Source organism: Candidatus Thiodiazotropha sp. AKIB8, assembly GCF_058244675.1.
Map to the genome: position 1 here is coordinate 57672 of NZ_JBSYOO010000031.1, position 57671 is coordinate 115342.

Here is a 57671-nt window from a genome sequence, read left to right on the forward strand (position 1 = left end):
TGTAAACCAATCGGCATATCGCCGATTTCATCGAGAAACAGCGTCCCACCATTGGCTGACTCTATCTTTCCTATAGTCCGCTTGGACGCCCCGGTAAAAGCACCCTTTTCATAGCCGTATAGTTCACTTTCAAGAAGATTCTCTGGAATTGAGGCGCAGTTAATTGCAGCAAATTTTTCACCACTCCTATCGCTCAAGCCGTGTATTGCTCTGGCCAGAACCTCTTTACCGGTTCCACTTTCCCCCAGTAGTAGCGCGGTGATATTTGTGGGGCTGACCTTTTCGATAACCCGGCAGAGTTCAATCATTTCAGGACTATTCGCCACAACGCCGTCCAAGGGGGAGTAACGTTGCATCTTGTTCAGTCCCCTATTCTCCTCTTCCAGGCCATGCACATGATAAGCACGTTCAATGATCACCCGCAGTACATCGGGATCTATCGGCTTTTGATAGAAGTCATAGGCACCTAGATCAATGGCTTTAAGTGCATTTTCCCGATCATCATTCCCTGTCACCACAATAATCTTCGTCTGTGGCATGAGACTGAGTATTTCCTGCAAGGTGGCAAACCCCTCACTGACATTCGTCGGATCGGGGGGCAAGCCAAGATCCAGAGTAACGACGGGGGCTGTTGTTTTTCTCAACAGATTTATTGCGCTGGCACGATCACCTGCAATGTGTACGTCATAACCATCGAAACTCCATTTCAACTGACTTTGAAGTCCTGGGTCGTCCTCGACAATAATAAGTGGTTTTAATTGATTGTTGGCTTTACTCACGCAATTACGCCTCTACAGTTGCATCAGGCTGTCTGCCTGCTGCAGACAATGATTGATTCAGCGGAATGGAAATTGTGAAGCTTGTTCCCTTGCCGATATGACTCTCCACACTCAGACTTCCTTTTAGTGAATTAACATACTCTCTGGTTTCATAAACTCCGATACCCATCCCAGCATTTCCCTTGGTCGTTTGAAAGGGACGAAACAACCGCTCCTTAATGAATTTATCTTCCATACCTGAACCGTTATCCTGAATGGTAATGATTGCACGCTCATCCATTTTCTCGACCGTGACATTAACCTCACCATCTCTATCGGTTGCTTCCTGAGCATTTTTAATCATGTGTACCAATATGGCTGTGAATCGATCTTTATCAGCAATAATTTCAAGATAGTTGTGTTTGATACTCAACTTCGGTTTAGGCTCATAGGCATACAACTCATTGACTGCTTGAGCTGCAGACTCCTCTATGTAGAACTGTTTGGTTTTAGTCGATTCAAATCTACCTTGCCTCAATTGGGCAAGTAGTCGTCCCATTTTATTGACAGCATTTCCGATGGTCTTTACCGCATCATCCATAAATGCAGGATTATTTCTATGTCGCTCAGCATTTTTAACGACTAATTCCAACTGCGCAATCAGGTTTTTCAGATCGTGTACCACGAAAGCAGAGAGCCGATTGAAAGCCTCAAACTGATTGGCACGATTCAGCGCTTCTGAGGTTTGCAGCAACGCCAGATATCCACCAGCCTGTTTGGCAGCCGCCTTAATCAGATCACGATCTTCCCAGTTTATTGACAGATGAGCTTGTGATCTGACAAGCAGTACGAATCCTATCAGGGCATCGTGGTGTTTGATAGGTACAATCAACCAGGCACCTTCGATGGCTGTTACCTTCTGATCGATGGAGAGATTATCGTAACGTTCCGGAAATCTAGACAACTCATCGATGTCGATAATCCAATCACTGATTCGAAAATAGCGGATCAGTTTGCTGTTTGACTCGATATCAAAGCTCAGATCAGGCACTTGCCAGTGGCTGCTACACTGGTAGCGGCCGTCGTCACTCAATATCCATAAATAGCCACCTCGTGCTTGCACAGAGTCTGAGATAGCCTGAACGACGCGGGTACGTATTTCACCACCACCAGGCCCTTCAGAGAGGGTCTGAACCACCCTCAACCACTCATCCCGCCAATCGTACTTGTAGCTAAAAAAGTGTTTATTAACAAAAACTTTCAGCTTTCCCCTTAGGGTTCCTGAAAACAGTACAACTGCCAAAAAAGAGATCCCGGCAAAAACAAAGGCGATCTGTGTTGCCTTACCCCAGGTTCCCCCGTAATAGCGTATGTAGTACCCCACAGCTGCCATAAGGATCAGATATCCACCAGCCGCAAGTAGGGTTGTGGCATGAAACACTACCTGCCTGGAGACAAAAACACGTACAGACCAACTTGGATTTCGTGTTGCAGCAACTGCCACAAAAGGGGCAACCAAAGCACTGGTAAAGCCCCGGGCCTGCCACAGAGTAGCATCCACTTGCTTGAACATTAAAGCATCGGCATAGAGGAATAAGTCGTAAACGAAGAGTGTTCCCATCCCTATATATAGGTACTTCACCGCCCAACGCATCTCAGGACGGGTACTACGATAGAGTTGTTCAATCAGAATCAGGCCGGCAACAGCAAACCCCAAATGGCCGACCAATTGAAAGCTGGCTGTCCCGCCCCAGTTGCGAACACCAGGAAACAGTTGCGCAACCAATTCAACACCAAGCAGCAAGGCAGAAATTGAGAAAATGGCAACCGGAGCATAGCGTAAAAGACCGGTCTCACCCCCAGCAGCGGTTTTGAGTGTTTTCAAAAGTCGGAACAGAAAGGCAAACCAGGCGATATTCTTCGCTATTTCAAATAGTTGATAGGTATTGACTGTGAGAGTGGACTCCTGAACCTGGAAGGCGATAGCCGTCAGTGCCCAGCAGGCCGAGGTGGTAGAGGCAATAAGTAGATAGGTGCCTTCTATGCGGCCACGCCAGCTTGTCAGCAGTAACACGCTGAAAAGCAGGAATAGCGATGCCGAAAAAGTGTAGCCGATTATTCCTATAGTCAAGCAGTCATCCTCAATGGTTCGGATATTCCTCAATCTGCACTGAACTTTTACATGCCGGCAAAGACTTACAACTGTGGGATATTAAACCCGACATCCTAAAAGGTTGTATACAGACTCTATCGGTACCGGGTAAATGGTGTAGTTCTCATGCAGTTTGAAGATTTAGAGTAATGAGAAACAATAAGGTCTATTGCCTGGGAATGGTACATCCATTGATCCCTGCAAATATACCTTTAGTGATAATCTCCTCTCTACTCACCCTGCGCGTGGTTCTCATTTGTATCAGTTCCCTGTTGTCTTTTTTTATTTTAATAATCGACAGCACAATCGAAAAACTGCAGATGTTTCTACATCAACGGATGCTCTGGAAGGTATCGCTTACACTACCTGATGCGGCAGATTTGACGATCGGATATGATTGATATCTCTTCGCCAACCCCATGCCAGCCTATGGCCACAGCCGCTATAGTATACAAAGTTAGTGAAGCGATTCACTCTATCAGGGTGATTTTTAACAGGAATCTGGATTCTGACCCATATTCCCCTGATAATAGCCCACCTTTACTATCGATCAACACGGAAAATTGACAGGGTTCAACCATATGACCATCAATGCAGTCTCCCCAATACCCCGCCAGGCAACAGCCTTGGGCAATTCTTCAATAAAAGGAAAATATTCTAGAAAATTCAATGGTTTCACACTCATAGAAGTGATGGTTGTGGTGGTCATTTTGAGCATCCTCGCCGCAATTGTTGTACCTAAAATTATGGATAGACCAGAACAGGCACGAAAAACAAAAGCTAAAAGTGATATCCGCGCACTGGAAGCTTCACTGAATCTCTACCGTCTGGATAACATGATCTACCCAACAACTGATCAGGGACTTGAAGCCCTGGTCACCAAGCCGACCGATTCCCCGGAACCCAGAAACTGGAAAGAAGGTGGATATCTCGACAGACTGCCTATGGATCCTTGGGGCAACCCATATCTGTTCCTGAGCCCCGGTACTCATGGTGTTATCGACATCTACTCAGCCGGCCTGGATCTGCAATCCACTGACGATGACATTGGTAACTGGAATCTGGAGTGAACCCTCCCTGCTCATCATCAAACAGCCCTCGTTCGAGGGCTTGGATAGCGCACACTCCCAAGGGATTGGGAATGGGCTTTACCCTGATCGAGGTAATGGTCGTGGTGGTCATAATCGGGATTTTGATCAACTATGTCGCCATCTCATTTGGTCGAAACGGGCCGGCAGACATGCTTAAAGATGAAGCCCAGCGTCTTACCAGTCTGATTGAGCTGGCCAGTGAAGAGGCCTTACTCAGATCGGTTATGATCGGTGTGGACATTACTGAGGAGAGCTATGGCTTTCTCAGCCTCAATGAGGGAGAGTGGGAGACGGTTTCTGATACGCTGTTTCGTGAGCGTCAGCTGCCTGAAGAGCTGGAAATCAGCATTGCCACCGCACTCCCCGAAGGTGATGACGAAGAGAAAAGGACACCGGAGATCATCCTCCTTAATAGCGGAGAGATGACCTCCTTCGATATAAAAATCAGCTCTGAGCTTGTTGAAAGTTACTATCGTTTAACAGGCAATGAGCTTGGAGAGCTCTCTCTGGAACATGTCTCACCCTAATAAGACACGATTAAAGCATCGCCCAGGTATCAGGCCATCGGCAGGATACCGCCACAAAGGCTTTACCCTGCTGGAGATTCTAATCGCACTGGCCATTCTCGCCATTGCCCTCTCCTCTATTATTGCTGTTGCATCAAATCAATCGTTGAATGTTGCCTATTTACGAGACAAGACCCTCGCCCATTGGGTCGCAATGAACCAGATCACAGAACTACAGATAGCTAACCAGTGGCCTGCTACCGGAACCAAGAAAGGGGATGAGGAGATGGGGCTGAAGAAATGGTATTGGCAGCGGGAGATCACTAAAACCCCGGATGACCGGGTCAGACAAATTGAGATACGCGTGTTTCGTAACAAAGACGATGAAAACAGCGTAACCCGTCTTGTCAGCTTTCTCTCACAACCGATCTGATGACAACTTCTTTAAATATTTGCGCCAACCATCCGCAACCTCACAACCGATTTGAGCGGGGATTCACTCTGCTCGAACTGTTGATTGCAATTACCATCTTCGCCATCCTGGCCACCTTCGCCTATTCTGGTCTTAATGTGGTGCTCGAAACAGAACATCAGACCAGCCAGTACAGTCAACGCATGTCTCAACTGCAACTTGCATTCAGTCTGATTCAGCGGGATATCGAACAAGCGATCGACAGGCCCATTCGTGATCAACATGGTGACGAACTGGCTGCACTCATAACTGGCGGATTTGCCGGTACTCTTCTCGAATTGACCCGTGGTGGCTATGCAAATCCCATGAAACTGCCACGCAGCAACATGCAACGGGTAGGTTATCTAATCGAGGAAGAGACCCTCTATCGACTAACCTGGAAAATACTCGACAGGGCCCAGGATAGTGAACCTCACCGATACGAATTGATCGACAACATAGAGGAGCTTGAGCTGGTCTATTACGACCATGAGATGAAAAAGCAGAATCAATGGCCCCCTGACAGTTTTGACCTCGATTCAGGAGATAAACCTGGCTTACCCACTGCTATTGAAATGAACATGGAACTCAAGGATTGGGGTAAAATAAGACGTCTGTTTGCTCTGGCTCGTCCCATACCTGACGAAAATCCTGATCAAGGAAAGAAGCAATAATGGTGGCGCATCACAGGCTGAAAACCCAACAGAGGGGAATCGCACTAATCACCGCCATTGTGATTGTTGCCATGGCATCAATTGCTGCTGTGGCGATGACTCATAGTCTCCAACTCAACATCCGTAGAACTGGCAATATTCAAGCTGCCGACCAGGCCTACTACTACACATTGGGCAGCGAAGCCTGGTCCCGGGGCATGTTGATACGGGATCTGAATGATGATGAGGGAAAGAAGTACGATGGCCTGGAGGAGAACTGGGCCCAGGAACTGCCGCCAACCCCAGTAGAGGGTGGTGAGGTTCAAGCTCTCACAACCGACCTTCAGGGCCGCTTCAACCTGAATAACCTCTACTTGGAAGCAGAGGCTGAAGAGGAAACGAAGAACCAGGTTAGTGTACAGTTGGCCATATTCAAACGCATGCTGTTGGCGCTTGAATTACCTGAGTCAATTGCTCAGGCAACAAAGGACTGGTTGGATGGTGATAATAAAACCTCCTACCCTGATGGTGCAGAAGATATTGAATATTTAAGTCAGGACCCACCCTATCGGACCGCTAACGGATTCATGGCCAGCATAACCGAACTCAGACTCATAAAGGAGATGGATCAGGAGAGCTATGAAAAGCTGGCGCCCCATGTTATTGCTCTGCCTGTGAAGAGCGCGATTAATGTCAACACAGCCGATCAGATTGTGTTACAAAGTCTGATCAGTGACCTCTCTGAAGCCGATGCAGAACAACTTATAAGTGAGCGAGAAGAGAACCCGTTCAAAGAGCCGGCATCCTTTATTGCAAGAGTTAGAGAACTTTTGGATGAAAATAAAGTAAAATCTGAAGATATAGAGCCATTGATCTCTGTAGACAGTCACTTTTTTCAGTTGGAGACGGTTGTACGAATGGAAAATAACAGCCAAAGATTGGTCAGTCGCCTGTATAAAGGCAGTAAGGATGTTGTGGTCTTATCCCGCACTATTGGGGTCTATTGATGGCTGAACAATTCATTCTGCAGTGTCATGATTCATCTTGTAAGCAGGTCACCTGGTCGACCAAAGGTGCTGGTGTCAATGAAGCAGGCGAAGGCAGCCTTGCGCAAGCATCTCAATTGGCTAAGGGCCGACGTACCCTGGTCTTGATCCCTGCTGTCGATATACTGATCACTTCAGTCAACATACCCACACGTAACCGCCAGCGTCTATTACAGGCAATCCCCTTCTCACTGGAGAATGAGCTCACCGAGGACATCGATCAGCTCCACTTCGCTGCTGGCACCATGGACAGTGATGGCATTACACCTGTAGCCGTCATCTCAAGACAAAAACTGGATGATTGGCTGGAAAAGCTCGATTCCGCAGGTATCGAACCCCTCGGCTTCTATCCCGACCTGCTTGGCCTGCCTCTGGATAGTGATGCCTGGAGCCTCTATCAAAGCGATCAGAGCCTGCAGATTCGCACCCAGTCCAATCTGGGATATAGCGCAGACGCTATTAATGGTGGCGAACTTCTCAAGCTGGCATTACAGCAGGCTGGTGAGTCAGCACCCGGGAAATTGACCCACTACAAGCTCAAAGAGAGCGTCCTCAGTTTAGACCTGGGTAGTATTGCGCCAGAGTGTGAAATCATCGTCAGAGAGGTAGACGATCTTACCCATTTGACCAATCTACTCGGCAACAACTTAAAAGAAAAAGAGCAGATCAATCTACTGCAGGGAGAGTATCAGCGGGTCGATAAAATGACGCTCCAATGGAAGCGTTGGCTTCCGGCTGCAGCACTTGGAATGATTTTAGTCGCCCTTTCGATCGGCACGACCCTGCAGGAATATTTTCATTACAAGCAACAGAGCACAGAGTTACATGCTCAAATCAGGCAGACTTTCCAACAAGCCTTTCCGAATGTAAAACGTATCGTTGACCCTCGGGTACAGATGGAACAACAGCTAAAAAGAATGCAGCAGGGACAGTCGGGGAGTTTCGCGCAGTTTGCCAGTCTCTTTGTACCGGCAGCGAGTGTCATCAAAAACAGCCCCAATACAACACTCGAAAATATCAGCTTTCGAGATGGTCAACTCAATTTACAATTGACCATCAAGGAGCTACAGGCTCTGGAGAACTTGAAAAAAACGATCGAGAGCAAACGGCTCAATGTTGAGATCCGCTCTGCCAATGCCGCGGACAACAATGTCACCTCCCACCTCAGAATCACTGGAGGATCGTGATGAAGCAGTGGTGGAACAGTAAAACTCCCCAGGAACACCTTGCCATGATCATTGGCGGGTCAGCAGTGTTGATTCTGTTGCTCTATCTGATCATATGGCGACCTTTCGAGCAGAACCTCGAACAGAAAGCACTTCAGGTAGCTAGCCAGCAATCCACCCTGCAGTGGATGAAGGGGAACCTCGATCTCGTCAAGAGTCTGCGTTCCAGTCAGGGTAACAGAGGCTCTCGCACGAATGAGGCCCTGCTTACTTTGGTTGACAGAACAGCAAAAAAGGCTGAATTACGACAACTGATAAAACGCATCAAACCTCAAGGAGATAACTCAGTACAGCTTTGGGTTGAACAAGCCTCTTTCGATATATTAGTTCGTTGGCTGGGCCAAATGACTCAGGAATATGCCCTGGATATCGAATCACTCAACATCGATCGACAGGATGGCCCCGGTCTAGTGAATGCGCGACTTGTTCTACAGCGGGGAGGTGATGGAAAATGAGATGGAGAAGTTACCTGTTGATTGGTGTAGTGGCTTATCTCCTGTTTGTGCTGATTGAACTGCCAGCTCAGCATGTTTTAGGTTGGGCGACAGCGGGCACCAAGCAACCACCTTTCACCTATGGAACGATCAAAGGCAGCCTCTGGCGTGGCAAGATGGAAGCAGTCACTGTTCATGGGATACCAGTGGATAAACTCAAATGGCGTTTCACCCCCACTGAGTTGATTTTCGGTCATATCGGCTTCGAGATCATTGTCAATCATGCAGGCCAGGAGCTACAGGGCAATATCGCGATAGGATCAGGGGATCAGATTCAGATTGAGGATATCAGTGGTGAAATTCCCGCATCTATGATTCCACCAATGATCGATTTGTCCCAGATTGGCGTAGGAGGCAATGTCTCTCTTGATGTTCAACAATTAACCCTGACAAAGAATCAAATCACAGCTGTAGAGGGAGAGATACAGTGGCTCGACTCTTCTTTAAAAGGCCCTTTTGCACTCAAGGTTGGTGATCTGAAGGCAGATCTATCAACCGGCCAAAAAGGTGAAGTCAAGGCAAGAATCAAAGACTTGGGAGGAGCAACATCTGTAGATGGGGAACTTAGTCTCACAACAGATGGAAACTTCCAGGTAAAAGGACAGATCAAACCAGGAACGGATTCTGATCCCCGCCTGGGAAGCGCCCTCAAGGCAATCAGTAAACAACAGTCAGATGGTAGCTATAGGATAACTTATAGCACCCGTCTTTAGCATACTGTTTTACCTGGTATGCCAATGCGCTATCATCTGCTATTATGGAATGCATTACATATTCGACATAAACCCATGATGGATAAAGAATTTCACCAATATCCCCCTAACCTGTCACAAACCAGTGACCTCAATCGGAACTGGCATAGTGCACAGTCTGCTACGGGACCGCTTCAATCATGAGTACATCGGCAAAAATTTACATGGATAGACCTCAAATGAGCCTAGGTATAATTGCTCGAGTGTTGCTATTGCTCTGCACCACATTCCTGCTGAACATGACAATCACTTCCTCCAGTCATGCAGAACAAATCACCCTCAACCTGAATAACGCCGACATTGAAGCCCTGATAAAAACGGTTTCAGAACATACAGGTAAGAACTTTGTTATTGATCCAAGAGTAAAGGGTAAGGTAACGGTGGTTTCCGCCCACCCCATGGATAGCAAAGAGTTCTACGAAGTATTTCTCTCCATACTGGAAGTACATGGTTTCTCTACCATCCCAAGTGGCGATGTCATCAAGATAGTCCCGGATGTCAAAGCCAAACAGGGCGGAATTCCAACCCTTAGTGCCAACGGAGCATTCCCAGGTGATCAGATTGTTACCCGTATTATCCAGGTTAAGAATGTAACCTCTGCTCAATTGGTGCCGATTCTTCGCCCTCTGATACCTCAAGAAGGGCACCTCGCTGCCTACCCTGATACCAATGTGCTGATTATTTCTGATCGACGCCGTAACGTTGATCGACTGATGAGTATTATTGAGCAGATAGATCAGGTCAGTAATAGCTCCATTGAAGTCGTTAGCCTACAACATGCCTCAGCAGCAGAGGTCGTTCGAATTCTGGAAAGCCTCAAACCGAGAGCTGCCAAAGGTGCGAGCAAGTCAGCGACACAACTGGTAGCTGATGAGCGAACCAATAGTGTTCTGATTAGTGGCGATCCCACGGAGCGACTGCGCTCCAGGGTAATCATCGAACACCTGGACACCCCATTTGATAATGAAGGTAATTCCCAGGTCGTCTACCTGAAATATGCCAACGCGGTTGACCTGGTAAGCGTACTTACCGGGGTCAGTGAAAACATCGATGATACAGCCAAAGGTGCTGGTAAAGCTGCCAAAGGCAAACCCTCTCTACCTATTAACATCCAGGCAGATGAGGCATCGAATGCATTGATTATCACTGCACCACCGGGTGTTTTTCAGTCCCTCCAGGCCATTATTCGCAAATTAGATATTCGCCGTGCTCAGGTACTGGTGGAGGCGGTTATTGCTGAGGTCTCTTACGACAAGGCAAAAAGCCTTGGTGTACAGTGGGTAGTCGATGGCACTCCGGATGGTACAGGCCCAGTGGGTGTGATCAACCTGGGCGCTCCCACGATCACCGATGTCTACAACTCATATGCCGCTGGTGCCGGGGTGGCGCTTGGGCCTGGCACCTCTATTGGACTGGGTCGTTTTGATAGTGACCGGGTCAACTTTGCAGCCCTTATTCAGGCATTGGAGAGTGATACCACAAGTAACATACTCTCAACACCGAGTCTGACCACACTGGATAATCAGGAAGCCGAGATCGTCATTGGTCAGAATGTCCCCTTCATCACCGGTTCATACAGCTCTACCGGCGGAACAAGCAACTCTGTTAACCCTTTTCAGACGGTACAGCGTGAAGATGTTGGACTCACCTTGAAGGTCAAGCCACAGATCAATGAGGGCAACTCCATACAACTTGAGATCGAGCAGGAAATCTCCAGCATCAATGCTTCTGCCAGCACGGGCACCAGTGATATTGTGACCAACAAGCGAACCATTAAGACCGTGGTGATGGTAGAGGATGGCGCAACAATCGTCCTTGGCGGGTTAATCCAGGAAGACCTTCAGCAAACCGAAGAGAAGGTTCCCCTGTTGGGTGACATTCCCATTTTAGGCGCCCTATTCCGCGCCAATAAAACCACAAAAGTCAAACGTAACCTGATGGTTTTTCTGCGCCCGGTAGTACTCAGGGATGCGGCGGTCAGCACTCAGATTGCCAGCGATAAGTACAACTATTTCCGCGCCCAACAGTTAGAAATGAAACAAAAAGGGGTCAACCTGATGGATGATGAGGAGACCCCTGTCATGCCACCTCGATTTGGTACATTTGCTCCGCCATTCGATGATGATGACGTTGAAGAGCCGGAACTCTAGAAGGGACGGCGAACTCATGTCAGACAATACCACGAATCCACTGCAGGAAGCCCAAGATCCGCTCTCCGAACTACTCGCGGAAGAGACAACCACCCACGGACCGGATCAACTGCCCTACGCCTATGCCCGTCGGCATGGGGTCGCTGTAGTCAAGGATGAGCAAACTGATACTTATGAACTCCTCTTCAAGCCAGGGGTTCCGATTATGGTGCTCAACGAAATCAGACGTCTCTATGGGCAGACACTGGTATACAAACAGATCGACGAGGAGAGTCTTGAAAAGCAACTCTCCCTGATCTATGAATCCGGCTCCAACCAGTCAAGCCAGATCATGGAGACAATGGGTGATGACATGGATCTCGACCATGCAGCCCAGGCCCTGAATCAACCGGAAGACCTGCTGGGCAGTGATGATGATGCACCGATTATCAGGCTGATCAACGCGCTATTCACCGAGGCCATTAAAGAGCAGGCATCAGATATCCATATCGAGCCCTATGAAAACCGACTGGTTGTGCGCTTTCGTGTAGACGGGGTATTGCGGGAAGTGCTTACCCCACCCCGAAATGTCTCCTCTTTCCTGGTCTCACGCATCAAGGTTATGGCTCAACTGGATATCGCTGAAAAGCGTATTCCCCAGGATGGTCGTATCTCTTTGAAGGTTGGGAACCGCCCTGTCGATGTGCGTGTCTCCACTCTCCCTTCAAGCTATGGCGAGAGAGTCGTATTACGTCTCCTCGATAAACAGGCTGGACGACTCGATCTTGAACATTTGGGGATGTCGAAAAAACTACTCGAGCAGGTGGATCCTGGCGTGATCCGGCGACCCCACGGCATTTTTCTGGTCACCGGACCTACTGGCTCAGGTAAAACTACTACACTCTACGCTGCTTTGAGCCGTCTCAATACCCAGAGTCGAAATATCGTCACAGTGGAAGACCCGATCGAATATTATCTCGATGGCATTGGTCAGACTCAGGTCAACAATAAGGTCGATTTAACGTTTGCCAGAGGATTACGGGCCATCCTGCGACAGGACCCCGACGTGGTGATGGTAGGTGAGATCCGTGATCTGGAAACTGCTCAGATCGCTGTACAGGCCAGTTTGACAGGCCATATGGTCATGTCGAGCCTGCATACCAATACGGCTATTGGCAGTATCTCCAGACTCAGGGATATGGGTGTCGAGCCATTCCTGCTCTCTTCGAGTCTGATTGGTGTCTTGGCACAACGACTGGTGCGAACACTATGTCCCCACTGCAAGACCCCATATACTGCGGCCCCTGAAGAGCTGGAACTATTGGAAAAACCCACCTCTGAAGAAGTAACACTCTACTCAGCGAATGGTTGTGAGAAGTGCCACAATCACGGCTATGCGGGCAGAACCGGTATCTACGAGTTGATTACAATCGATGAAACCTTGCGCAATATGATTCATAAGGGCAGTGGTGAAATCGAAATGTTGCAACATGCCAGGAAATTCACCGACAGTATTCGCCAGGACGGCATGATGCGTGTATTTAATGGTGACACCACCATTGATGAAATCATACGCGTGACCCAAGAAGGATAATAGGCCTTGGACGCTTTTGAATACGTAGCACTCGATCCAAGTGGAAAAGAGCAGCGCGGCGTACTTGAGGGTGACAGCCCGAGACAGGTTCGCCAGCAGTTGCGCGAATCAGGTCTGACGCCACTCTCTATCGATTCGGCAAGTGGCACAGCTACAACAAACAAAGGCAAGCTCTTCCAGCGCCATATCAATGCGATGGAACTCGCACTGATTACACGCCAAATGGCTACCCTGCTACGCTCCGGACTGCCCCTGGAACATGTGCTGAAAACCACAGCCCAACAAACTGAAAAACGGCATGTAGAACGTACACTCCTTTCTGTCCGGGCTAAAGTGCTGGAAGGCAGGACGCTGGCTGATGGATTGAAGGAGTTCCCGAAGACCTTCCCAGATGTCTATATACAAACTGTCTCCTCGGGAGAAGAGTCAGGTCATTTAGAACTGGTGCTGGAACGTCTTGCCGACTATACAGAACAGCGTCAGCAGATGCGCCAGAAAACTATCTTTGCCCTCTTCTATCCCGCCCTCTTAACCATTGTCTCTCTACTCATCGTCGGTGGGTTGTTGACCTATATCGTGCCCCAGGTCACGAGGGTGTTTGAATCGATGTCGGCAGAACTACCCTGGATAACCAAAGCCTTGATGGCTACCAGCGACACCTTCCGATCCTATGGCGTTCCTATTATTTTAGTGCTGGCGATTTTAGGTTTGCTGTTCAGCTATCTACTCAAGAAACCGGGACCAAAACTCTGGTGGCATGGCGTTATGCTACGTATCCCTTTGGTAGGTCGATTGGTTCGCACCGCAAATGCAGCACGTTTCTCCAGAACCCTGAGCATCATGGCTGCCAGCAGTGTTCCTATTCTGGAATCGATGCGGATCGCCTCCCAGGTACTGACCAATCTTCCCATGCGTAACGCAGTTGAAGAGGCGACTTTGCGGGTTCGCGAAGGGGCCAGTCTCTATCAAGCGTTGGATAAAACCGGTTATTTCCCGCCGATGACCCTCAGTCTGCTTGCCAGTGGTGAATCCAGTGGTAATCTAGAGGGCATGCTCGAGCGTTCAGCAGATATCCAGGAGCGCGAGATAGAGACCTTGGTCTCAACAATACAAGGTCTCTTCGAACCTATACTCATTCTGGTCATGGGTGGCATCGTGCTGGTTATTGTACTGGCGATACTACTGCCTATTTTCGATCTCAACCAATTGGTATCCTGATCCTATGCAACTTCGCTTCACTCTCCGACATTCGCTCATATTATGCGCACTACTCAGTTTGTCCATTCTGACAGGCTGTGCATCTACACCTGACCCTGAGGTGGATGAGATAGCACTCACCCTTACTGAAGCCCACAAGGCATACAATATCAAAGAGTATAAGAAGGTTTTTCGGTTACTCTTCCCGATTGCCGCAGCCGGCAATGCCAAGGCCCAATATGCCTTGGGATATCTTTTCTATCATGGTTTGGGTGTGGAGAAGAACGAACGACAGGCTATGCACTGGGTACAGCTATCGGCAGCACAGGGCAATAGAAAGGCACTGCAAGCTATAACCCCGGCCAATTAGCGACAACATCACCACTGATACTTACCAGAACTTACTTAGGGTCTGATTAGTAGTTAGAGCTTACTGCTTTCAGCCCCGAGTCATGTTGTTGTAGTCTGCCGATACAACCGAGAAATCAGATCACTTTCGAAAAACTACCTTGCGATGCCTTGCTGGCCAGGTAGATATCGAACTGCATACAGATGTTGCGTATCAACAGACGACCTCTTGGTAACACATCTATGGCATCCTCTTTCAGCAGAAGCAATCCATCTGCTTCCATCTCTTTCAAGCCAATCAATTCATTCGCAAAGTATCTTTTAAAATCCACATTCCACTGCTTCTCCACATCAGCAATAGAGAGCGTGTAGTGGCATATCAGACGGGTAATCACATCACGTCGCAATAGATCGTCCTGTGTGAGGGTCACACCTCGAAACACAGCAAGACGCCCTGCATCTATGCGTTGATAATATTCATCCAGACTGCGCATATTTTGAGCATAACTTGGCCCCACCATGCCAATCGAAGTTGCTCCCAGACCGATCAAATCGCAATCAGCATGTGTCGAGTAACCTTGAAAGTTTCGATAAAGGGTGCCATCCACCTGAGCCTTCACCAGCTCATCGTCAGGCTTGGCAAAATGATCCATTCCCACATAGACATAACCAACATCAGAGAGCTTCTCAATGGTCATCTGCAGAATATCCAGCTTCTCTTGAGGCGGAGGTAGTTCATCCTCATTGATCCGCCGCTGGGGCTTGAAGCGCTCAGGCAGATGAGCATAGTTGAATACAGAGAGACGGTCGGGATCCACTTCAAGTATCTGATCCAGGGTTGATGAGAAGCTCTCCAGGGTCTGATGTGGCAGTCCATAGATAAGATCGATACTTGTTGAACGAAAACCCTCGTCCCTTGCAGCCTGAAGTACCCTCAGTGTCACCTCTTTGCTTTGCAGGCGGTTGACCGCTTTCTGCACATTAGGATCAAAATCCTGGACACCCAAACTCATCCGGTTGAAACCCAGTTCACGAAGCAATTTAATGGTATCGCCTTTCGCCTCTCTGGGATCGATCTCAATTGAGTATTCACCGCTATCATCATCCAGCAGGGTAAATGATTCCCGGGTCTTATCCATCAACTGGCGCATTTCATCATGACTGATGAACGTTGGCGTACCGCCTCCCCAGTGAAGCTGGGTTACAACCCTGGAAGAATCGAAGAGTTCCGACTGCATCCGAAGCTCTTCATGAACCCGGGCAAGATAGCCCGCCGCCATACCACGATCCTTTGTAGCCACCTTGTTACAGGCGCAGTAAAAACAGACCGTATCGCAAAAAGGGATATGGAAATAGAGAGACAATGGGCTACCGCTGGCATTACTCTCAATAGCAATACGCCGATATTCAGCCTCATCGTATTTGTCATGAAACTGAACCGCAGTCGGATATGAGGTATATCTCGGCCCCGTCTGGTTGTACTTACCTATCAGTTCAAGGTCGAATTGTGTCGAATGGTCCATAGCCTGTCTCTCTTAAATCCAAGGTCGCTGTTATTGATAAACAACGTCACTCAGTATCAACATCGATACCCTTTCTGTGGGTTTCGTTTATCTGACGCAGTAAAATTGAAAATGGAATGTCATCACCATGACGGTCTACCAGACCAATGAAGGGGAGATCTTCACGACCGAAATGATACTCGCCATCCACCATCGACTGATGCAGCTCTTTGATACCAGACTCCAATGGTTCCAGGAATGCGGGGTAGCGGCCCAACTCCTCCATTTGGTAATCATAACAGTCCCTGAGGTCGGCGACTTCAAACTCCGCCTGTTTTACCCATTCGACATACTCTTCAGCACTGCGTGCACGTTGCAAACTCATCGCTTGTTCAATCTCTCAAGATAATCTGTAGAACCAAACCCGACAGCCTCAGTATATCCTTTTTTAGTTGTCGGCCTTAAAGTAGCCTGTATATTCAGACAGTTCAGCTGCAGTGATCAGAAATACCCCCTCTCCTCCTCTGGCGAAGTCGAGCCAGACAAAGGGAACCTCGGGATAACGCTCCATCAGAAGCTCTGCACTGTTTCCCACTTCCACCACAATCAAGCCGTCAGGTGTCAGAAACTCAGGGGCCTGATTCAATATTCTTTTGACAATTTCCAACCCCTGATCATTCGCTTCGAGTGCCATATTGGGCTCATGAAGATACTCAGGAGGCAGACCTGCCATCTCTTCCGCGCCCACGTAGGGAGGGTTGGAGAGAATCAGGTCGTATTTAACCTTTGGTAGTCCGTCAAACAGATCAGATTCATAGACATTGACCTGCTGATCGAGGCTATGAAGTGATACATTTTCACTAGAGACAGCCAAAGCATCTGCTGAAATATCTGCCAGATCAACAACACAATCAGGCATGTAAGCCGCTGTAGCTATGCCAATGCAGCCACTACCACAGCAGAGATCCAATACACGCTGAACCTGTGACGAATCGACCCAAGGTGCGAACTCATTTTCGATCAGCTCTGCAATTGGTGAGCGTGGTATCAGCACATGTTCATTAACCCGAAAAGTGAGTCCGGCGAACCAGGCTTCCCCAGTAAGATAGGGTAGTGGCTTACGTAGTTCAATACGGCGGTTCACCAGCTCAAATACCCGCTCCCGTTCATCAGCAGTCAGGCGACTGGAAAACCAGATGTTCGATAGATCAGGAGGAAGATGGAGAGCATGCAGTACAAGCGCAGCCGCTTCATCCAAAGCATTATCAGTGCCATGGCCGAAAAAAAGACCGGCTTCAGAGAACCTGCTGGCTGACCAACGAATAAAATCTGTTATGGATTGTAGTGATTGCACGGAATTGGCTTGGCTATCAAACCGCAGATGATAGCTGATTTCACCATCCAGGCATAATAGCGATGGGTTGTCGGCTGCTTAAAACTAAAAAAATCAGTTCAGTATATGGCGTAGAACCGCAGATCAATCATCTACAGTGCGCTATTTGCGATGTTTCGCAAATTGAAGCGGCCCTATTCAGGGCCGCTTTCAGAGGTTTTTTTCACTATCATGCGGCCTGTGAACTCGATTGAGGCACAATGCTCAGTGAGCCATCCTCTTCTTGCTTCTTGTTCAGATTTCTTCTGACCAGATCGCCAAGGGAGATGTCTGCGAGAAAGTTGAAAATCTCTGTACTCAGATCATCCCAAAGTGTGTGGGTCAAACAACGGGCGCCACCACTACAATTCTGCCTTCCTCCACAGCGTGTGAACTCAACCCACTCATCAACTGCACAAATAATATTGGCAATTGAAATCTCATCTGCACTCTTGCCGAGATAGTAGCCACCACCAGGCCCCCTGACCCCACGAACCAACTCCTTACTTCTCAAGGCTGCAAATAACTGTTCCAAGTAGGAGAGTGAAATACCCTGGTTTTCAGATATTTCTGCAAGGGTAACTGGACCAGTTTTTCCGTTAAGTGCCAGATCTAACATAGCTGTAACCGCGTAACGACCTTTTGTAGACAGTCTCATTTGTGTTTCTCCAGAGGTATAAAGTTATTACCTAGTAATTCAGTCGGTATTTAGACTAGAGTAACTCAGTAATTTAGTCAACAATTATTCGGAAAAAATACAACTTTTATTAAGGAAATTTATTTTTTCTTATTTTTCTGTGGGTTACGGTTACTGTTTTGTTTTATATGGAGAGCTTTCAAGTAGATTTTTTCTATAATTCAATAATGCGGGGGCTTCTTGTTGCAAAAAATGCTCAATACCATTGCTAAATTGAGGATCAACTATCGAATGATATGAGTAGGTCAGTGTCGGCAAAAACCCACGCCAGATTTTATGTTCCCCCTGAGCACCTGGTTCGAATCGTTTCAGCCCCTGCTCGATTGCATAGGATATCCCCTGGTAGTAACAGGCTTCGAAATGGAGACTGTCATAGTGTTGCAGTGCCCCCCAATGGCGCCCATAGAGCGTGGATTGACTGCGGTAGAGAATCGCACCGGCGACACAACGTGAGCCATCGTAGGCAAACACAAGAACGATCTGATCGCCCATATTTTGTGCGATTTCCTGAAAAAAACCCTGATTTAAGGTTGGCAGACTGTAACGCTCCTCGAAGGTCTTACTGTAAAAGTGGGTAAATAGCGCCCATTCAGCCTCATTCACCTCATCTCCAGTGACCACACGAAAACGAATTTGGGAATCTGACACCTTCCTGCGTTCATGTCGGATATTTTTTCTGCGTTTGGCTGTCAAGCAGGACAAGAAATGGTCGAAGTCAGAATACCCGGGATTACTCCAATGAAACTGGACACCCAGGCGTTCAAACATGCCCATCGACTTTAAGGTCTCCCCCTCCTCCTTGGTGGTGAACAGCCAATGCATGGAAGATAGCCCCAACTCGTCTACCAAACCCAATGTTGCCTCTACCATCAGCTGCCTAACCTGCTCAATATCCGCATCAGGATCAACCAATAAGCGATCTCCGTAGGCGGGTGTATAGGGTGTGGCACTGACCAGTTTCGGGTAATAATTCAATCCTTTCCGCTGGTAGGCATCGGCCCAGGCATGGTCAAAAACAAACTCACCATATGAATTGTCCTTGATATAGAGCGGTGATAATCCAACCAACCGCCCTTGATCATGAATACTCAGATGTCGGGGGCGCCAACCAAACCGTTCACCAACACAATCGTTGTGCTCAAGTGCCGCGAGGAACTCATGCTTCAGGAATGGATTCTCATCCACAACAAGGCGATTCCATGTATTTGCCTCAAAATCATCTATCCGTTCATGAAAAGCGATTTGCATGATTCCAATCCAAGCTCTGGCTGAGAATATAAAATAGACCAACCCTAAGGCTTGTAAAAACCGAGAGATAGCATGGCATATTTCTCCCAATCCTTAACTATAGGAAGAGATATCGCAACATTTCTGAAGGGGTATAAACTCAAAATCGAGTTACAGCAATAGTGCAACTTACCAGTGTGGTGCTTCATATTAGTATGAAGCACCACACTGGTTGCCCATCAAAACAGGGATAGCCTATTGATCCAGATAGTCAGCAATCTGAATATTGTATTGTTCCGGAGAGACAGGTTTTAGTATTCGATCCCCAGAAGCAGATTCAGCGAGATTGAGATATTCTGGCGTTAGAAAGCAGTCTTGAGAAAGGTCGTAGATAACGTTAAGTACCGGGTTCAGCAGCGCCTTTTGTGGAGACGCAATAACCACAGCCAGTCGCTGGCTCTCCAAGGCCACGACTGTACCCACCGGGTAGATACCCACACACTGTATAAACCGCTGTACCAATTCTTGATCGAACACCCCTTCCCCGCTCCATTCGATCAACTGGCGTAAAACTACACTTGGCATTTTTCCCTTATGATAGACACGATCAGAGGTAATCGCATCGTATACATCAACTATTGCAGCCATCTTGCCGTAGAGGCTGATCTCTTCTCCAGAGAGCCTTCCAGGATAACCTGTGCCGTTGAGACGTTCATGGTGTTGCAAAAGGACTCTGAGTGCATTTTTTGGAATTGCATCAGTCTCATCAACCAGACGGGTTCCAAAACCCACATGTCCTCTCATAATAGAGAACTCATCCTCTGTAAGGCGCCCAGGTTTATTCAATATCTTCTCTGGTACTTGTAATTTTCCTATATCATGCAATATACCGCCAACACCTACCTCCCAGATGACTGATTCATCCAGTCCAAGCTTCTTGGCGAATGCAATCATCAGTGCTGAGACACTTATTGAGTGTTCGAAGGTGTATTGATCCATGTCGCGAATTCGCGTCAATCCTAGAAAAGCATCCTGATTTCTGAAGATTGAACCGAGCATCTGTTCAACAACCGGACTGACCTGCTCGGTATCTACCTGCTTTCCAAGCCTGACATCTGCCATTATGTTCGTGATAACCCTTCCCGCCTCCTGCCTGACAATGAGCGCCTTCTCCATCTCTTCTGCTACGGAAACTGATGCAGGCGCCTGGTCGGGACTCGATTCGAGTTCGGTTCTTTTAACTGCAATGGGTTGATTTACATCAACTTCAGAGCTGACATCCAGGCCCTTCTCAGTATTGATATATACAACTTTGGCGCCCGATTTTTTTATTTTACCTACGTCACTTATTTCATTGATTTTAAACTGATTTCTTAAAAACGGATGGTTCATCCAAGACGTGTCGAGCTTATCGACATACATCCCGACCCTAAGCTCGCCAACATCTATCTGCTTAATCATTAGCGACCTTCCTCAGAAACCACATTCACAACATTCAACCCTTAATAAATGGTAGCTTACACAGGGTTATCGGTTTGTAGAGCGCATTACTTGAGCAGCATCCAGATTGATAACTATGCAGATCGGTAGACGATAACCATGACTCACTGAAGAATATCTGTTGGAAAAGGTTGACAGATCCTAATCAGAAGCTAGAATACGCCCTTCCTGAACGAAGCGGGAATAGCTCAGTTGGTAGAGCACAACCTTGCCAAGGTTGGGGTCGCGAGTTCGAGTCTCGTTTCCCGCTCCAATTCTATAAGGCCTCGGCACAACCGGGGCTTTTTTATGTGTCGATTCGATTCATCAGGAATAGATGATAGAATCCCACCCTATATGGCTGAGTGGCAGAGTGGTTATGCAGCGGCCTGCAAAGCCGTGGACCTCGGTTCGATTCCGGGCTCAGCCTCCATATTTCTGTTGTGAAATCCGCAAAAACACGCCAACCGGCCCGGGTGGCGAAATTGGTAGACGCAAGAGACTTAAAATCTCTCGACCTTAGGGTCGTGCCGGTTCGATTCCGGCCCCGGGCACCATTTTAAAATTCTGCATCTCAGAATCTTCTGACAATTTGAATGGCAGAAATATCTCAGGAATTCGAGCAACATTTTTCAGCCCCATATCAAACGCTCTGTAAAGACGAGTCTAGACGCCGCCCCTGCGAAATATGAGTGCACTTGAGAGATGTTTCCCGGTGCGCTTTGAATGTACCTATGGGCACCACGCTATCTCCTGTTTCGCAACTTCAATATCCATTCTCCCCTGCCAGCCTTGAAACTTCTCTTCTCAAGGATTGAGACATCCGATAACCGATCTCTCCCAGATTGTTCACGACAGGCATGACTTCATCAATCAATCCGTACCTTTTAGCCGCCAATAAGACACCCGCCACCCCAGCTACAGGTAAGCCTCTACGTCTAGCGATCTTACGACCTTTCCGTTCATCTATGAGGATAAATCGGCAGTTTACATCTTCAGCCAATGCAATCGCTTCCGCTTCACCAGGATCCAGCATCAAAGTAAGCTCAGATATCTGTTCCGCCGTAGTGTTTCGGGGCTGTCTCATCTCCAGCCAGCCTTGTTCTATGGCTTTAGCCAATCGTTTTGCCCCCGGACGCCCCGTTTCCAGAGATAGCTCTGCATGAACAGCGGGCGGAATTAAAATCTGCTTGTAAAGCTGTTGAAGCAATTGAAGATGAGATGTCCTTGCCAGAGCAATCAGTGGCCCGGTATCGGCTACGACAATCCCTGTCACAATGCTACAGTCAACTCATCATCAAGTTCTTCAGGGGGGTAATCGACCGCGGGAACGCCCACATCACCCAGGAGCTCAATGAATTCCTCCATGGATAGATCTGCCACTTTGGCAGCCTGCGCCAACGTCAGCTGGTGAGATGAAAACAAATGCAGGGACATGGCGCGATGAACACCATGATCCAATAACCAAGTATCGAAGGGAATGGCCAGTATCGCAGGCTTACCATGCTTTGTTATCAATGAGACTTGGCCTGCCTCAGCATCCTTCAAGAGTTCACCGGATCGGTTGCGCAGATCTCTGGCGGAGAAAACATCGAATTTATCCATACGTGCACCCATATATTTATGCCTACATAGTGTAGCACAAAGCATAAGAAGAGTATCCGCAACACCGCTGTACTTCAAGGCTGATAACTGTTGGCTGAATATGTCTGTAATAATAATCTAGCCCTTCCTGCGGACAATCCTGCTGCATCGGGGAGTTTAATGACGATGGCATTTCAGACAGGTGCGTTTCGGAAGAAGTATAGGTTGACATTGCGGCAAGCAAATGGAGCTTTCCCATATTAAGAAAAAGCCCTCATTGCCTAGTTTGTAGTCGATGCTGCAACTCTATACCAAGAATATCTAACGATAAGGCAAGGTAATGACAATAACCCCATCCTCTTCGCTCCTTGCCATTGCTGCCACATCGGCATCCGCTGGTAACCTGAAGCGGCGGCGCATAGAGGAGGAAGTGCTGGAGAAACTGTAGCCGCGCTGATGCCTGTTTTCGATCTGATGAGCCTCTTGATTCTCTACCACCAGATAGGGGCCGACAATTTTCACTTGGATTGCATCAGCAGAGTATCCCTGGGCCTTGATACGAAGGTGATAGCCACGTTCATCCTGATCCTGTTTGAATCTAAGAGCACGTTGAGTGTGGAATCCTGAACCGCTGTTTATAGGCGGCCTGTGGTACGGCTCACCACCAATGGGGTATGGGTATGGCTGCCCGTTAACCGGTAACGTAAGCCAGGCACCAAGCGCTAAACCAAACAGTGGAGCAAATTTGTTCATAAGTCACCTCCTGCTTCGCATTTATTGCATACCAGGCAGTCGCTATTTCTGTCTGGCTAGTAGTTAACTCTATTCAACGAATTCAGTTTTAAGTTTAGTCGTTGACATGACTTGTTGACCCATCAATATCATCGACAGAAACCGTTTTAACCTCAAGACTACCACTGACCTGCCTCTCTCCGAGCAGACTGGGCCAGGCAGATCTTAAATATAGGCCCATGGACCATAATGTCAGTATGGCTGCTACATAGATCAAAACAAATCCAACCGTGTAGACAGGTATCCCCCAAAGCGGCTGATCGAAAATAAGCAGTAGAATCGCAACCATTTGAACTGCGGTCTTAAACTTACCTATCACTGAGACAGCTACCATTGCTCGCGCACCCAGTTCAGCCATCCACTCCCGAAGCGCTGAAATGGTAATCTCTCGGCCGATAATGACTGCAGCTGGTATCGCCAGCGCCGGAGTCGGCTCAGCCTGAACTAAAAGCAGCAGTGATACGGCAACCATCAGTTTGTCTGCAACCGGATCAAGAAAAGCGCCTAGTGGGGAGACCTGCCCCCACCGCCTGGCCAGATAACCATCAAGCCAATCTGTCACAGCGGCAATAGAAAATACAAATGCGCAACTGAGTCTGGCCCACTCCACCGGTAGATAAAATAGTAGAACGAACACAGGAATCAGAACAATCCTTAAAAGGGTCAAGATGTTAGGGATGTTCCACATGTATAGTTCTCTGCCGTTATGTTACTTGTTATGTTGTATCATGAAAGGCTTGGTAGATCTGTTCTGCCAACCCATTGCTGATGCCCTCTACCCGGGCGATATCTTCCACGCCAGCCCTCGCGAGCTCCTGTAGACCACCAAATTGCCTCATAAGCCTCTGTCGACGCTTAGGACCTATACCAGCAATCTCTTCAAGAACAGAGCGATTGCGACTTTTGGAGCGTCTCTGGCGATGCGCTGTGATCGCAAATCGATGAGCTTCGTCCCTTATTTGCTGTATAAGATGAAGTGCCGGCGAATCTGCTGGCAGTATAATAGGTGCCTTGCGCCCCAACAAGAAGAGACGCTCCATGCCGGCTTTACGATCTGCCCCCTTAGCCACACCAACCAGGGTCAATCCGGATAGTCCTAAATCCTGCAATCGTTCGTGAACCGAGCTCAATTGTCCCTTGCCGCCATCGATAAACAGCAGATCAGGTAGAGCCACCTCCCCTCTCTTTATCCTGCGGTAACGACGTTCAAGGACTTGGCTCATTGCCGCATAGTCATCACCCGGCGTCACACCTTCAACGTTGAAACGGCGATAATCGGACTTCAGTGGGCCCTCTTGGTTAAAAACCACACAGGATCCAACCGTCAACTCTCCCTGGGTGTGGCTGATATCGAAACACTCCATGCGCTCAGGTAGTGCTTGCAGATCCAGGGCCTTCACTAATGACTGAAGTCTCTGATCCATATCTGATTGCGCATTTATTCGACTTTGCAGAGCCAGACTGGCATTGCTGATAGCCATTTTTAGCCACCTGGCTCGCTCTCCACGCACATTTGTACTAATGCGAATACGACGCTTCGCCTGCTGACTGAAAACCTCTTCGAGTAAGGTTTGCTCCTCTAACCGGGCACTTAGAATAATTTCATTGGGAAGCGGTTTTTCAAGATAGTATTGGGTCAAGAATGCCCTTAAAACCGCTTCATCCGGATCATCCTGGGGAACGGAGGGATAGAAGGATTTATTCCCCAGATTCCGGCCAGAGCGAATATAGAACACCTGAATACAGGCACTACCACCACGTTTTGCAATGGCGACGATATCCAGATCCCCCGATTCACCACTCACATATTGACGCTCCTGAATTCGGCGCAAACTCTTTATCTGATCCCGATAACGTGCTGCCTGCTCAAATTCCAGCTTCTGGGATGCCTCTTCCATGCGAGTTACCAATGCATCGACTACCTGATTGGTTTTTCCCTCCAAAAACATAATCGCGTGCTCTACATCCTGATCATACTCCTGCTCACTGACCAAGCCGACACAAGGTGCACTGCAACGTTTAATCTGGTACTGCAGACAGGCTCTGGAACGGTTGCGATAAAAGCTCTCTTCACACTGACGTACCGGAAAGAGTTTCTGCAGCAATTGCAGGGTCTCCCTGGTGGAACCCGCACTGGGAAAAGGCCCAAAATATCTCCCCTTACCTGTTCGCGCACCACGTTTGAATGAGAGAGCCGGATAGCCATGATCCACTGAGAGATGAATATAGGGGTAACTCTTATCGTCTCTTAGAAGAATATTGTATTTGGGCTTGAGTGACTTAATCAGTTGATTCTCAAGAATCAACGCCTCTGCCTCAGTATGGGTGACGATAATCTCAATATTTACGATCTGAGATACCATAATCTGAATTCTTCGATTGAGACTGCGGGTAAAGTAACTTGAGACCCGTTTCTTCAGATTTTTTGCCTTTCCGACATAGAGTACCTTTTCATCAACACTGATCATGCGATAGACCCCAGGACGAGAGGTCAGGGTCTTCAAGAAACTGGCGGGATCGAAAGGCTGAATTACCATACAGGCGTCTATGCTATGACAATTTTATTGAGCGTGCGAACTGAATCTATTTTTGGGACATTTTTTTGTCCCTATGCTTTTGATTTCAATATGGAAGGCGGATGTCAGCCTATCTATTTATTTAAGCATCAAAGGGTGATGATCCAGAGACCAAATAGATCATCCCATAAGCTCTTTCGCTCGATGAAATACCTGTTGAAACATCTCTGGTGTCAAACGTCGAGTTTGAGTGTTGTAACGACTACAGTGGTATGAATCGAGGAGTTGCAGATCATCACTGAGTATATGTTCACCAGCATGGGAGAAACGGTGATCTTTCTGCCTCAACCCCAATGCCTTAATTACAGCTTGATGTGCAATTGAGCCCAGGGCAATCACCAAGCTTGAGGAAGGTAGTTCAAGCAGCTCATTACTGAGAAATTTATTGCACTGATTAACCTCGGCACCCAAGGGTTTATTTTGTGGTGGCAGGCATTTCACCGCATTGGTGATGCGGCAATTAATCAGTTTAAGCCGATCCTTCCGGCTTTTTGATTCCGGCTTATTGGAGAAGCCATAATCGCAGAGTGTCTGATAGAGCAATATTCCGGCATGGTCTCCGGTAAACGGGCGACCCGTGGCGTTAGCACCATGCATTCCAGGTGCCAGCCCGACAATCAATAAACGTGCTTTCGGGTCACCGAAAGGTGCTACAGGTGCGCAATGGTAATCGGGATATTCATTCCCAACCTGATCCAGAAACTCTGCCAGCCGGGGACAGAGGCGACACTTGGCATTAAACGTTTTCAATGCTTTTCGCTGTCTTTAAGAATTCCGTGACGATAGGCCAGGCGAGTCAATTCAACATCATTCTTAAGATCAAGTTTTTCATAGATGCGTTGGCGATAGGTACTCACAGTCTTCGGGCTTAGCGAAAGAATATCTGAAATCTCCTGATTCTTCTGGCCTTCTAGAATCTGCAACAGAACCTGGGTTTCCCGTGAAGAGAGGACTTTAAAAGGGTTGTCAGCATTACCCTGCCACTCAGTCAGTGTGTGTTTTCTGGCAACATCTGAAGCAATGTAGTGATGTCCCTTGTAGACGGCCCGAATTGCACGAATCATCTCATCCGCAGGACAACCCTTTGTCAGAAATCCCATTGCACCAACTTCATGAAGCCTTGATGGAAACGGATCATCATCCAGTACAGTGAGCGCGATAACCTTCAGATCGGATTTAACGCGAAGAACCCTACGGGTTGCCTCAATGCCCCCCATACCTGGCATATTCACATCCATCAGCACAACGTCCGGTGTAGATTTTCTCACCAGTTCAATTGCTTCTTCACCTGTGGAGGCTTCTCCGACAACTTCTATCTCTTCAGCCTTATCGAGAATCCCCTTAACTCCGGTTCTGATCAACTCATGATCATCAACCAGTAAAACTTTTATCATATTTGCATCTCTGCAGATCCCTCTAACCTTAGCGAAAAGATCCAGGCAACTACTCTGAAGCAGTCCCCAAACCTAAACTCGGTGGTAATCATTAGCGCTAATTTACCGCAAATGAGTAGTAACAGCGAGTACTATAGGTTGTTAAATGTAGTCCCTTGAAAGCTTCAATATCTGACCAGTAAGTCAATCATCCGACCTTAGACATGGGAAATTCTCCCCTCATGTCACGATTTTCCATTCGGAAGATATGACCCTGCTCAGCACAATAACGAAGCCATTTAGAAAGAAAAAGATTAATTTTCCAACGCTGCTCAAGCGTTGGGTTCTCTCCCCATCGATGTAGTGGCAGACTCGATTGTCGTATATCAATCACATCGACCTGCTTTGAATCGTGGTAGACCCTAAGCATCGCGTCAGGATCTGGATAGTCACCTACCACATGGGTAAAGTAGTAGGTCAAGTGTACCAGGGAGGTGTAAGGCGTCTGCTCAACCACGTCGAGGTAGAGGTCCATACTGTCTCCCAATCTCGACCGATATTCACCTACCTGATCTTGAAGATCAGGGGCCATTCGCAATAGCAATGAGTAGTTCTCTTCGCTGAGATCCAGGACACGGCCCATTGTCGGTCGCAGAGAGAGCAACCTTTTCATTTTCCATGGGTAGTCAGAGGATCTCATGGCAACTCCTGTTGTCAGCCAAAGCTACCGCGAATTGGAGTAGACACCTCTATTTCCCGGCTAAACCGACACAAAACTTGGGAGTACAACAGAGTTCAGGCGTTTTCGCCGTTTTGTTGTTCAGCCTCAATTTGAGCTCTGACCTCATTCATATCCAGCTCACCCGCTTTACCGAGAAGTTCCCGAAAACTTGATTCAGGGAGCGCTCCAGGCTGAGAAAAGATAATGATATTGTCACGAAAGATCATCAGAGTCGGGATGGATCGAACCTGAAAGTGCATTGCCAGATCCTGCTCTTCTTCAGTGTTCACCTTACCGAACACAATATTCGGGTGATCTTCAGATACGCTCTCATACGTCGGAGCGAAAGAGCGGCATGGACCGCACCAAGGCGCCCAAAAATCTATAATTACAAATTCATTGTCGGTTACGGTCGATTCAAAATTATCTTTAGTTAATTCTACTACAGCCACGTGGTAGCCCCTTACTGGAAGTTGAGATGAAACAGATGTTATCAGAATAGAGCGTTCAATGCCTGCCGAATTCCTTGGACGATGTAATGTATATATGGCACCTATCAACGTCAGCGGAAGTCTTCAGCTGCAAGGCGCATCTCTCAGTGAATGGCGCGCCCTTTACAAGATAGACAACACTGAATATAGCGGCCACTCATCGCACCGAAAAGGAGGCAACTACCAATCACAGGTAGATCTGCAAACATGGAATCCAGGAATAAAAAAAGGGCTGCAATCTGTTGCAGCCCTTTATCAGAATCAGGTGACTCTATCGACTTAACCTAAGCCTTGAAAAATCTGATCTCGGATCTCGTCTACTCCACCTACTCCATTGATTTTTATATATTTGCAGCTACCAGCATCAGCTTCTTTACTGTAAAAGGCAACCAGTGGTTCTGTCTGGTCATGATAGACTTTGAGACGTGCTTTCACTGTCTCCTCCTGGTCGTCATCACGCTGAATCAGCTCCTCACCGGTTTCGTCATCCTTACCCTCCACTTTGGGTGGATTAAAGACAACATGGTAGGTACGACCAGATGCAAGGTGAACACGGCGCCCGGACATGCGTTTAATGATCTCTTCGTCAGGCACATCGATCTCAACCACGGCATCTATAGGAACCCCAGCTTCTTTGAGTGAATCAGCCTGGGGGATCGTGCGAGGAAAACCATCAAAGAGATAACCGTTTTTACAGTCATCCTGAGTAATTCGCTCTTTCACCATTCCCATGATTATGTCATCTGAGACCAAGCCACCTTCATCCATGATCTTTTTTGCGGCAACACCGAGTTCTGATCCTGACTTGACATGAGCTCTCAACATATCACCGGTTGAAATCTGTGGGATTTTATATTTTTCTTTAATGTAATTCGCCTGAGTGCCCTTACCTGCACCTGGTCCGCCCAATAGAATGACGCGCATTATGAATCTCCTTCGGTTGTTATGAGTATATTCGGATTTTCACCCGCTGATGAAACAATTCTGTTAATTCAGCCTAACCTGAATCTTACCCTGGAGTTTGCCATGCCCTGCAAGCAGGGGCCAGTTGAGGCTATCAATAGGCGGATACAGGCCACTTATGAACATGAGCGGGCAGATCACCCGACATAGACAATATGATAGAATCAGTATCAGAAGATGGAATTTAGTTATTGTTTTATAGATAAATTAGTTTATTCATAACATACCAATCTGAATCGAGCCAAAAAGCTGATATCTCATTATCAGGGCTTCTCGGCTCGAATCCAGATTGGTACAACAAAACAGTGATCGTTTCCTATCAAAGTTTTTTTATTCGCTAATGCGGCATTAATTGCCTGCCAGCTTCAGCATCAGACTGTTGAGTCTTCTCACAAATGATGCCGGATCATCCAGTTGCCCACCTTCAGCCAGCTGAGCCTGATCGAACAGAACCTTGGTCAGATCCCCGAAACGCTCTTCATCTGATTCAGCTTCAAGCCTTTCCACCAGTGGGTGTGATGAGTTGATCTCCATAATCGGCATTGTCTGGGGCGCATCCTGTCCTACAGATTTCAGAACTCTGGCAAGGTTAGCACTCATATCATGCTCTTCAACCACCAGACAGGAGGGAGAATCAGTTAAACGCTGACTGACCCGTATCTCCTTAACTGAATCCTTCAGGATCTCCTGCATTCTTTCAAGTAAAGCCTTATGCTCTTCACTCTCCTTTTCCTGGCTCTCCTGCTCCTCTTTATCTTCCAGATCACCCAGATCCAACGCACCTTTTGCAACAGATTGGAGGGTCTTGCCATCAAATTCAGTGAGACTGGTTACCAACCACTCATCAACCCGATCGGAAAGCAGCAATACTTCGATCTCTTTTTTCTTCAGAACTTCCAGGTGAGGACTGAAACGAGCTGCCGCTGGGGTTTCCGCAGTGATGTAGTAGATTTTTTCCTGGCCCTCACGCATGCGTGAGATGTAGTCAGCCAATGATACGGTCTGTTCATCCTTTTCATTGTGTGTGGAAGCAAATCGCAGCAATCCGGCAATTTTCTCTTTGTTGCTGAAATCTTCAGCCGGCCCCTCTTTCAATACCTTGCCGAACTGATCCCAGAAGACTTGATACTTCTCCTGATCATTTTCAGCCAGTTTCTCTAATGCACCGAGAATGCGTTTAACATTGGCTTGGCGAATGGTGTCGATCTTGCGGTTATGCTGCAGAATCTCACGGGAGACGTTGAGCGGCAGATCATCAGAATCGACTACGCCTCTGACAAAGCGTAAATAGCGAGGCATCAATTTCTCTGCCTCGTCCATGATGAATACCCGTCGAACAAACAGCTTTACACCATGCTTTTGATCCCTGTCCCACAAATCGAATGGTGCACGATTAGGTACGAAGAGCAGTGCGGTATATTCATTATTCCCTTCTACCCGGTTATGCACGTGTAGTAGTGGATCTTCGAAATCGTGGGAGACATGCTTGTAGAATTCGTTGTACTCCTCATCGGAGATATCGGAGCGATTGCGCATCCATAGGGCGGTACCTGTATTTACTCGTTCGAATTCCGGGGCCTCAGGCTTCTCCTCATCCTCGCCATAGAACTCTTTTTCCATCTCCACAGGGATCGTAATGTGATCTGAAAATTTCGAGATAACGTTACGCAGCCTGAATCCCTCCAGGAACTCTTTTTCATCTTCCCTTAGATGAAGTACAACATCCGTTCCACGACTCAGCTTGTCGATATTCTCAATAGAGTAGGAACCCTCACCTTCTGATACCCACTGCACACCGTGTTCCTGCCCCAGGCCGGCTCTTCGGGTGAGTAGCGTTACTTTTTCCGCAACAATGAATGCAGAATAGAAGCCGACACCGAACTGCCCAATCAATTCGCTGTCCTTGGCCTGATCCCCAGACATCGCTTCAAAGAACTTTCGTGTGCCAGAGCTTGCAATGGTACCGATGGTATCGGTGACATCCTGTCGGCTCATGCCTATGCCATTATCTGAAATGGTCAAGGTGCCGGCATCCTTATCGTAGGTCACCACAACTTTAAGCTCGGGATCATCCTCGAACAGCGCTTCATCGGTGAGCGCTTCAAATCTCAGCTTCTCGGCAGCATCCGAGGCGTTTGAAATCAATTCCCGGAGAAAGATCTCTTTATTGCTGTAGAGTGATCGAATAACAAGATTGAGTACCTGGCTGACTTCTGCCTGAAAATCCAGGGTTTCCTTTTGAGCTTCAACTGACATATTTGAAAACGGCCTCTGTAATCAAGAAGGTAGATTAAGAACACCCCACAAAGAGAACCTGTACCTAGTAGCACAAACGGCCCTTTTCATGGGATTGGAAAATCGTTCTCTAATATGGGATCTTTTATCGGTTTTTCAAGACTGGATGCTCGATCCCTCAGTCAGATCCAGTGCAAATATTCTCAAAACCATTAAAATCTCATTAATAATCCAAGAGTTACACGATTCTCTTCATAAGTGGTCAATTCAGTCTCCCCTTCTCGATCGAGATGGGTGACACTGGTGGATATTGTCGTCTGAGGACCAAGAAGATAGTTGACACCCAGAGAGGCGGACCACTCTTTGTAGTCCTGAAGTTCTTCATCGTGATCTCTCCAGTGGAGTCGGGAGATACCTGAAAACTTACGACTGATTAAACGATAGAGTGAGACCGATGCGGTAGTATCCTCAGTATCCTGAGTGGCGATCTCATAATCTCTCTTGGTAAATCCAGCTCTTAATTCAGCCCGGGTTCTTTGGGTTCTGAATACATAGGAAGCGGTTACCCGGTCAGACTCATAATATTCTGCACTGAGGGTTGAAACCCCAGTTACAGTAACTGGTGGTGGATTATCCAGAACCGCGTCTCTGACGACATTGCCAAACTCATCCTGGCGCTGGAACAAAGAGGGCCGAGTCGCCTCATCACGGGCACTGATGTAGTCCCGCTTATAGTCGATGCGCCACACGGATCGACCGGAAGTGTGCTCAAAATTGAGGTAGTAATCATCGCCAAAGGCTCTTTCACCACCACCCAAGGCAAATCTCGTTCGACTGGTGGGTGTAAAGACTATGCCGACAGACCACAGCTCCCCATCCACATCTTCACCGATAATGAGATCAAAATCTTCATAGCCAGCTGCGAACGCCACTGCCCATCGGCGTGAGATTTGTTGTAAAAACTCACCTCTGAAGATTGAGATCTTGTTCTTGTCGTCGCTGGTTCCTGTGTAATCCTCCAGCGTATGACTCGCTGCAAGCTCCCAGGCATGGGAAGTTGAATAGGTACCACTGCCCAGAATCAGATCAAACTCTTGTGAGGTACTGTCAACCTCATCCTGATCTTCATAATCAACCTTATCAGCCGAATAACGAGCTTCCAGAACACTGACATTGCCGAAGCGGGTTGTGTAGTAGGGGCTGACACCAACTGTGTAGTAATCGATATTTTCAGTCGGCCCCGTCAAACCATCAGGACTGGTGCGACTGGAAGAGATCTGGGTTTGGTCAGAAGTTGCCCAGGCATCAACAAACAGATGATTCTCTACAAGCTCAACATCACCATTGGCACGCAACAGGTGAACAGTCTCATTATCTCTTGTCTCTTCCTTATAGTATCGATATTCGGGAGAGTAGTTGAAATCGAGATTGGCTCTGGCACCCTCGCGAAAGATTGAGACGCTGGGTCTTACACGAGTAACGTACTCACTCTGCTTCTCCTCACTGGTCAGCAGTGCATTATCTGTATAGACCTCATCTAATGCTATTGAGGGGGATACAATCCACTCGCCTGATAGGGAAGCTACGGGAAACGAGAGCAAACTGAACATTGCCAGTGTTTGTAGCTTATGAATTCGGTCAGATTTACGAAATATTACGCAAGACATCCTATCCATCCTGTCTGTATCTGTTTAGATTGAGTCATTTTGTTTCTTTCATCCCTGATTGAGTCAGCATGCACTCTCCGGTCTTACCCCAGGAGCCTGTTGACTTCAGCGGCACGGAATCATCAATGACAGTGATAATGCGGCGTGAATTCTATCATGCTTTGCAGATATAGAAGTTATCTGCCGCACAGATTAAACCCATCATATCTGTAGTCTGACTGTCAGTTGGTAAAAAACCCAAATTCCATATTGACTGACAATTCTAACCCGAATACCCAGCTTGTCGTGTAAATATTACCCATATCCATGAGAGGCCTATTGGCGGAGCCAGAGGAGCAAAGGCCCTTCCCTGCCTGAATAGATGGGCTGCAACCCTGCCGCTGCCGGTTGGCTCAGAAAATTGAGGGCCTTCGTGAAATTCCCGAGCAACGGCTATCTCTACACTTCAACTGACCATAGCAGTTGTGTTTGAATAGTGGTTATCCAAGTAACAAATCCACAAATAGACCGAAATCATGCAAATTAATACTGTGACCACCCAAGCCTTTGACGACCAACGTCCCGGGACATCTGGATTAAGAAAAAAAGTTAGGGTGTTTCAGACCCCGAACTATTTAGAGAATTTTGTTCAAGCCATATTCGATACCCAGGCCGATCTGATTGGTGGCAGCCTGGTTTTGGGTGGGGATGGCCGATTTTACAATCGCGAGGCGATACAAATCATCCTGAAAATGGCGGTAGCCAATGGTATTGCCAAAGTCATTGTTGGGCTGGGAGGTCTGTTGTCGACACCAGCAGCATCTTGTGTCATTCGTAAATATCAGACCAACGGAGGCATCATTCTCTCTGCCAGCCATAATCCCGGCGGCCCGGATGAAGACTTTGGCATCAAGTTCAACACCCCCAATGGTGGGCCAGCCCCTGAATTGGTAACAGAAGCCATATTCGATAGAACAAAATCCATTGATAACTACCGTATTGCTGAGTGCGCCGATATCGATCTGGACAAAGCTGGTGAACAGCGCATCGGTGATACAACTATCCAGATTATTGATTCTGTAAGTGATTATGCCGAGCTGATGGCCAGCCTGTTTGACTTTGAGCGCATTCATCAACTGTTCAATTCTGGTGCATTCACCATGCGCTTCGACGCGATGCACGCAGTAACCGGGCCCTATGCCAAACGTATTCTGGAAGAGTTGCTGGGCGCAGAACCGGGAACGGTAATTAACGGTATCCCAAAAATCGATTTTGGTGCCGGCCATCCAGACCCCAATCTGGTTCATGCCCATGAACTGGTAGAGATGACCGAAGGTCGCAATGGCGCTGATTTCGGTGCAGCTTCAGATGGCGATGGTGACAGAAACATGATCCTGGGACGCGATTTTTTTGTTACGCCCAGTGACAGTCTGGCAGTCATAGCAGCCAATGCCCATTTGATTAAAGGCTATAGCGCTGGCATTAGTGGTGTTGCCCGTTCCATGCCTACCAGTCAAGCAGCTGATCGTGTTGCTGAAAAGCTCGGGCTTGAGTGTTTTGAAACCCCCACTGGCTGGAAATTTTTTGGTAACCTGCTGGATGCAGGAAAGATCACTCTGTGTGGCGAAGAGAGCTTTGGAACAGGCTCCAACCATATCAGAGAAAAAGATGGTTTATGGGCGGTTCTGTTTTGGCTCAATCTACTTGCAGTCAAACAGCAATCTGTAGAGTTGATCGTACGGGATCACTGGCAGACCTATGGCCGGAATTACTACACCAGGTATGATTACGAGGCGATAGAGAAAGATGCCGCAGAGTCACTCATGCAATCCCTGGTTGATAAACTCGACAGCCTGATTGGCGATGAGATTAGTGGCTACCAGGTAGAGTATGCAGACAACTTTTCCTATACCGACCCGGTCGATTCCAGCCGCTCTGAGAATCAAGGAATCCGCATTGGGTTTACCGATGGATCAAGGATTGTCTACCGACTCTCAGGTACCGGCACGGAAGGCGCTACCTTGAGGGTCTATCTTGAAGCATATCAGCCCGATCCAGAAAAGCAGATGGAGAGCACGCAACAGGTCATGAAACCACTTGTGGAGATAGCCTTGGCAGTTGCTGAAATTGAACAACGAACAGGACGAACTGAGCCAACAGTTATCACCTGAAATTTTACTGGACAACTTGCAACTGGATCACTATATATCAGCCATAGTTGAGAATATAATAACTATATTTCAGGTACAATAATCAAACGACATTCAGGGGAGCCCCGCTGTGAATAAGAAACAGGATAAAGTGAGCGAAAAAAAAGTAACGAAGAAAAAAACAACTTCAAAAAAAGCGGCGAAACCAAAAGTCGTTAAGAAAAAAACCACTAAGAAAAAGAGTGTGGCAAAGAAGGCATCTTCGAAAGTGGCAGTGATCAGTCCTCGAGAGCGCTATGAGATGATTGCCACCATGGCTTACTATCGGGCAGAAGCTCGAAATTTCGAGCCGGGCAATGATGTCCAGGACTGGCTCGATTGTGAAAGCACCATAAATGAGTTGCTGAAGAAAAAGTGACTCTCATTTAGATTTGCGCGAAAGCCTTGCGCCCCGTATTCACACTCTATTCTTGTAAATGCGGGGCGCATATAGTCGGTCTATAGCAGTTAAATCTACGAAAAAATATAGGATTCAGGCTGTGCAAATGGGCCTGGATGGGTGTTCACTTCTATTCCTCAATATTTGATCCACCAGTTCGGATTCAGTAAAAGATCTTCTACAGGGATCGCCGTGCAGACAGGGTTGCCAGGACACGCTGATGTGCCCAGACAAGCAGTCCTGCACCGACAATCAAACATGAGCCCAAGTAGAACGGCCATCCCAGCGTATCTTCAAAAAAGAGCAGGCTAATCAGAGCCGCTGCAACGAGCTGCGCATTGAGATAGGGTGAAAGCAGTGAAGCAGACGCCATATGAAATGCTTTCACCAGCAGAAAATGGCCAGCTGCACCTAATGCTCCAGTGGTTAATAAATATAACCACTGAGTGATGGTGGGTTGCTGCCACCAGAGTGGTAGCAGCAAGGTCAATACAATCGCACCGGTGAATGTTGTATGAAACAGTGTGGTTTGTTCACTGTCATGACCTTTCAGTGCTCTGGTCAAGACAAAATAGAAGGCGAGACTAACAGCAGCCAGACAAGCTAACAGCAGTGCAGGATCAGGGTCGCGAAATCCTGGCCTGACAATAAACAGCACACCAATAAAACCACCACCAACAGCAAACCACTCGACTGCACCAACCTTCTCCTTCAAAAACCATCCAGCGAGCAAGGTCACCAGGACGGGTGCAAAAAAGACAATTGAAGTGGCATCCGCCAGTGATATCGTTTGAATGGCGCTATATAGACTCAAAGTCACAGCCATTAAACAGATGGCTCTGAGTAGCTGAGTCCAGGGCCGGTTCGGACGAACAAAAGCAAATCCCTGGCGGTATGAAAAGATTATTCCGACAAATAAAGTGTGGAAAAAATAGCGTGCCCAGACAACCTGAGGCATGGCTAAATCCTGCATCAGCCATTTACCCAAACCATCCATTACTGCCAACAAAATACAGGCGACAACGGTACTGACAATACCCCAGAAGAGGTGATGCACACTCTGGTTGGGTCTATCTGTTGATTGAGACATTCAGTGAGCCTGCAAAACAAGGAAAAAGGTCAGGCGGATTGTATCCCCGCAGGTTATCTATGTCTTCGTAGAATCTAAATTGTCATAGACTATGACTGGAATTAATGGAGAATCCATCAAAAGGGAGTGATTCAAGAGGTGAACACTACTCCCTTCCAGGAGCGGAAGAAGAGGCCGGTTTTGTCTCTATCAGGGGAAGAGCTATGCCCCCCTGATAGAGCACCTCTCTTACCAGATCAGAACTTGATACCAGCTTTCAACCAGACCTCGCGACCCGGTTCATTGACCTGGATCGCTTCAGGGTTGAATGGATCCGCATTTGCCCGATTAACATGATAGGCATAGCTTTTATCCAACAGATTGTCGATGCCAAAGCTGACATCGGCAGAGCTGGTTATCTCATAGCTGCCATAGAGGTCAATTACAGCCCATCCAGGTGTCTCCTGGGCATCTTGACCACTTCCATTCTCCAGATCCGCACGAGTCTGTTTGGCCGACATGCGCACCTTGCTACCGAAATCCAATGACCCTAGTCTATATTCCATACCAAGTGTGGCTTCGAGAGGGGAAATTTGTGCAATAGGACGATCGTCTGTACTGTTTTCTGCACGCACATAGGCGAGACTGGCGGTGGTACTCAGAGAATCGAGAATCTTGTAACCGCCCTGCCATTCGATGCCGTAGAATTCCGCATCCACATTACGATAGATAGTCGCCGTACCATTGGACACCAGAATACCATCCTGACCACGGGCTTTGTCACGCAGGATGTAGTCACTTACATCGTTGTAGAAAACGGAGACATCCGTATCCCATGCATCTCCAGTCCAACGCAGGCCTGCTTCGATCTGGTGATGCTTTTCAGGTTCCAGCTCCGGGTTACCCACCCAACTGCTGTCCATTCCTGTCATCATGTTCCGCGCGAAACTCGCCAGATAACGTTCAGTTGCGTCGGCAGTACGTACACTACGACTCAATCCAGTGTAGAGCGTGCCATCACCTATCTCTCTTTCATACTGTACAAACCCGCCAACATTGTCCTCTGTCTTATTGTCGGATGTATCTGCATAGTAGGCTGCGTAGAGGTTGTTCGGGGTAGGACTGGGACCAAGATCCGGTTTCTCGTCACCCCTGGAAATGGAGGCGTCGACCCGATCATAGCGCAATCCCGCCTTGACTCGATCCAGCGCACTTACCGGCAGCGATAATTCCGCAAAAACACCAGTCTGTTCCAACTCGGCCCCAGGCCACATAATCGACTGCAGCGTGACCGGATCCATGTTAGGCATACCGGAAAAACGATCAGCATCGCGCTCATTATTCTGATAGTCAAAACCGACTGTCAGGGTTGATTCACCCAACATCAGATCCCCCAGCAAGCGACCACCTTTGGTATCTGAGGAGGTTGGTACACTCATGCGCATGGGTGCGGTCAGCTCTCTTAATGAGTAGTTGTCCATAAGATGGTCAACTTCACTGGAGTAGATCTCTGCCTTGATACCTGACAGCGGCCCCAGATTATCACTCTGCTCATACTTCAAACGAATATTGTCAGAATCACTCATTGGCGAGTCCATACCGGCCCCCGCATAGTAGGCATCATCTTCACGGGTGGCTTCAAGATTCAGTTGCAGTACTTTGTTCTGATCCGGGGTATAGCCCAGGATCAGATTGCCGGATTGATTACTAAAAGACGAACGTACTTCGTTACCATCACCATCTTCATAGTTTTCAGCATCTTTGTAACCAATGATGCCCCGTGCATATCCCAGTTCAGTACCGGCTGCCAGATCAACTGAGGCCTCTTTTGTCTGGGAGTTACTTTTATAGCCAACATCTGCACGACCCAGATAGGGTTTGCCTGGCTCGAATTGAGGGACGCTGCGTTCAAATAATACGGTTCCACCACTACCACCGCCGCCATAAATTACTGTTTGAGAGCCCTTGATAACGGTAACGCTGTCATAACTTTCCATCGAGGAGTATGCAGTAGGCGGATCCATGCGGTTTGGACAACCACCATGTATGTAGGCACCATCCATAAGAATATTGAGGCGATTCTGACTCTGACCTCGAATGATTGGATCGATCCCATGCCCCCCCATTCTTGTACCGGAAACACCATTTATATCCCGCAGAAAATCAGCCGCATCTGCGGGAATACCGGAAGAAGTCCCATCCATTGGTGTTGATATCACTGCCGGAGCGGTCTCGCCCTCCCCTTCGACAACAACTTCGTTCAGGCTCTCGGTCTGGTCATCCGCAAGCAGAAGCTGGGCAGATAAAAGAGAACTGATTGCCAATGATAAGGCTGTAGGTCGCATGCATTCACCTCTATGTTTTCTAATATTTCAAACAGTGTTAAATAGCAATATCCACACCAACCAAACAAGTCGCTGTTTCCACAAACAATCTCTGGGTTAGGTTTAGATGAGATGGAAGAAAATAAGGCAAATCACTCAGTCATGTGAGTCATATGCCGTAAAAAAATCAACGAGATTCCAGATAGTCGATCCATCGTTGAGCAAGTTGCTGGGATTTTTCACTCTTAGCCACACTCAAGGCCGACTCAAAAGCCGATCTGGCTGCCTCAGGGCTATCAAGGCGGTAGTGGCTGCTTCCCAGCAATATCCAGTCATCGAAACTTGGCTTGGAAGATAGCTTAATGCCCTGTTCGAGACTGGACCTTGCAGCTTGCCACTGCTCAAGCTCCATCAACAATCGTCCCTTCCTGAGCTGTGGCTTTCCTGACTTATCGATCTCTGTCAATCTTTGAAGCACCTTCAATGCACGCTGCTGATCTCTTGCCAGAAGCCAGGCATCCACCAGTAGATTCAGACTGCTTTTATCCGTTTTGATCTCACCACTCTCAAGTCTGTTCGTCAACAACTCAGCCGCATCCAATGGGCTGTTCAACTGAAGATAGAGCTTGGCCAGACGTATCAAGCCATCTTCATCAACAAGATTCTTCTCTGCCGCCAGGGAAAGAACAGCAACCGCCTTTTGTTCTCGGCCCAGTTGTAGCAGGACATCGGATAATTGCTGCCAATAGAGGGCTTTGCGAGAATACCTTTTCACCATGACTTGCAAAACAGGTACGCTCTGTTTGTACTGTTTTGTTTCAAAATATAGCCCGACCAACATCTGATACCATGACTCACGAGGAGAGTCCGACTGCTTGATGGCAACTTTCAACGGTTTTATCGCCTTACGATAGTGCTTCAATGCATAGTAGAGACTTGCCAACAGAACCCTCGACTCAGGAGATGGTTTTTTGGTCTGTTCAAACCATGCTTGCAGTTGCTTTAGACCCGCTTTATATCGCTCCTCCTGATATAACAGCTGAGCGAGGGTATAGCGTAAATTAAGGGTTACCTGGGATGGCAAAGCGCCTGATTCCACTGCGAACAAAAAATGATCTATTGCCGATTTGTAATCCTTCAGTCCGATACTTAAATAGCCATAGGCCTGCCGAGCCAAAGCTGTCTCATCCGGTTTCTGTTTGACGCGTTCCAGTAGTGCGTCCAATTCGACCTTGGCTTGCTGATACTTCTCATTTCGTATCAGTGCATCAATCATAAACAGGTAGTCGTAGGTATAGCGCTCTGCTCCAGCAGCATCCTTGGGCAGCTCATCAGCGGCGTTCAGAAGAGTGGGCAGAAGCAGTAGACAAAACATGGTCTTCACGAGCCACCCACTGAGATTATATTTTCCTGGATTCATCAATTCAGACGATAGCTAATGGTTTGTGTTGCCGCACGTGAAACCGCTTCACCATCAACCACCTTTGGATGAAACTGCCAACGGCTGATTGCGCGAAGAGCCGACTGTTCAAAGTAACCTGGAGGATCTGATTCGACAACCTCTGCATCACTAACCGATCCATCGGGATTGATGGTGAACCTCAACACCACTTTGCCTTCAATACGTCGCATCAATGCCCGTTGTGGGTATCGAGGGGGAAAGCGCATGCGTGGGACAGGCTCCGCAGCTAAAGTTGTCGGTAACTCAGGTCGTGTACCAATGTAGGGCCCCGAAGCAATACTTAAAGGTATGTTTAAATCGGGGATTTGCCACTGCTCTATATCGGGACGATCAACCGCGATCGGTTTGAGTGGTGTCTCTGGTGTAGCGGGTGGAGGTTCCTGCTTCTCCTCCACAGGTTCAAGCTCATCCTGAGGGGGCGGATCAGGCTGTCGACGCAGGCGAACGAACTCCACTCGCTCCGAGGTGATCGTCTTCTCTACATCAATCGCTTTTTCACGCAGCATCTGATCCAGCAAGAAGAAGAGTGCCAGATTGACTGCCAAAGCGATCACAATTGCAGTAAAAAAACGCATTACTCCTGTTCCATGGATGCCGCGATCGAAACACTCTCTACTCCCGCAAGACGTGATTGATCCAACACCCGGATAACCACACCGGTAGGGGCCTTTCGGTCAGCCATTATAACTACAGCACCCTCCGGGTTTTCAGCATGCAGACGCTCTACATTGGCCCGCACTGCCCGGATATCGACACGACGTTTATCGATCCAGACATCTCCCTCGCCTGTCACACCAATGAGAATCGCTGCCTGCTGTTTTATTGTCGCCGTTGCAGCACTGGGACGATCCACTTCGACGCCGGGCTCTTTGACAAAGGAGGAGGTCACCATAAAAAAGATCAACAGGATAAAAACCATATCGATCAATGGCGTGAGATTGATCGCCAGATCGCCGTTCTCATCATCCACATGCTGATGTCGCATCAGACGCTCCCCTGTGGATGGTGGCTGTAGCTCAGCCTGTGTTGTAGATCGCTTGAGAAGTAGTAGCCAGATAGGGAGGCGACCAAACCGGCCATAGTGGTAATCAATGCTTGTGAAATGCCCCCTGCCATGCCGCGTATATTGCCTGTGCCATGATGCGCTATGACATGAAAAAGCTCGATCATCGCCTCGATGGTTCCAAGCAGGCCAACCATCGGGAGAATCTGCACCAGGGAGATAATGAGTGGCAACCAGGGTAGACAATCATCCTTGACGAGCTTGGAGCCATGCCACCAAAACTGCAGATAGAGATAGACGATCAATGTCCACATAACAAGGGAGAGTAACAAAATCACGATTAAGATCGCCCCGCCCCGCTCGAGTAGACTCAGCGCATCAAGAGGCAGCCGGCTCATCAGCATCTCCATCTCAACTCCCGGAACGGGCCGCAACCAGGGCGGCACTCTGTTGATCCAGTAGACGAATCACCCGATTACTGCGCCCTGCAAGATAGCTATGCAGCAGCACCATGGGTATGGCAACGGCCAAGCCCAGTTCAGTAGTCACCAAAGCTTGTGATATACCACCGGACATCAGTTTGGGATCCCCTGTGCCAAACAGGGTGATGGATTGAAAGGTTTCAATCATACCAGTCACCGTACCAAGGAGACCAAGCAGAGGAGCTACCGCAGCAAATATGGCCAACAGACGTAGCCCCCTTCTAAGGCTTGGAAGTTCCTTGAGAATCGCTTCATCCAAGTATTTTTGAAGGGAATCGGATGAGTTTTGAGACTGCTCCTGATCGATCGTGAGCAAACGTCCAAGGGGGTTGTTATCCATCGGTTCAGCACTATTAAGCTGCTTCTTAACCCTTCGTCCCACAATATAGAGACTGATCAATCGCTCCAGGATAACCAGAGAGCCCAGCAGTCCAAGGAAGAGGATGAAATAGCCGATATAACCACCCTGCTGAATCCGCTCAAGCAGGGTTGGCGAGGCAACCAGCAGTGAGAGGATAGCCCCTCTTGAGGGGTCCACTGCAAGTGTCTGCAAACCACCTCTACTCTGTTCCGCTTGTTTTGCCATCAATTGAAAGCGTGGCGCAGGTTGCCTGCTCAGTTCTACGAAGCGGGCAGTTTCAGGCAGGTACCTCAGATAGCGGCCATTCGAAAGTGCATTAAAGAGACCAATCACAGTTACCTGTTCCTGTTGCTCCTCACCAGAGGTAAGAATCACCGGCAGAGAACTCTGCCAGATAGACCCTGATTGTATGATTCGCTGCATGAAAATCTCCCACAAATCCTGCAAACGATCCAGGGAGGGAAGAGATTGGCTACTGGCGATCTCCTCCAGTATTTCCAAGTCATTCTGATGCTGTGATGAGGTGAGATCATTTCTGAACAGGTTCAGACTCTCTGATGCCACCTGCCTGACAACACCAAATAACTCGCCAAATGTCCCGGCACTCGCTTTATGGGTTTCACGAAGTACCTCCAGATCTGCCTGCTGTTGTTCAAGCTTGGCCTGGAGTTGCTGCTGACGATCAAGCTCCGTCTGGAGCTTCTGTTTGATCGCCTTAAGTTCTGCTGTTCGCTGATCATGCAGTTCAAGAAAGCGTTTTTCCCTCGTCTGATCTCTGAGTTGCTGCTGCTGGCGGGATTGTCGCACCTGATCAAGTAGTGACTGCAACGAGTCATCTGCAGCAAAGAGCGGAGGCAGGACCAGAAGCGCTGCCAGCATGCTGAGAATGGTTATTATGCTCTTCATTGTCCGCCCTCCTCAGGTATCACCAGCGGTAACACCATCAGGTCGGGGGGTAACTGTTTTCTGGCAATACGTATCGCCCGTGTCAATTCTGCCATGTGGCTGGAATCGAGCTTGAGCCAGCTACGCTGTTGATTGTCCCAGACCCCCCCTTGCTTGCCATCCAGGGTCTGGTAAAACAGCGCAACCCGTCCCAAACGCAGAAAATCGACCATTTTCTGATTACCATCCAGCTGATCCAACTGCGCCTGATAAGCCTCAATATTGCGGCCATAGTCAGCCTCGATCTGATAGGCTTCAAGCAACTGCCTATAGCGTTCAGATATCTCACCCGTCCTGTTTTCGTGGGCCTTTTCCAGTGCATCCTGTCTCACTCGCCGCTCTTCGGGCAGAAAGGGGGTATCCCGCTCTATCAACTGTCCTAGTGTTTCCAGCATCTGACTCATCAGGGGATCGATATCGCTACGCATGCGATCGATCTCCTCCAGCTCTTGAGAGATGCGTTCTATCTCCCCGGCCTGCTGCTCCAGCTTGGATTGCAAATCCTTATTGGCCATGGTGGTGCGCTGAAGTTGTTGGCTTAACAGACGATACTCTTCTAGCATCTTGCGAGATTCATCATCCAACTGTTCAACCTTCTTTTGGGAGGACTCAGCCGCCTTTTGGCCGCCGACTTCCAGGTCAATCGCCCGCTCAAGGTTATCTACCGCCAAGCCACTGCCGCAGGCCAAAAGGATTCCCAGAGTAATCGTCAAAATTACAAATAGTTTCATTGCGTTACTATATTCAGCCCCAGCCATCAGCAACCCAGTTGAATGGCTTTAAATTAATTTATCCAGCATCGACTAAAGATTTCAAACCTAGTAGGCCGTGCGGTATTTTCGGTAACCCTCAGCGTCCCGCTACGGGGCCAAGGCAAGGCGCACTTCGCGGGGAATGGTATGCCCTTTTCAAGAAGTGCAACGCAGCATTGTCCCCATAGCGGGGCTCCCTTCGGGCCGAACCACAAGCGCATCATACGAGTCCAATCGGATACACTCAATCCCAACCACTATTTTCAGCTCTCATACAAACCTAAACATACCAAGGTTAACCTTATAGCCGATTTCTGAAAGAATCACATACCTATGGTCAACCATTACCTCATAGTTCCAGTTTCCGGTGGGATAGCTGAAACTAAGCGAGTAGGATCACTTATCTTTAGTGTGAATCTATGATGAAAGAGATTTCAGGATTTTCTGATGGGACATAATCGCCAAAACCTAGCTGCAGTGTTTTTAAAAATGCTGCCTTCAGATTGCGTAGTTTACCGCGAAGAGGAACTCATCCCTTTCGAATGTGATGGATTATCTGCATACCGTAAGGTCCCATTGATTGTGCTCTTACCCACCACTGCTGTGCAGGTGGAGATAATCCTGAAGTACTGTCATCAGCATAAAATAGTGGTGGTGGCTCGTGGCGCCGGAACCGGTCTCTCAGGTGGCGCCCTTCCCCATGAGGAGGGGGTTTTGCTGAGCCTTGCCAGACTCAACCACATTATTGAGATAGACCGCGATAACAGACAGGCCCGTGTAGAACCTGGGGTGAGGAATTTAGCTGTAAGTGAGGCAGCAAAACCCTATGGGTTGTATTATGCACCCGATCCCTCTTCTCAAATCGCCTGCTCCATAGGCGGAAATGTGGCTGAGAATGCCGGCGGTGTGCACTGCCTGAAATATGGCCTGACCCTGCATAACGTATTACAGGTTACCCTGATCACCATTGATGGCGAGCGTTTGACGATTGGCACCACGGGCCTGGACAACCCCGGCCTTGATCTGTTGACGCTGATAACAGGCTCGGAGGGTATGCTGGGGCTGGTTGTGGAGGTTGTTGTCAAATTATTACCAATCCCCGAGCGACAACAGGTTGCTTTGGCCGCATTTGATGATGTGGAAACTGCAGGCCTGGCTGTTGCAGATATCATTGCCAAGGGGATCCTCCCTGCTGGCCTGGAGATGATGGACAATCTGTCGATTCGGGCGGCTGAGGACTTCGTGCACGCTGGCTATCCTACCGATGCTGCTGCCATATTGCTGTGTGAGGTCGATGGTAGTGAAGATGAGGTTTCTGAGGAGATTATGCGGGTACGTCAGATACTGCTTGATTCAGGTGCCCGTGAGGTGCGGACTGCCAAAGATGAAGCAGAGCGTGTGCGATTTTGGGCCGGACGTAAAAATGCCTTTCCCGCAGTGGGTCGTCTTGCCCCTGATTACTATTGTATGGATGGCACTATACCCAGAAATCAACTGGGCAAAGTGTTAAAGATGATTGCTGAGATGTCGGAGAAATATGGCCTGCCATGCGCCAATGTATTTCATGCTGGTGACGGTAATCTGCATCCCCTGATTCTCTATGACGCAAATAACCACGGAGAGCTGGAAAAAGCTGAAGAGTTTGGTGGCGAGATCCTGGAACTCTGTGTTGCGGTTGGTGGCACAATCACAGGTGAACATGGTGTTGGCATGGAAAAGATCAATCAGATGTGCGCCCAATTTCCAGACCCTGAGCTAGAGACTTTTCATGCGGTTAAAGCGGTCTTTGACCCACATGGCCTGCTCAATCCAGGAAAAGCGATTCCAACCCTGGCCCGCTGTGCAGAATTTGGTGCCATGCATGTTCATGCCGGTAAATTACGCTTCCCGGATCTGGAGCGATTCTGATGACTGCTGATCAAGATCAATCCCTGCCCCTGCAACAGGCTGTTCTGGATGCCCATGCTGAAACTAAGCCGCTGCGCCTTGTTGGCAGTGACAGCAAAGCCTTCTACGGCAGAGCGCCAGGTGATGAGTTGTTCCTGTCACTTAGTGGAAACCGGGGGATTGTCAGTTACGAACCAACCGAACTGGTGATTACAGCTCGAGGGGGAACACCCTTAATCGAAATCGAAGAGGCACTCAATGAAAAGGGTCAAATGCTCCCTTTTGAACCCCCACATTTCGGTGATAGCGGCACCATCGGCGGTGCTATCGCTGCCGGTCTGAGTGGGCCTCGCCGACCATGGGGAGGCGCGCCAAGAGACCTGCTCCTGGGTATCAAGCTGCTGGATGGTCAAGGCAGGATTTTAGAGTTTGGTGGCCAGGTCATGAAGAATGTTGCTGGATATGACATTTCAAGACTCATGGCCGGCGCAATGGGTACCCTGGGCATCCTGTTGGAAGTCTCTGTAAAGGTTCTGCCCAAACCCTCTGAAGAGCACACTCTGATTTTTCAGCGGGAAGCAGACGGGGCTCGTAATCTGTTTATCGAAATGGTTGGCCATTCACTGCCCATATCTGCAACTTTCAGTCAGGGTAACCAGCATGGTCTGCGACTCTCATGTAACAGACAGCGTTTAACTAGAATCCAGGAGAAATATGGGCTTATGGATGCCACTGACTCCCATGGTTTCTGGGAAGAGCTGAGAGACCAGAAACTGGACTTCTTTGATCAACAAAAACCACTCTGGCGACTCTCTATGCAGCCCACGGCACAGCTTAAACTGAGTGAGCCAACACTGTACGAATGGTCAGGTGCCCAGCGTTGGGTCTTCACCGAGCAACCACCGGAAGAGATACGCGCCCAGATTGAAAGCCTTGGCGGGCATGCAGTGCTGTTTCGCAATGGGGATCGAAGCGGTGATGTATTTCATCCGCTTCACCCGCGTATCACAGAGATACAAAAAAGCTTAAAAGCTGTATTCGATCCTAAAGGTCTGTTTAATCCCGGCAGACACCATCCAGATTATTAGTGTGGTGCGTCATACTAGTGTGGTGTCTCTGAGGGTTAGCGAACTTACCGCACGCCCCACTAGCCTTTAGGTTTTGCAGCAGTCATGCAGTTTTGCATCTGCTCAGCTGATTCGCTCGATGAGAAGCACTTTTTCATAGCATTCCCCATCAGAATGGATTGATCCAGGTATTTGAGCATGTTGCTCTTGTTTTTCTCATTAAACTCGACTTTTTTGGATGCCTGGGATTGAGGTTTTGTCGGCATCCCAACTGAACGCCCCATCTTAGCCTGCATCTCTTTTTCCAGTGCCACCATGATCTCGACACATTTTGTAAAAGCTGCCTGATCCCCAGCCTTACCCAAGCAGGCCTTAGTCTCCTCCATGGCTGGCAGACTCTCATCGATCATAGGCAGCATGGTCTGTTTGGACTGTTCAAAAAATTGTTGCGGATCCACCTGCCCTGCCGCAGGCCCTGGGGGCTGAGCAAAGGCAAGACCAGGGATCAACAGGATTGTTATCAGCCATTTCATCAATATTCTCCTCACACTGTTTTTTTATTTTGTTAATGATCTTCATCTGCATTGCAGTTGAGCAGGTAAAGTAATCGACCCTATAATCTTAAGCAATAGGCCAAGTAATTTCCTGCCAGCAATATTTCAGCAAAACAGCTTTTTTAGCCTGGAAACCGCAATTGAACGGGGGTTTGTGGAAAATCTCAGCGTCCAACTGAGTTAAAACGGGGTTAAGCCTCGATTGTTGGGTCATGGCCTAGCCAATAAATCTCAGTACCTTTCGATTAGTTTTAACAGGCCCTAATAACCCAAATTGATATAAGCTGAAATTTCGCTGCCAAGCCGTTAGAATTCCGCACCATATCAATAATTCCCCTGGAGATTTTCTGTGGCAGAAAAAAGAGTCGACGTCGCTATTCTCGGTTCCGGCACCGCTGGATTGAATGCAACTGGCCAGGTTGGGCCGAGTGGCAAGAGTTTCCTTCTGATCAACGGTGGAGAGCCAGGTACAACTTGTGCCCGGGTTGGCTGCATGCCATCAAAAGCCCTGATCCAGGTTGCTGAGGATTACCATCGCCGTACCCATCTTCAGCGATATGGTGTTGATGGCCATGCCGAACTGACCATCGATATTCCTGAGGCGATGGAGCATGTTCAGGATCTTCGAGACAATTTTGTCGATCGTGTACTCTCCAACAGCACCGATAACATGGGTGAAAAATTTGTAGAAGCTTATGCAGAATTTATCGATCCTCATACCTTACAGCTCGATAATGGCGATCGAGTCATCGCCGACAAAATAGTTATCGCAACAGGCTCAAGACCGATGATACCCCCAGCCTGGGAAGTTTTCGGAAGTAATATTCTTACCACAGATACCTTTTTTGAATTAGAAGACCTGCCTGAATCTGTAGCGGTTATCGGTCTGGGAGTGATTGGTCTTGAGTTAGGCCAATCTCTCAACAGACTGGGTATTAAAGTTACCGGTTTCGATATGGCTCAAACCATAGGCGGCACCAGTGACCCGGAAGTATCCAAGTCTGCTCTTGAGATCATGCAAAAAGAGTTCCCAATCCACCTGGGCCATGCCGTAGAAATATCTGAAGAAGGTAAGCAATTGAGGGTCACTGCCGGAGAGCAGTCAGTGGTTGTCGACAAAGTACTCGCCAGCCTGGGACGTACGCCGAATATTGAAGGTCTGGCACTGAAAAACGCAGGAATTGAGCTTGACGCCAAGGGCATCCCGCTCTACAACCAAAACACCATGCAGTGTGGTGATTCACACATCTTCATTGCCGGGGATTTAAACGGTGAACGTCCAATCCTTCACGAAGCGGGAGATGAAGGAAAAATTGCAGGTTATAACGCTGCCCACGCCGAAGTTCAGGGATTCAAAAGAAAGGTGCCCTTGGCAATCAACTTCTGTGACCCCAATATATGCTTGATTGGTAAACGTTATGAGGAGTTGGACCTGGAAAAAACAGCCATTGGTGAGGTTAAGCTGGCCCCCGTCGGCCGCGCCCAGATCATGGGACAGAACCGGGGTATCATTCGTGTCTATGCAGATAAAGCGAGCGGACTTATGCTGGGTGCGGAAATGATTACAACACGCGGGGAAAACCTTGCTCATCTGTTGAACTGGGCAGTTTCGCAACAACTCAGCGTAGGTGACCTGATCCGCATGCCCTTCTACCACCCGGTTATCGAGGAGGCACTACAGGCGGCACTCAACAATCTCTATGCGCAGGTTGAATCTAAAAATCCTGGGCCAATCAAAGAGCTTTATCCTCTATAACCTGGAGTAACCGTATGGATTCAATAGAGGTCAGTTTTACTGGCGGAAAACGTATTCAAGCCCAAGTCGGTGATTTTACCATTGAGACGGACCAACCCGCCAAATATGGTGGGGAGGCGAGTGCACCCGCTCCTTTTGATCTGTTTCTGGGATCTCTTGCAACCTGTGCTGGAATTTTCGCTTGGAACTTCTGTGAGTCCCGTCAGCTTTCCACAGAGGGGCTAGGGTTAAAAATGGAGTGTCTCGAAGATGAAAAGAAGAAGATGATTGGAAGCATCATATTTCATCTGACACTCCCCGATAGTTTTCCTGAACGATATCGCAGTGGCATTATCAGGGCGATGGAGCTTTGTGCTGTGAAAAGGCATATGCATACTGCACCAGAATTCACCATAACCATTGATTAGATCCTGTCAGGATCCATTCGCTAAACATCAAAGCCCTGCTACTGAGCCAATTCTGTGTTGTAACTCTTGGTTCATTGTAGTGCTGATCAATTTTTTAATAGCCCATTTACCTGGCTAGGGAAAACCCTAGCTGGGGTAATTCCTATCTACTATTTTTATAAAACCCCTTACATACTAAGCGACATGAAACAGCTTGCATTCAGATAGAAGGCTTATCCACGAAGCAAACCAGTTTCATGTTCTCTTGTGTTTAGAACTTCGTTTAAGGGGTGATTGGTAGGTCTGTCCAGGTTATTTCCATCCTACTCTGGGTTATATTTTTTAATAGGAACAGTGTCAGGATCAGGCCTGCTTTAGCCCCTATTTTTTTTAGCAACCAATATCCCACGGCGCGGTGCAGGATATCCTTCAATAGTATAGTCAGGGTCAGCAGGATCCAGATAGTCCTTAAGGGACTCGAATTGCATCCACTCCGTCGATCTCTGTTCCTGCATCGTGGTTTTCGACACATCTACCAAATTAATATCACTAAATCCCGCTCGTTTTAACCAGGTCATGAGAGTTTCGACTGTGGGTATGAACCAGACATTCCGCATCTTCGCATAGCGCCCTTCCGGAACCAGAACCTCTCCCCTACCCCCCTCTATTACCAGTGTCTCGAGTACCAATTCACCACCTTGACGTAGTGCACCTTTGAGTTCATTTAAATGAGCGAAAGGTGATTGACGATGATAAAAGACACCCATTGAGAAAACCGTGTCAAATGCCTTTAAATCTGCAGGTAGTTGTTCTATACCCAAAGGGAAGAGATGAACAGGAAATTGCTCGCCAAGAAAATGTTTCAATAGTTCAAACTGCATATTGAACAGCTGAGTGGGGTCTATGCCGACAATCCGTTCGGCACCCTCACCGAAGATACGCCAAAGGTGGTAACCGTTGCCACACCCCACATCCAGAACAATGCGGTTTTTCAGAGGCGAGATATGGTCTTTCAAACGATTCCACTTTAAGTCTGAACGCCATTCTGTATCGAGATCGATCCCACATATCCTATATGGGCCTTTACGCCAGGGATGCAGCATATGCAGTGCAGATAGCAGTTGAGCCCGTTGCTCATCAGTGCAATCCCAACCCTCACCTGCAATAACATGGCCTGACTTAAAATCTATTCTGGAAACTGGCACCTTGGGTAACGACTGCAATGCCTCAAGCCACTTTGCCATATCACCGTGAGGTTGTTCGCTCCAAATTGAGGCGACTTGTTGGGGAAGATTAGTTAACCAGGCCCCTAAAGGGTGATCCCTATAGGATTCACACCAATCCCAATCGTACTTCATTTAATTGCCAATAATGATATAAAATTAAAACACTGAAACCAGACTTCCACTGTTGTAAAACCAACTTTCTCAAGCCGGACTTTATGGCTCTCAAGAGTTTCAGGAATCAATACATTTTCCAGAGCAGTACGCTTCTGACTGATCTCCAGATCGGTGTAGCCTTGTGCTTTCTTAAAACTGTGATGCATCTTTGTAAACAGATCCTGAGAGACTGCTGCAGGTAAAGCAATCTTTTCTGATAGAACCAATAGACCATTCTCCAGCATGCCGTTATAGATCTGTTCTACAAACCACTCCCGGTCTCTGGCGGGAATAAATTGCAGTGTAAAATTGAGGATGACCATCGATGCATTTTGAATGACAACATCCCGCACATCAGAACATACTAATTGGATGGGATCATCATCTACATCGGTGGATAGTCGCTTGGCTGCTTGTTCCAACATCGCAATGGAGTTATCCACCGCAATCAATTGATAGTCCTGATGGGGCGTCGAGTAGCGGACAGCCATGCTGGCTGCGCCCAAGGAACAGCCGAGGTCATAACAGTTTGATCCTCGGCTCACCCATTGGCTTGCCAGAGTACCGATCATATTAATGATCGTCCCGTAACCAGGTACCGAGCGGTTGATCATGTCAGGAAAGACTTGCGCTACCCGCTCGTCAAATACGAAATCGGGAACGACCTGCTGCACATCGGCATAAATATCGTCTTTTTTCATCTCCGGGATCTATTCCAGTTCCTGTGCTGCTTGTGCACCAGCTTTTACATCCACCATGCTCAACAGGATTCCGCCAATAATAAACAGGATGCCGACAGATAGGATTGAGATCCGCGTACTACCAGTCAATACTCCAACCCATCCCATCATCATTGGACCCAGTACCGCTGCGAATTTTCCGAGCATGTTATAGAAACCAAAGAACTCTGCTGATTGATTATGGGGTATCAGACAGGCATAGAGTGAGCGGGACAAGGCCTGTATACCGCCCTGCACCAGACCGATGGCAATTGCCAGCATGTAGAATTCCCATACCGATTCCATCCGATAAGCCCAGACAAGAATTAAAAGATAGACAAAGATAGCTATCATTATTCCCTGTTTTGCCCCACGCTTTGCAGCAATAGAAGCAAAAACCAGTGCAGCTGGAAAGCCTACAAATTGCGTTATCAACAGAGCGACCATTAGGTTGTTGGCATCAAAACCGATAGAAAGCCCAAAATCCACTGCCATTCTGACGATCGTATCCACGCCATCGATGTAACACCAATAAGCCAGTAAAAATAGAAAAGTCATACGTAGATTTTTTATGCGAGCGAATGTTTCAATCAATTGACGCACACTGGCAGAAACCCAACCTTTCTTCGGTGCGGGGCCAGGAGGCTCATCGACAAATAGAAACAGAGGCAAGGAGAACAGCCCCCACCAGAGTGCCACACTGATGAATGATAATTTTACTGCCTGAGCAGCATCGGCCAAGCCGAAATAACCAGGATAGAGGGTCATCAGCACGTTCAAGGTAAACAGTAGACCTCCCCCCAGATAACCAAAGGCGTATCCATATGCAGATACCCGGTCATAGTGCTTTTTTTCTGTTACCGAGACCAGTAGCGCATCATAGAAGATATTCCCCCCCATAAAGCCAAGCAAGCCCAGTCCATAGAGTATCAGTGCCATTACCCAGTTGCCTGAAGCAACCAGATAGAGGGCACCGGTCATGACAATGCCCATCGCTGCAAAAAAGAGTAAAAATCGCTTCTTTGCACCAGCCTGATCTGCTAATGCCCCTAAAAATGGGGCCATACAAACAATTAAAATGCTAGCCATTGAATTGGCCATGCCAAGCCTGAATGTCGATTCAGTGGCAGCTACACCAACACTCCAATATTGTTTGAAAAACACCGGAAAGAAACCTGCCATCACTGTCGTGGCAAAGGCTGAATTAGCCCAGTCATAGAGAGTCCAGGAGAGCGTGGGCGGATTCTTCAGAAGCGCCCTGCTTGGATCATTCTGCACCAAATTACTCTTCAGTAGGTTCAGTCAATGTCAAATTGGCATTGATTGCCATTCTTACCAACTCAGCCAAGGACTCAGCCTCCATTTTCTCCATCACTCTCGCCCGGTGCGCTTCAACCGTCTTTGAGCTGACGCCGAGACTGGTAGCGATCTCCTTGTTCGCTTTGCCATTGGTGACCATAACCATCACCTCATGCTCCCGAGGGGTCAATCTCGCTAATCTGGTAGCAATTTCAGCCCTTTGTGACTGCATATCACGCTGTTTTGCATCCACTGTCATGGCGTGGCGAATACTTTCAAGTAACAACTCATCATTGAATGGCTTTTCGATAAAATCCACTGCACCGGCCTTCATCGCTCTAACTGCCATTGGCACATCGCCATGTCCGGTAATAATGATCACCGGTATGGCAATCTGATTGACTCTCAGATACTCCTGCAACTCCAAACCACTCATACCGGGCATACGCACATCCAGCAGCAGGCATCCAGATCGCCCGGGATAATAGGATTGAATAAAGGCGTTGGCCGATTCAAAGGTTTCCACCTGCATGGAGACCGATTCAATCAACCATTTCAGGGAATTCCTCATTGCCTGATCATCATCAACTACAAATACTGTCGATCTATTACTCATGACTAAAAACCTGGTAGTTCAAGTGCAGGATCAGAAGGAAGGATCAACCGAAAAGTTGCACCTTTTCCAGATTCTGACTCCACTTCAATCAATCCCTTGTGATCCTGCATAATTTTCTGACTGATTGGTAAACCCATACCCATTCCACTCTTTTTAGTAGAAAAGAAGGCATCGAACAGGTATTTCTGCGTTTTGGCAGGTATTCCCGCCCCACTATCCTGAACAATGACTTGTGCATCCCTACTACCTATTCTACCGGTTTTCAATATCAGTCGCCGTTGATTCCGATCAACTTGTTTCATGGCATCGATGGCGTTGCGTACTAAATTCAACATAACCTGCTCTATCTGCACCAAATCGACTTTAACCGGCAGAGCCCCCTCAGAGAGTTGAAGTGAGACCTCTACATTTTGCCTGTTTGCTTCAAATTCGATAAATGATGCCACCTCCAATACCAAATGATTTAGATTGACCAACTCATGCTCCTGCGGTCTCTTACCCACTAAGGTTCTTAATCTTTTGATAATCTCTCCAGCACGCTCTGCCTGTGCGGTTATCTGAGCTATCGCATCAATTATCTCAGGTTCACCACCTTTTCCAGACTGTAAACGGCGAACACAACCACTGGCAAAATTTATAATTGCAGAGAGGGGTTGATTGAGCTCATGAGCCAGTCCGGTTGACATCTCACCCATAGTACTGAGACGACAAACATGGACCAATTCAGATTGATGTTGTCGGCTCTGCATCTCAGCCAAGCGCATTCTTGTGAAGTCCCGACCATAGATATTGACATATTCAAGCTCAAGAATTGGCGCCAGCTGTAGAGAGAATATCTGAGTCTCAAGATTGACTTCATACTCTTTGGTCACCCCTTCCTTGAAGGAACTGGCGACAAGGTTTTTCCAATAAAGGGGTAGAGTCTGGCCCCGCTCACAATCCCAATACTGCAGTAGCGGCTCACTGGCAGCATTAGCATAGAGGATGACGCCACGCATATTGATTCGTAGCACAGGACTTGGGTTTTCACTCGCCAGTTTTGCCAGACTGGTAATTTCACGTTGCGCCTGTTTTCTTCCAGAAATATCACGTAAATAGACATTGAATACTGTTTGCTCTTGCAGATGAATCGATATGACAGAACATTCAACTGACTTTTCTTCTCCATTCGCGGTCGATGCCTGCATAGGTTGTCCTCTGCATGAGCTGTTTGGTGCGCTCATACTGATGCAACCACTGAGCATGGTACGAAAACGTGCTCGGTCACTGGGCTGAATCACCATCTCTTCAAGATGACGACCGATCAACTGATTCCTGTTGTAGCCGAATGTTTTGATAGCCGTGCCATTGACTTCAACGATAATCCCTTCTTGATTCAGAGTAATGATAGAGACCATGGAGTTGTCAAATAGGGCACTCTTTAACACCTCCGTCTCCCGCAAACGCTCTTCCTGCTTACTGCGAAGTGCATCGCGGGCTCTGATCAATTGACGAAAGAACGCTTTTACCCAATCTTCCAAAAGCAGTAGTTGATTTCCCTTCTTATATACCGGTTGCTCAATACCCAATGCCTGCTGACCGAAGCGGGAAATACGCATTAATACATGACTGATTTTTGCAGAGATCAAATAGAAGATTACTGAAAATACAGCAATATAGACCAGCGCGGCCAAAAACCTATCTTGTTGCGCTAGCTCGGTAATATTATGAATAGTCTTTTCCACAGCATCTCGAGAGACCATAGTGGTAAATAAAAGACTCTGCTCCATAGACTGAAAGCGGGTTATGGCCTGAGAGGTAAGAAGATAGTTTTCACGCCAGTCATTTAACACAGAGTCCATTGGAATCAACTTGGTATTACTATTTGCCAACAGCTTCATTGAATTAGCGTCAATTAAGGCAATTAATGTATCTGTGTCGTGAGACATGCTTTGTGATTCTATTAGAAAGCGCTCATCCACGGGCACGATCAACAGCAGTACGGCTGCCAGATCTTCCTTTTTATAGGAGACATTTGACCAGACAAGTAAGAACGGCTGCTGATCAATCAGTGTAATCAGCGTCTCATTTCGTCCTGAGTAGAACTCGAACAGCTGATCAAGATCGAAAGTGAGAGGATTTTTCAGATAAACTTCTCTTGGAGTAGCTCGATTGTTGAATAGCACCACCTGATTGGGTTCTAAGAATCTGAGTTTAGGACTACCAGGATCAAGCCATTCAGGCACCTGATTGTGTCGAATTATCTCTGTATTTTCAGATTCAGTATCAATCCATGAGTGCGAACTGAGATAATTTTTTATCCGCCAGTGGTTGGACAAGCCGTTTCCAATATATTGCCACTCTTGCAAAAACTGCTCGAAACGGTAGCGAGTCTCAACCGCCCGAACATCCAGCCTTCTGACCAGCTCTTCATGAAAAACTTTCGCCAGGCGCTTATCCTGAATGGGCTCCAGCACCAACCACATCAACAGTCCGCATAATATGCCTACAAATAGAGAGAGTGCCGGCAAAGGAACAGCGGCTAACCTCGCTTGCCACTTAACACCTCTTAAACCACTCATATCAGGCACATCCAGTGCAGGGATCGCAGACTACCTGGTCTACAACTGCATTCAGAAAATCCCGGTGTGCCCGGCAAGGCTCTGTGTCACTACCGGCTATTCCTTTAACAAGATCGACAATGCAGCATGGTGCGCTGAGATTTTTCATAAATTCATGTAGCGTAAGTGAGTTCACCCATTCGGTGAGCATAAATACCATTATTTGAAGTGGGATATCATTACCTGATGCAAGATTTCAGCGGTCAGCTGCAGAATCCAGGTTTTATACTATTGAAAATCAAAGGCTTATTTTTGCTCTTTTCAGCGGAATGAATGCACAACATACCTGAATAAGTCCGGGTAGAACAGATTGTCGACAAAAAAGGCATTCAAATTAGTTCCTCCCATCAACAGCCTGATAATTATCACTGCAGTGCAACATTAAAATAGCGTTTTAAAATGTAGTTTTCAGGCAAAAAAAAGACGCTCGAAGCGTCTTTGAATTACTATCCAGTTAACTGGATTTCTATTTATTATTCTTCAGGAGGTAATTAAAATTCATTAGGTAGTAGCACTCACTCCTTTGACCATACCCCGTTTACTGCCGCTGTAACCCTGGTAGAGATATGCTCTTTCAGCCACGGTTGCATACCCATACAGCATTTTTCGCAGCATCTGCCTGACACTGGCATCCAATTCGCTGAACATCAGCCCGAGACAACCCGATTGCTGGTGCACAACCATCGCTTTGGCCCTGCATTGACTTGTGCCTCCACACGCCTCAACTGGAAAAGAAACTTCGACAATGGTACTAAGCTGCTGTGAGCTTTCGCCAATATCGATTAACATACCACTAAGGCTTATGTTACGAATTATCCCTTTCATTCTACCGAGTTTGCGATCTTGTATTATGATTTCACAAGAGATCAGCTTTCTATGGTCACATCTGTGTTCCATACTATGGCTCCCCGTATTCGCATGCCATTCAACATGAACTCTAAGTATGGTTGGTTACTGCCAATTTTCAAATCCGGATTATTGCTCTCGGACATTAGGGATTACCCTAGATTTTCTCATCTTTATTTTCTGATCACTGTTAATGATTTCAAAAACCAATATCTCAAATGATCTTACTGAGGCTGTTGCGCCTGGGTTACTCCGACGTCTCGGCGCCATATTTTATGATGGACTGCTGTTAACCGCTCTGGTGTTTGTCGCCACCGCGACCATAACCCTGCCTTTTGGTAACCCGAGTGGTACCTGGCTTTTAATATTTCAATTATTTGTATTTGAAATCATACCCTTATTGTTTTTTGCAGGGTTTTGGGTATGGGGGGGGCAGACACTTGGCATGCGTGCCTGGCGACTTAAAGTGGTACGCCTAGATGGCAATCCAGTTGCGTGGGGAGATGCTTTAAAACGTCAT

The 57671-nt window shown here is 47.8% G+C and carries 56 protein-coding genes and 3 tRNA genes (2 of these 59 cut by a window edge); 24 read left to right on the top strand and 35 right to left on the bottom strand.

The features are described 5' to 3' along the window. A protein-coding gene (gene prsR, locus AC4IFB_RS09100; RefSeq protein ID WP_490776046.1) for a PEP-CTERM-box response regulator transcription factor crosses the window boundary here: on the bottom strand, positions 1–779 show its 5' portion. It extends 583 nt beyond the left edge of the window; only the first 779 of its 1362 coding nucleotides appear in the window; its start codon is at positions 777–779; the stop codon falls past the left edge of the window. A 4-nt stretch (positions 780–783) separates the two neighbouring features. Next, positions 784–2889: an XrtA/PEP-CTERM system histidine kinase PrsK gene (gene prsK, locus AC4IFB_RS09105; protein ID WP_490779997.1), complete on the bottom strand. Its 2106-nt coding sequence runs from the start codon at positions 2887–2889 to the stop codon at positions 784–786. 170 nt (positions 2890–3059) lie between these two features. On the opposite strand from prsK, the gene AC4IFB_RS09110 reads away from it, so the two are divergent. From AC4IFB_RS09110 to AC4IFB_RS09170, 13 genes are all read left to right on the top strand, one after another. Beyond that, a complete protein-coding gene (locus AC4IFB_RS09110) occupies positions 3060–3311 on the top strand; it encodes a hypothetical protein (RefSeq protein ID WP_490776044.1) in 252 nt (83 codons plus the stop codon). Between the two features lie 180 nt (positions 3312–3491). After that, the gene (gene gspG / locus AC4IFB_RS09115) at positions 3492–3980 is read left to right on the top strand and encodes a type II secretion system major pseudopilin GspG (protein WP_490779998.1); all 489 of its coding nucleotides are present in this window, start codon (positions 3492–3494) and stop codon (positions 3978–3980) included. Between the two features lie 71 nt (positions 3981–4051). Continuing rightward, entirely contained in the window at positions 4052–4528 is a 477-nt protein-coding gene (gene gspH / locus AC4IFB_RS09120) for a type II secretion system minor pseudopilin GspH (protein ID WP_490776042.1), read from the top strand. Beyond that, a complete protein-coding gene (gene gspI, locus AC4IFB_RS09125; RefSeq protein ID WP_490776041.1) occupies positions 4515–4940 on the top strand; it encodes a type II secretion system minor pseudopilin GspI in 426 nt (141 codons plus the stop codon). The genes gspH and gspI overlap by 14 nt, the downstream gene beginning before the upstream one ends. Then, on the top strand, positions 4940–5632 hold the full coding sequence (gene gspJ, locus AC4IFB_RS09130) for a type II secretion system minor pseudopilin GspJ (protein ID WP_490776040.1): 693 nt from the start codon (positions 4940–4942) through the stop codon (positions 5630–5632). Before gspI ends, gspJ begins: the two co-directional genes overlap by 1 nt. Then, positions 5632–6618 carry a type II secretion system minor pseudopilin GspK gene (gene gspK, locus AC4IFB_RS09135; protein WP_490779999.1) on the top strand — a complete coding sequence of 329 codons (987 nt, stop codon included), beginning with the start codon at positions 5632–5634 and terminating at the stop codon, positions 6616–6618. The genes gspJ and gspK overlap by 1 nt, the downstream gene beginning before the upstream one ends. Further along, positions 6618–7844 (top strand): type II secretion system protein GspL, encoded by a 1227-nt coding sequence (gspL, locus tag AC4IFB_RS09140; protein WP_490780000.1) that lies wholly within the window; start codon positions 6618–6620, stop codon positions 7842–7844. Before gspK ends, gspL begins: the two co-directional genes overlap by 1 nt. Further along, positions 7844–8338 (top strand): type II secretion system protein M, encoded by a 495-nt coding sequence (locus AC4IFB_RS09145; protein WP_490776037.1) that lies wholly within the window; start codon positions 7844–7846, stop codon positions 8336–8338. The genes gspL and AC4IFB_RS09145 overlap by 1 nt, the downstream gene beginning before the upstream one ends. Next, positions 8335–9090, top strand: a complete 756-nt coding sequence (locus tag AC4IFB_RS09150; RefSeq protein WP_490780001.1) for a type II secretion system protein N — start codon at positions 8335–8337, stop codon at positions 9088–9090. Before AC4IFB_RS09145 ends, AC4IFB_RS09150 begins: the two co-directional genes overlap by 4 nt. 218 nt (positions 9091–9308) lie before the next feature. Beyond that, positions 9309–11279 carry a type II secretion system secretin GspD gene (gene gspD, locus AC4IFB_RS09155; RefSeq protein WP_490776035.1) on the top strand — a complete coding sequence of 657 codons (1971 nt, stop codon included), beginning with the start codon at positions 9309–9311 and terminating at the stop codon, positions 11277–11279. A gap of 16 nt (positions 11280–11295) precedes the next feature. Continuing rightward, positions 11296–12852 (top strand): type II secretion system ATPase GspE, encoded by a 1557-nt coding sequence (gene gspE / locus AC4IFB_RS09160; RefSeq protein WP_490776034.1) that lies wholly within the window; start codon positions 11296–11298, stop codon positions 12850–12852. A gap of 6 nt (positions 12853–12858) precedes the next feature. Further along, on the top strand, positions 12859–14070 hold the full coding sequence (gene gspF / locus AC4IFB_RS09165) for a type II secretion system inner membrane protein GspF (RefSeq protein WP_490776033.1): 1212 nt from the start codon (positions 12859–12861) through the stop codon (positions 14068–14070). 58 nt (positions 14071–14128) lie between these two features. Next, positions 14129–14419: a tetratricopeptide repeat protein gene (locus tag AC4IFB_RS09170; protein ID WP_490776032.1), complete on the top strand. Its 291-nt coding sequence runs from the start codon at positions 14129–14131 to the stop codon at positions 14417–14419. Positions 14420–14534: 115 nt separating this feature from the next. Here AC4IFB_RS09170 and hemN read toward each other — a convergent pair whose 3' ends face one another. From hemN to AC4IFB_RS09200, 6 genes are all read right to left on the bottom strand, one after another. Further along, positions 14535–15920, bottom strand: a complete 1386-nt coding sequence (hemN, locus tag AC4IFB_RS09175) for an oxygen-independent coproporphyrinogen III oxidase (protein ID WP_490780002.1) — start codon at positions 15918–15920, stop codon at positions 14535–14537. A gap of 46 nt (positions 15921–15966) precedes the next feature. After that, positions 15967–16284 (bottom strand): hypothetical protein, encoded by a 318-nt coding sequence (locus tag AC4IFB_RS09180; RefSeq protein WP_490776030.1) that lies wholly within the window; start codon positions 16282–16284, stop codon positions 15967–15969. A 63-nt stretch (positions 16285–16347) separates the two neighbouring features. Further along, positions 16348–17253: a 50S ribosomal protein L3 N(5)-glutamine methyltransferase gene (prmB, locus tag AC4IFB_RS09185; RefSeq protein ID WP_490776029.1), complete on the bottom strand. Its 906-nt coding sequence runs from the start codon at positions 17251–17253 to the stop codon at positions 16348–16350. Between the two features lie 208 nt (positions 17254–17461). Then, positions 17462–17929: an Rrf2 family transcriptional regulator gene (locus AC4IFB_RS09190; RefSeq protein ID WP_490776028.1), complete on the bottom strand. Its 468-nt coding sequence runs from the start codon at positions 17927–17929 to the stop codon at positions 17462–17464. 150 nt (positions 17930–18079) lie between these two features. Then, the gene (locus AC4IFB_RS09195; protein WP_490780003.1) at positions 18080–19216 is read right to left on the bottom strand and encodes a GNAT family N-acetyltransferase; all 1137 of its coding nucleotides are present in this window, start codon (positions 19214–19216) and stop codon (positions 18080–18082) included. Between the two features lie 234 nt (positions 19217–19450). Next, a complete protein-coding gene (locus tag AC4IFB_RS09200) occupies positions 19451–20656 on the bottom strand; it encodes a cyclic di-GMP phosphodiesterase (RefSeq protein WP_490776026.1) in 1206 nt (401 codons plus the stop codon). Positions 20657–20872: 216 nt separating this feature from the next. On the opposite strand from AC4IFB_RS09200, the gene AC4IFB_RS09205 reads away from it, so the two are divergent. From AC4IFB_RS09205 to AC4IFB_RS09215, 3 genes are all read left to right on the top strand, one after another. Then, positions 20873–20948: transfer RNA gene (locus AC4IFB_RS09205), tRNA-Gly, on the top strand. A gap of 85 nt (positions 20949–21033) precedes the next feature. After that, positions 21034–21107, top strand: a tRNA-Cys gene (locus AC4IFB_RS09210). Between the two features lie 37 nt (positions 21108–21144). Beyond that, a tRNA-Leu gene (locus AC4IFB_RS09215) sits at positions 21145–21231 on the top strand. 209 nt (positions 21232–21440) lie between these two features. On the opposite strand, the gene AC4IFB_RS09220 is transcribed toward AC4IFB_RS09215, so the two are convergent. The 9 genes from AC4IFB_RS09220 to trxA form a co-directional block, all read right to left on the bottom strand. Next, positions 21441–21950, bottom strand: a complete 510-nt coding sequence (locus tag AC4IFB_RS09220) for a PIN domain-containing protein (RefSeq protein WP_490780004.1) — start codon at positions 21948–21950, stop codon at positions 21441–21443. Continuing rightward, positions 21947–22279: a type II toxin-antitoxin system prevent-host-death family antitoxin gene (locus tag AC4IFB_RS09225; protein ID WP_490780005.1), complete on the bottom strand. Its 333-nt coding sequence runs from the start codon at positions 22277–22279 to the stop codon at positions 21947–21949. Before AC4IFB_RS09225 ends, AC4IFB_RS09220 begins: the two co-directional genes overlap by 4 nt. A gap of 300 nt (positions 22280–22579) precedes the next feature. Then, a complete protein-coding gene (locus AC4IFB_RS09230) occupies positions 22580–23011 on the bottom strand; it encodes an Hsp20/alpha crystallin family protein (RefSeq protein WP_490776025.1) in 432 nt (143 codons plus the stop codon). Positions 23012–23105: 94 nt separating this feature from the next. After that, a complete protein-coding gene (gene pgsA, locus AC4IFB_RS09235; protein WP_490776024.1) occupies positions 23106–23738 on the bottom strand; it encodes a CDP-diacylglycerol--glycerol-3-phosphate 3-phosphatidyltransferase in 633 nt (210 codons plus the stop codon). 28 nt (positions 23739–23766) lie between these two features. After that, positions 23767–25587, bottom strand: a complete 1821-nt coding sequence (gene uvrC, locus AC4IFB_RS09240) for an excinuclease ABC subunit UvrC (protein WP_490780006.1) — start codon at positions 25585–25587, stop codon at positions 23767–23769. Between the two features lie 159 nt (positions 25588–25746). Beyond that, entirely contained in the window at positions 25747–26376 is a 630-nt protein-coding gene (locus AC4IFB_RS09245; RefSeq protein ID WP_490780007.1) for a uracil-DNA glycosylase, read from the bottom strand. After that, complete coding sequence (locus AC4IFB_RS09250; protein WP_490776021.1) at positions 26373–27020, bottom strand: response regulator; 648 nt, start codon at positions 27018–27020, stop codon at positions 26373–26375. Before AC4IFB_RS09250 ends, AC4IFB_RS09245 begins: the two co-directional genes overlap by 4 nt. Before the next feature lie 187 nt (positions 27021–27207). Then, complete coding sequence (locus AC4IFB_RS09255) at positions 27208–27699, bottom strand: DUF1249 domain-containing protein (protein ID WP_490776020.1); 492 nt, start codon at positions 27697–27699, stop codon at positions 27208–27210. Positions 27700–27794: 95 nt separating this feature from the next. Next, positions 27795–28172: a thioredoxin gene (trxA, locus tag AC4IFB_RS09260; protein ID WP_490776019.1), complete on the bottom strand. Its 378-nt coding sequence runs from the start codon at positions 28170–28172 to the stop codon at positions 27795–27797. A gap of 58 nt (positions 28173–28230) precedes the next feature. On the opposite strand from trxA, the gene AC4IFB_RS09265 reads away from it, so the two are divergent. After that, positions 28231–28494 carry a hypothetical protein gene (locus AC4IFB_RS09265; RefSeq protein WP_490776018.1) on the top strand — a complete coding sequence of 88 codons (264 nt, stop codon included), beginning with the start codon at positions 28231–28233 and terminating at the stop codon, positions 28492–28494. Here the strand turns inward: AC4IFB_RS09265 and adk are convergent. The 3 genes from adk to AC4IFB_RS09280 form a co-directional block, all read right to left on the bottom strand. Then, entirely contained in the window at positions 28491–29135 is a 645-nt protein-coding gene (gene adk, locus AC4IFB_RS09270; protein WP_490776017.1) for an adenylate kinase, read from the bottom strand. The two genes, AC4IFB_RS09265 and adk, sit on opposite strands and share 4 nt — an antisense overlap. A 387-nt stretch (positions 29136–29522) precedes the next feature. After that, positions 29523–31430 carry a molecular chaperone HtpG gene (htpG, locus tag AC4IFB_RS09275; protein WP_490780008.1) on the bottom strand — a complete coding sequence of 636 codons (1908 nt, stop codon included), beginning with the start codon at positions 31428–31430 and terminating at the stop codon, positions 29523–29525. Positions 31431–31621: 191 nt separating this feature from the next. Beyond that, entirely contained in the window at positions 31622–33076 is a 1455-nt protein-coding gene (locus AC4IFB_RS09280; protein WP_490780009.1) for a TIGR03016 family PEP-CTERM system-associated outer membrane protein, read from the bottom strand. 515 nt (positions 33077–33591) lie between these two features. On the opposite strand from AC4IFB_RS09280, the gene AC4IFB_RS09285 reads away from it, so the two are divergent. Both AC4IFB_RS09285 and AC4IFB_RS09290 read left to right on the top strand, forming a co-directional pair. Next, complete coding sequence (locus AC4IFB_RS09285; protein ID WP_490776014.1) at positions 33592–35226, top strand: alpha-D-glucose phosphate-specific phosphoglucomutase; 1635 nt, start codon at positions 33592–33594, stop codon at positions 35224–35226. A gap of 109 nt (positions 35227–35335) precedes the next feature. Continuing rightward, entirely contained in the window at positions 35336–35623 is a 288-nt protein-coding gene (locus AC4IFB_RS09290) for a DUF2934 domain-containing protein (protein WP_490776013.1), read from the top strand. Positions 35624–35822: 199 nt separating this feature from the next. Here the strand turns inward: AC4IFB_RS09290 and AC4IFB_RS09295 are convergent, their stop codons facing one another. From AC4IFB_RS09295 to AC4IFB_RS09330, 8 genes are all read right to left on the bottom strand, one after another. Beyond that, complete coding sequence (locus AC4IFB_RS09295; protein ID WP_490780010.1) at positions 35823–36734, bottom strand: DMT family transporter; 912 nt, start codon at positions 36732–36734, stop codon at positions 35823–35825. Between the two features lie 236 nt (positions 36735–36970). Continuing rightward, positions 36971–39058, bottom strand: coding sequence for a TonB-dependent copper receptor (locus AC4IFB_RS09300; RefSeq protein WP_490776011.1), 2088 nt, complete (start codon positions 39056–39058; stop codon positions 36971–36973). A 166-nt stretch (positions 39059–39224) separates the two neighbouring features. After that, on the bottom strand, positions 39225–40412 hold the full coding sequence (locus tag AC4IFB_RS09305) for a tetratricopeptide repeat protein (RefSeq protein ID WP_490776083.1): 1188 nt from the start codon (positions 40410–40412) through the stop codon (positions 39225–39227). Between the two features lie 44 nt (positions 40413–40456). Next, entirely contained in the window at positions 40457–41074 is a 618-nt protein-coding gene (locus tag AC4IFB_RS09310) for an energy transducer TonB (protein ID WP_490776010.1), read from the bottom strand. Beyond that, positions 41074–41484, bottom strand: coding sequence for an ExbD/TolR family protein (locus AC4IFB_RS09315; protein ID WP_490776009.1), 411 nt, complete (start codon positions 41482–41484; stop codon positions 41074–41076). Before AC4IFB_RS09315 ends, AC4IFB_RS09310 begins: the two co-directional genes overlap by 1 nt. After that, positions 41484–41900: a MotA/TolQ/ExbB proton channel family protein gene (locus AC4IFB_RS09320; RefSeq protein ID WP_490776008.1), complete on the bottom strand. Its 417-nt coding sequence runs from the start codon at positions 41898–41900 to the stop codon at positions 41484–41486. The genes AC4IFB_RS09315 and AC4IFB_RS09320 overlap by 1 nt, the downstream gene beginning before the upstream one ends. A gap of 13 nt (positions 41901–41913) precedes the next feature. Continuing rightward, a complete protein-coding gene (locus AC4IFB_RS09325; protein WP_490780011.1) occupies positions 41914–43251 on the bottom strand; it encodes a MotA/TolQ/ExbB proton channel family protein in 1338 nt (445 codons plus the stop codon). After that, on the bottom strand, positions 43248–44021 hold the full coding sequence (locus tag AC4IFB_RS09330; RefSeq protein WP_490776006.1) for a DUF3450 domain-containing protein: 774 nt from the start codon (positions 44019–44021) through the stop codon (positions 43248–43250). The genes AC4IFB_RS09325 and AC4IFB_RS09330 overlap by 4 nt, the downstream gene beginning before the upstream one ends. A gap of 468 nt (positions 44022–44489) precedes the next feature. On the opposite strand from AC4IFB_RS09330, the gene AC4IFB_RS09335 reads away from it, so the two are divergent. Both AC4IFB_RS09335 and glcE read left to right on the top strand, forming a co-directional pair. Then, entirely contained in the window at positions 44490–45950 is a 1461-nt protein-coding gene (locus AC4IFB_RS09335) for an FAD-linked oxidase C-terminal domain-containing protein (protein WP_490776005.1), read from the top strand. Next, the gene (gene glcE, locus AC4IFB_RS09340; protein WP_490780012.1) at positions 45950–47017 is read left to right on the top strand and encodes a glycolate oxidase subunit GlcE; all 1068 of its coding nucleotides are present in this window, start codon (positions 45950–45952) and stop codon (positions 47015–47017) included. Before AC4IFB_RS09335 ends, glcE begins: the two co-directional genes overlap by 1 nt. A gap of 59 nt (positions 47018–47076) precedes the next feature. On the opposite strand, the gene AC4IFB_RS09345 is transcribed toward glcE, so the two are convergent. After that, positions 47077–47529: a hypothetical protein gene (locus tag AC4IFB_RS09345; protein ID WP_490776003.1), complete on the bottom strand. Its 453-nt coding sequence runs from the start codon at positions 47527–47529 to the stop codon at positions 47077–47079. A 370-nt stretch (positions 47530–47899) separates the two neighbouring features. Between AC4IFB_RS09345 and AC4IFB_RS09350 the strand changes: the two genes are divergently transcribed. Then, positions 47900–49306: a dihydrolipoyl dehydrogenase gene (locus AC4IFB_RS09350; protein WP_490780013.1), complete on the top strand. Its 1407-nt coding sequence runs from the start codon at positions 47900–47902 to the stop codon at positions 49304–49306. A 14-nt stretch (positions 49307–49320) separates the two neighbouring features. Next, a complete protein-coding gene (locus tag AC4IFB_RS09355; protein ID WP_490776001.1) occupies positions 49321–49713 on the top strand; it encodes an OsmC family protein in 393 nt (130 codons plus the stop codon). A gap of 353 nt (positions 49714–50066) precedes the next feature. On the opposite strand, the gene cmoB is transcribed toward AC4IFB_RS09355, so the two are convergent. The 6 genes from cmoB to AC4IFB_RS09385 form a co-directional block, all read right to left on the bottom strand. Continuing rightward, the gene (gene cmoB, locus AC4IFB_RS09360) at positions 50067–51050 is read right to left on the bottom strand and encodes a tRNA 5-methoxyuridine(34)/uridine 5-oxyacetic acid(34) synthase CmoB (protein ID WP_490780014.1); all 984 of its coding nucleotides are present in this window, start codon (positions 51048–51050) and stop codon (positions 50067–50069) included. After that, the gene (gene cmoA, locus AC4IFB_RS09365; RefSeq protein WP_490780015.1) at positions 51047–51772 is read right to left on the bottom strand and encodes a carboxy-S-adenosyl-L-methionine synthase CmoA; all 726 of its coding nucleotides are present in this window, start codon (positions 51770–51772) and stop codon (positions 51047–51049) included. The genes cmoB and cmoA overlap by 4 nt, the downstream gene beginning before the upstream one ends. Before the next feature lie 9 nt (positions 51773–51781). Continuing rightward, on the bottom strand, positions 51782–53068 hold the full coding sequence (locus AC4IFB_RS09370) for an MFS transporter (protein WP_490775999.1): 1287 nt from the start codon (positions 53066–53068) through the stop codon (positions 51782–51784). Positions 53069–53072: 4 nt separating this feature from the next. Beyond that, positions 53073–53705, bottom strand: coding sequence for a response regulator transcription factor (locus AC4IFB_RS09375; protein ID WP_490775998.1), 633 nt, complete (start codon positions 53703–53705; stop codon positions 53073–53075). Between the two features lie 2 nt (positions 53706–53707). Next, a complete protein-coding gene (locus AC4IFB_RS09380; RefSeq protein WP_490780016.1) occupies positions 53708–56266 on the bottom strand; it encodes a PAS domain-containing sensor histidine kinase in 2559 nt (852 codons plus the stop codon). Between the two features lie 540 nt (positions 56267–56806). After that, positions 56807–57202 (bottom strand): PilZ domain-containing protein, encoded by a 396-nt coding sequence (locus AC4IFB_RS09385; RefSeq protein WP_490775996.1) that lies wholly within the window; start codon positions 57200–57202, stop codon positions 56807–56809. A 142-nt stretch (positions 57203–57344) separates the two neighbouring features. Here AC4IFB_RS09385 and AC4IFB_RS09390 point away from each other — a divergent pair, with 142 nt between their 5' ends. After that, positions 57345–57671: the 5' portion of an RDD family protein gene (locus AC4IFB_RS09390; RefSeq protein WP_490780017.1), read on the top strand. The gene runs 123 nt beyond the window's last position; 327 of the gene's 450 nt are visible here — the first part of the coding sequence; the start codon lies at positions 57345–57347; its stop codon lies beyond the right edge, outside the window.

Bases quoted from the DNA above. Each gene is read 5' to 3' on its own strand.
- AC4IFB_RS09195 (WP_490780003.1), bottom strand. From the start codon at position 19,216: ATGCAAATCGCTTTTCATGAACGGATAGATGATTTTGAGGCAAATACA.
- AC4IFB_RS09150 (WP_490780001.1), top strand. From the start codon at position 8,335: ATGAGATGGAGAAGTTACCTGTTGATTGGTGTAGTGGCTTATCTCCTG.
- AC4IFB_RS09285 (WP_490776014.1), top strand. From the start codon at position 33,592: ATGCAAATTAATACTGTGACCACCCAAGCCTTTGACGACCAACGTCCC.
- htpG (WP_490780008.1), bottom strand. From the start codon at position 31,430: ATGTCAGTTGAAGCTCAAAAGGAAACCCTGGATTTTCAGGCAGAAGTC.
- AC4IFB_RS09315 (WP_490776009.1), bottom strand. From the start codon at position 41,484: ATGCGACATCAGCATGTGGATGATGAGAACGGCGATCTGGCGATCAAT.
- AC4IFB_RS09330 (WP_490776006.1), bottom strand. From the start codon at position 44,021: ATGAAACTATTTGTAATTTTGACGATTACTCTGGGAATCCTTTTGGCC.
- AC4IFB_RS09325 (WP_490780011.1), bottom strand. From the start codon at position 43,251: ATGAAGAGCATAATAACCATTCTCAGCATGCTGGCAGCGCTTCTGGTC.
- AC4IFB_RS09335 (WP_490776005.1), top strand. From the start codon at position 44,490: ATGGGACATAATCGCCAAAACCTAGCTGCAGTGTTTTTAAAAATGCTG.
- AC4IFB_RS09385 (WP_490775996.1), bottom strand. From the start codon at position 57,202: ATGGAACACAGATGTGACCATAGAAAGCTGATCTCTTGTGAAATCATA.
- AC4IFB_RS09280 (WP_490780009.1), bottom strand. From the start codon at position 33,076: ATGTCTTGCGTAATATTTCGTAAATCTGACCGAATTCATAAGCTACAA.
- cmoA (WP_490780015.1), bottom strand. From the start codon at position 51,772: ATGAAAAAAGACGATATTTATGCCGATGTGCAGCAGGTCGTTCCCGAT.
- AC4IFB_RS09200 (WP_490776026.1), bottom strand. From the start codon at position 20,656: ATGATTAAGCAGATAGATGTTGGCGAGCTTAGGGTCGGGATGTATGTC.
- gspH (WP_490776042.1), top strand. From the start codon at position 4,052: ATGGGCTTTACCCTGATCGAGGTAATGGTCGTGGTGGTCATAATCGGG.
- gspI (WP_490776041.1), top strand. From the start codon at position 4,515: ATGTCTCACCCTAATAAGACACGATTAAAGCATCGCCCAGGTATCAGG.
- AC4IFB_RS09190 (WP_490776028.1), bottom strand. From the start codon at position 17,929: ATGAGACTGTCTACAAAAGGTCGTTACGCGGTTACAGCTATGTTAGAT.
- AC4IFB_RS09375 (WP_490775998.1), bottom strand. From the start codon at position 53,705: ATGAGTAATAGATCGACAGTATTTGTAGTTGATGATGATCAGGCAATG.
- AC4IFB_RS09225 (WP_490780005.1), bottom strand. From the start codon at position 22,279: ATGGATAAATTCGATGTTTTCTCCGCCAGAGATCTGCGCAACCGATCC.
- AC4IFB_RS09355 (WP_490776001.1), top strand. From the start codon at position 49,321: ATGGATTCAATAGAGGTCAGTTTTACTGGCGGAAAACGTATTCAAGCC.
- hemN (WP_490780002.1), bottom strand. From the start codon at position 15,920: ATGGACCATTCGACACAATTCGACCTTGAACTGATAGGTAAGTACAAC.
- AC4IFB_RS09320 (WP_490776008.1), bottom strand. From the start codon at position 41,900: ATGAGCCGGCTGCCTCTTGATGCGCTGAGTCTACTCGAGCGGGGCGGG.
- AC4IFB_RS09305 (WP_490776083.1), bottom strand. From the start codon at position 40,412: ATGTTTTGTCTACTGCTTCTGCCCACTCTTCTGAACGCCGCTGATGAG.
- uvrC (WP_490780006.1), bottom strand. From the start codon at position 25,587: ATGGTAATTCAGCCTTTCGATCCCGCCAGTTTCTTGAAGACCCTGACC.
- AC4IFB_RS09300 (WP_490776011.1), bottom strand. From the start codon at position 39,058: ATGCGACCTACAGCCTTATCATTGGCAATCAGTTCTCTTTTATCTGCC.
- gspE (WP_490776034.1), top strand. From the start codon at position 11,296: ATGTCAGACAATACCACGAATCCACTGCAGGAAGCCCAAGATCCGCTC.
- gspJ (WP_490776040.1), top strand. From the start codon at position 4,940: ATGACAACTTCTTTAAATATTTGCGCCAACCATCCGCAACCTCACAAC.
- AC4IFB_RS09255 (WP_490776020.1), bottom strand. From the start codon at position 27,699: ATGAGATCCTCTGACTACCCATGGAAAATGAAAAGGTTGCTCTCTCTG.
- cmoB (WP_490780014.1), bottom strand. From the start codon at position 51,050: ATGAAGTACGATTGGGATTGGTGTGAATCCTATAGGGATCACCCTTTA.
- AC4IFB_RS09310 (WP_490776010.1), bottom strand. From the start codon at position 41,074: ATGCGTTTTTTTACTGCAATTGTGATCGCTTTGGCAGTCAATCTGGCA.
- glcE (WP_490780012.1), top strand. From the start codon at position 45,950: ATGACTGCTGATCAAGATCAATCCCTGCCCCTGCAACAGGCTGTTCTG.
- AC4IFB_RS09380 (WP_490780016.1), bottom strand. From the start codon at position 56,266: ATGAGTGGTTTAAGAGGTGTTAAGTGGCAAGCGAGGTTAGCCGCTGTT.
- gspD (WP_490776035.1), top strand. From the start codon at position 9,309: ATGAGCCTAGGTATAATTGCTCGAGTGTTGCTATTGCTCTGCACCACA.
- gspG (WP_490779998.1), top strand. From the start codon at position 3,492: ATGACCATCAATGCAGTCTCCCCAATACCCCGCCAGGCAACAGCCTTG.
- AC4IFB_RS09145 (WP_490776037.1), top strand. From the start codon at position 7,844: ATGAAGCAGTGGTGGAACAGTAAAACTCCCCAGGAACACCTTGCCATG.
- AC4IFB_RS09265 (WP_490776018.1), top strand. From the start codon at position 28,231: ATGCCTGCCGAATTCCTTGGACGATGTAATGTATATATGGCACCTATC.
- pgsA (WP_490776024.1), bottom strand. From the start codon at position 23,738: ATGTGGAACATCCCTAACATCTTGACCCTTTTAAGGATTGTTCTGATT.
- AC4IFB_RS09295 (WP_490780010.1), bottom strand. From the start codon at position 36,734: ATGTCTCAATCAACAGATAGACCCAACCAGAGTGTGCATCACCTCTTC.
- gspK (WP_490779999.1), top strand. From the start codon at position 5,632: ATGGTGGCGCATCACAGGCTGAAAACCCAACAGAGGGGAATCGCACTA.
- AC4IFB_RS09230 (WP_490776025.1), bottom strand. From the start codon at position 23,011: ATGAACAAATTTGCTCCACTGTTTGGTTTAGCGCTTGGTGCCTGGCTT.
- AC4IFB_RS09345 (WP_490776003.1), bottom strand. From the start codon at position 47,529: ATGAAATGGCTGATAACAATCCTGTTGATCCCTGGTCTTGCCTTTGCT.
- AC4IFB_RS09110 (WP_490776044.1), top strand. From the start codon at position 3,060: ATGAGAAACAATAAGGTCTATTGCCTGGGAATGGTACATCCATTGATC.
- AC4IFB_RS09180 (WP_490776030.1), bottom strand. From the start codon at position 16,284: ATGAGTTTGCAACGTGCACGCAGTGCTGAAGAGTATGTCGAATGGGTA.
- AC4IFB_RS09250 (WP_490776021.1), bottom strand. From the start codon at position 27,020: ATGATAAAAGTTTTACTGGTTGATGATCATGAGTTGATCAGAACCGGA.
- adk (WP_490776017.1), bottom strand. From the start codon at position 29,135: ATGCGCGTCATTCTATTGGGCGGACCAGGTGCAGGTAAGGGCACTCAG.
- gspL (WP_490780000.1), top strand. From the start codon at position 6,618: ATGGCTGAACAATTCATTCTGCAGTGTCATGATTCATCTTGTAAGCAG.